The following is a 56984-nucleotide window of genomic DNA, read 5'->3' on the forward strand; positions in this document are numbered from 1 at the left end:
ACTACGAGGCGCTGGAGCGGGGCGACTTCGAGGAGCTGTCCTCGCTCTGGCTCACCCCGTCCGACCTCGGCGTCGACGAGGAGTACCACGACCCGGCCGACACCGGCGTGATCTCCTGCGTGCACCCGGGCTGGCCGGCGCTGACCGGCCGCGGCGAGGTGCTGCGCTCGTACGCGCTGATCATGGCGAACACCGACTACATCCAGTTCTTCCTCACCGACGTGCACGTCTCGGTCACCGGCGACACGGCCCTGGTGACCTGCACCGAGAACATCCTCAGCGGCGGCCCCGCCCCCGGCGACGGCGACGAGCTGGGCCCGCTGGTCGGACAGCTCGTCGTCGCCACGAACGTGTTCCGGCGCACCTCCCTCGGCTGGAAGCTCTGGTCCCATCACGCCTCCCCCGTTCTGTCCGAGAACGGCGATGACGACGACGACACCCCCGCCTGAGCGGGCGGGCACCCGGCGCGGACCCGCACGGGAGCCCGCGAGTGGCCGGAATCACGGGACCGGGGGCGAAGGCGGCCGGTGAGGCGTGGGAAGGCGGGCCCGCCAGGGTAAACGCACGTCGGGACCACCCGGGGCGGGCCCCTCGCCCGTCCCCCGCCGCCCGGCACTGTCGGTGCTCGCGGGTAGATTCGTCCGAGACCGGTGTGCCGCCCGCACGCGGCAGGCACCGGCCGTCACCGACGACTGCAGGAGTGATTCGCGTGGATCGTGTCGCGCTGCGCGGCCTGAAGGCCCGCGGGCACCACGGAGTGTTCCCCAAGGAGCGCGAGGACGGCCAGACCTTCCTCGTCGACCTCGTCCTGGGTGTGGACACCCGGCCGGCCGCCGCCGACGACGACCTGGCGAAGACCGTGCACTACGGCATCGTGGCCGAGGAGGTCGTGGCCGTGGTGGAGGGCGAGCCGGTGAACCTCATCGAGACGCTCGCCGAGCGCATCGCCCAGGTCTGTCTGAAGCACCAGGGGGTCCAGCAGGTCGAGGTCTGCGTCCACAAGCCGGACGCCCCGATCACCGTCCCCTTCGACGACGTGACCGTCACCATCACCCGGAGCCGAGTATGACCCGACCTTTCCGCCAGGGTCACAGCGACCCGACCGTCCAGCCGGTGCCCGCGTCCGTCGTCGAACAGGTCGACGCCGCCGACACCACCCTCAGCAACCCGAAACGGGCCGTGCTCTCCCTCGGCTCCAACCTCGGCAACCGCCTGGAGACCCTCCAGGGCGCCGTCGACGCCCTGGAGGACACGCCCGGCGTGCGCGTCAAGGCGGTCTCCCCCGTCTACGAGACCGAGCCCTGGGGCGTCGATCCCGGCTCCCAGCCGTCGTACTTCAACGCGGTGGTGGTCCTGAAGACGACGCTGCCGCCGTCCTCCCTCCTGGAGCGCGCCCACGCCGTCGAGGAGGCCTTCAACCGGGTCCGGGACGAGCGCTGGGGCCCGCGCACCATCGACGTCGACATCGTCGCCTACGCCGACGTCGTCTCCGACGACCCGCGCCTCACGCTGCCGCACCCGCGCGCCCACGAGCGCGCCTTCGTCCTCGCCCCCTGGCACGACGTGGACCCCGAGGCGCAGCTCCCCGGCCGCGGAGCCGTGGCCGGTCTGCTCGCCTCGGTCACCCGTGCGGGCGTCGAGCCGCGCGCGGACCTGGAACTCCGGCTGCCCGAGTAGTCGTTAAGGTCTAGGGCGTGTTTCGAAAGTAGCGTCGCGAGCCAGACGGGACTTTCGAGACACGCCCTGGAGCTGCGACCGGAAGAGGTTCACCGGCCACAGCACCGACGACGTACGGCACGGCCGGACCCACGACCGGGTCCGGCCGGAACGCCCACGCCCGACCACGGTCCGGGGGAGCTGAAGGGACACCGTGAAAGAGCTGCGCATCAGGGTGCTGGTCGGCGTGTTCGTCGTGGCCGGAGTGCTGTCCTGGGCGGCGGCCCGCCTGTGGAACGCGGTGGGGACGCTGCCCAGCGTGCCGCTGGCCGCGCCCATCGTCCTCGCCCTGATCGCCGCCGTCCTGCTGTCCACGGCGCTCTCGCTGCGCGCCCGGCTCAAGGCCCAGCGCGAGCGCCGGCCCGGCGCCAAGGGCGTCGACCCGCTGATGGCCGCCCGGGCGGTCGTCTTCGGCCAGGCCAGCGCCCTGGTGGCCGCCCTGGTCTCCGGGATGTACGGCGGCACCGGCGTGCTCCTGCTGGAACTGCTCGACATCCCCGCCCGCCGCGACCAGGCCGTCTACGCGGCCTTCTCGGTCCTGGCCGGCATCGCGGTGATAGCGGCGGCGCTGTTCCTGGAGCGGGTCTGCAAGCTCCCCGAGGACGACGACCAGGACCACGGCGGCGCGGAACCCGCCTCCTGACCCGCCCGCCCCGCACGCCCGTACGGGCGGGCCGACGACCGACGGACAGACCGGCGACGGACAGACCGATCGGCCGGGCCCGTCGGGCCCGTCGGGCGTCGGCCGGCCGAGAGGCCCAAGGGCGGCCCGCTGACGGGCCGCCCTTGGGTCTTTCGTTTGGATCACGCCGGGCTCGCGGGCCCTGGCACCGCTCCCTGACCCGGCCTGATCCAAACGAAAGACCCTGAGGTCAGCGCGCCATGATGAGGCTCATCGCCTCGTTGCGCGTCGCGGCGTCCCGCAGCTGGCCGCGGACCGCCGAGGTGATGGTCTTCGCGCCGGGCTTGCGGATGCCCCGCATCGACATGCACATGTGCTCGCACTCCACGACGACGATGACGCCGCGCGGCTCCAGGATCTCCATCAGCGAGTCCGCGATCTGCGTGGTGAGTCGTTCCTGCACCTGCGGACGGCGGGCGTAGACGTCCACGAGCCGGGCCAGCTTGGACAGACCCGTGATCTTTCCGCTGGAGGACGGGATGTACCCGACGTGGGCGACGCCGCGGAACGGGACGAGGTGGTGCTCGCAGGTGGAGAACACCTCGATGTCCTTCACCAGCACCATCTCGTCGTGGCCCAGGTCGAACGTCGTCGTCAGGACGTCCTCGGGCTTCTGCCACAGCCCCGCGAATATCTCCCTGTACGCCCGCGCCACGCGTGCTGGCGTGTCGAGCAGTCCCTCGCGGTCCGGGTCCTCGCCGACCGCGATGAGGAGCTCGCGCACGGCGTTCTCGGCGCGCTTCTCGTCGAACTCGCCGATCGTGCCCTCGCCGTCCAGCGTCACGGGGTCGGTCATGTGAAGCCTCGTTCCTGTGTGTCTCATCAGCGGACATACGAATGCCGCGCCCCCCAGGCTAGAACCAGGGGGGCGCGGCATCCATTCCGGGGCCGCAGGGGGCTCCGATGCTCCGGTCAGCTCTCCGGACGGTCCTCCGGCGCCTGCTCCGTGGCCGGGGCGGGCTCCGTCGCCGTCGACTTCACGGTGCTGATCGACGCCGTCGCGCCGTTCGCCCCGTTGGTCAGGGCCAGCTCCTTGGGGGAGAGGACCGGCGGGCGGGTGGAGGGGGTGCGGCGCGAGGAGCCGGTCCACGCGGGCCGCGGCGGGCGCTTCACGATCGGCGCGAAGATCTCCGCGATCTCCTCCTTGCCCAGGGTCTCCTTCTCCAGGAGCGCCAGGACGAGGTTGTCGAGGACGTCGCGGTTCTCGACCAGGATCTCCCAGGCCTCGTTGTGCGCGTTCTCGATGAGCTTCTTGACTTCCTCGTCCACCAGGGCGGCGACCTCTTCCGAGTAGTCGCGCTGGTGGGCCATCTCACGGCCGAGGAACGGCTCGGTGTTGTCGCCGCCGAACTTGATGGCGCCGAGACGCTCGGTCATGCCGTACTGCGTGACCATCGCGCGGGCCGTGGAGGTGGCCTTCTCGATGTCGTTCGCGGCGCCCGTGGTCGGGTCGTGGAAGACCAGTTCCTCGGCCGCCCGGCCGCCCAGCATGTAGGCGAGCTGGTCGAGCATCTCGTTGCGCGTGGTCGAGTACTTGTCCTCGTCCGGGAGCACCATCGTGTAGCCGAGGGCACGGCCCCGGGACAGGATCGTGATCTTGTGGACCGGGTCGGAGTTCGGCGAGGCCGCCGCGACCAGGGCGTGACCGCCCTCGTGGTACGCGGTGATCTTCTTCTCCTTGTCCGACATGATCCGGGTCCGCTTCTGCGGGCCCGCGACCACACGGTCGATCGCCTCGTCCAGCATCTTGTTGTCGATCAGCTTCTGGTCGCTGCGGGCCGTGAGCAGCGCGGCCTCGTTCAGGACGTTGGACAGATCGGCGCCGGTGAAGCCGGGGGTGCGGCGGGCGACGGCGGACAGGTCGACGTCGGGCGCGACCGGCTTGCCCTTCTGGTGGACCTTGAGGATCTCCAGGCGGCCCTGCATGTCGGGGCGGTCGACCGCGATCTGGCGGTCGAAGCGGCCCGGACGCAGCAGCGCGGGGTCGAGGATGTCCGGGCGGTTGGTGGCGGCGATCAGGATGACGCCGCCCTTCACGTCGAAGCCGTCCATCTCGACGAGCAGTTGGTTCAGCGTCTGCTCGCGCTCGTCGTGACCACCGCCGAGGCCGGCGCCGCGGTGGCGGCCGACCGCGTCGATCTCGTCGACGAAGACGATCGCCGGGGCGTTCGCCTTGGCCTGCTCGAACAGGTCGCGGACCCGGGAGGCGCCGACGCCGACGAACATCTCGACGAAGTCGGAACCGGAGATCGAGTAGAACGGCACGCCCGCCTCGCCCGCGACGGCACGCGCGAGCAGGGTCTTGCCGGTGCCGGGCGGGCCGTAGAGCAGCACGCCCTTGGGGATCTTGGCGCCGACGGCCTGGAACTTGGCCGGCTCCTGCAGGAACTCCTTGATCTCGTGGAGTTCCTCGACGGCCTCGTCCGCGCCCGCGACGTCCGAGAACGTCGTCTTCGGGGTGTCCTTGGTGATGAGCTTGGCCTTGGACTTCCCGAAGTTCATGACCCGGGAGCCGCCGCCCTGCATCTGGTTCATCAGGAACAGGAAGACGACGACGATGAGGACGAAGGGCAGCAGGGAGAGCAGGACGCCCACGAAGGCGTTCTGCTTGGTCGGCGAGACCGTGTAGCCCTTCGGGATCTGCTTGTCCTGGTACTTGGTCTGCAGAATGTTGGCGATGTCGACGCCCTGGTCGCCGATGTAGCTCGCCTGGATCTTCGAGCTGCCTTCGACCTTCTGGCCGTCCTTGAGCTCGACCTTGACGGTCTGCTCGTCGCCGGTGGTCAGCTTGGCCTGCTGGACCCGGTTGTCATTGATCGCCGCTACGACCTGGCCTGTGTCCACCGTCTTGTAGCCGCCGGACGAGCCGACGACTTGCATCAACACGACCACGGCAAGGACGGCCAGCACGATCCACATGACCGGCCCACGGAAGTATCGCTTCACGTCCATCCATACGGAGCGGTTCCGCCCCGTCCCTCCTGCCATAGTGAGTTTGATAAGACAGTTCTTCTGACGGTACCCCAGCATCGTGGCTCGAAGCCGCACGGGAGAGCCGGCGTCCCCGTCTGCATGCTCCAACGGCTCCGAGACCGCCGGGGTTCCCGATCTACGTACGGGGCTCGGGCCCCCGGCGGTCAGCCGCCGTAGACGTGGGGGGCGAGCGTACCGACGAACGGCAGGTTGCGGTACTTCTCGGCGTAGTCCAGGCCGTAGCCGACGACGAACTCGTTGGGGATGTCGAAGCCGACCCACTCCACGTCGATGGCGACCTTCGCGGCGTCCGGCTTGCGCAGCAGCGTGCACACCTTGAGGGAGGCGGGCTCGCGGGAGCCGAGGTTGGAGATCAGCCAGGACAGGGTCAGCCCGGAGTCGATGATGTCCTCGACGATCAGGACGTGCCTGCCCTTGATGTCGGTGTCGAGGTCCTTGAGGATCCGCACGACGCCGGAGGACTGGGTGCCCGCGCCGTAGGACGACACGGCCATCCAGTCCATGGTGACGGGGGTGGACAGCGCCCGGGCCAGGTCGGCCATGACCATGACGGCGCCCTTGAGGACACCGACGATCAGCAGGTCCTTGCCCGCGTACTCCGCGTCGATCTTCGCGGCCAGCTCCGCCAGCTTCGCGTCGATCTCTTCCTTGGTGATGAGCACCCGCTGAAGGTCGGCACCCATGTCTTTCGCGTCCACCCGCATCACTTTCGGTCGGTCGTGCCACCGGCTGTTCCGGCCCTCCCCTCCGGGGAGACCGGCCGTCCGGTACCTCCCCCGAGGGGGGAACCGGCGCCTCCCTGGAGAGGAAGGATTCAGCCTTGCCGAATCACCAGTCTGCCACCCTGCCGCTGGGCGACGACCCTGCCCGGGAGATTGATGGCTCCCTGACCGCGCCAACCGGTGATCAGCCGGTCGACTTCCTCGATGTGGCGGGCGAACAGGGAACCGGCCGGGGCGCCGGCGTCGATGGCGGCGCGGCGCAGCACGCGGCGGCGCACCGCGGGCGGCAGGGCGGACAGTTTGGCGCACTCCAGCCGGCCGGCGTCGTCCCGGACGGCGGCGTCGGCCTGCCCGGCCCAGGCGTCCAGGGCGTCGGCGTCGTCGCGGGAGAGCTGGGCGGTGCGGGCGAGGGCCTCGACGACGCCCTTGCCGAGGGCCTTCTCCAGGGCAGGCAGGCCCTCGTGCCGTAGCCGCGAGCGGGTGTAGGCGGGGTCGGCGTTGTGCGGGTCGTCCCAGACGGGCAGGGACTGGACCATGCAGGCCTTGCGGGCGGTCTGGCGGTCGATGTGCAGGAACGGGCGCCGATAACGGCCGCCGGCCCCCGAGACCGCGGCCATTCCGGACAGGGAGCGGATGCCGGACCCGCGGGCGAGGCCCAGCAGCACGGTCTCGGCCTGGTCGTCGCGGGTGTGGCCCAGGAGGATCGCGGCGGCGCCGTGGTGTTCGGCCGCGGCGTCCAGGGCGGCGTAGCGGGCGTCGCGGGCGGCGGCTTCCGGCCCGCCCTCGCGGCCCACGGCGACGGCGACGGCGTCGACCGGGTCCAGGCCGAGTTCGCGCAGCCGCTGGGCGACCTCGCCGGCCCTGAGGTCGGAGCCGGCCTGCAGTCCGTGGTCGACCGTGACGCCGCCGGCCCGGATGCCGAGCTTGGGGGCCTCGAAGGCGAGGGCGGAGGCGAGTGCCATGGAGTCGGCCCCGCCGGAGCAGGCGACCAGCACGAGCGGGGACGGCGAACGCTCGTCGTGGAGCCGCGGGCCGGGCGCGGGGCAGGGGGTGTTCTCCCGGGTGCGGCCGGGGGCGGGCATGCCGAGCGGGGAACGCCCGGGTGGCTGTGCGGCGCGCGGGCCGGGTGCGGCGTGCCGTGTCCGGGCGCCGTGGGCGGGCCGCACGAGGTGCGCGGTCCGCGGGCGGGGCGGCCCGGCGTCGGGCGCGGTCTGCTCGTCGAGGATGTCGTTCAGGACGCGGCGTACCGCCAGGCGTATCGCCGCGACCGCAGGATGGGGACCCATGTCCGGTTCCCTTCACGGAGTTTTTCGGGGGGTGAGCCCGAGATCGGTCACTCAGAGTGTGTCGATGGTGACAGAAACGGGCCGTTCCCCGAGCATTGCACGCCTACCCATTGCCTACGGTCCCTCGGACGGGTGATTGGAGGGGCGTTCGCCTGCCGTCGGCCGGATTCGGTTCGCCCCGTCCGTACACGAGTTCCTCACTCGGCCCTGCGGTGCACCCGCGCGACCCAGTCCGCCGGTTTGGCGATCTCCGCCTTGGTGGGGAGGGTGTTCGGGGAGGTCCACACGCGGTTGAACCCGTCCATGCCGACCTGGTCGACGACGGCGCGGACGAACCGCTCGCCGTCCCGGTACTGCCGCAGCTTGGCGTCCAGGCCGAGCAGCTTGCGCAGGGCGCTGTCGAGCCGGGAGGCGCCCTTGGCGCGACGCTGCTGGAACTTCTCGCGGATCTCCGCCACCGTCGGCACGACGTCGGGTCCGACGCCGTCCATCACGTAGTCGGCGTGGCCCTCCAGCAGCGACATGACAGCGGTGAGCCGGCCGAGGATCTCCCGCTGGGCGGGGGTCTGCACCAGCTCGACCAGGGACCGGCCGCCGTCGTCCTCCTCGCCCTCGGGGCGCCCGCCGACCAGCGACTGGGCGGCGTCCCGCACCCGCTCCAGGAACGCCGTGGGGTCGACGTCGGTCTCCGACAGGAAAGACTGGATTTCGCCCTCGAGGTGGTCGCGCAGCCAGGGCACCGCGGTGAACTGCGTGCGGTGCGTCTCCTCGTGCAGGCACACCCACAGGCGGAAGTCGTGGGGCTGGACGTCGAGTTCGCGTTCCACATGGACGATGTTCGGGGCGACGAGCAGCAGCCGTCCGCCGCCGCTCAGCCCCGCGGGCAGCTCCCGGCCGGCCGGGGCGAAGGTCTCGTACTGGCCGAGGACGCGGGAGGCGAGGAAGGACAGCAGCATGCCGAGCTCCACGCCGGTGACCTTGCCGCCGACGGCGCCGAGGACCGCGTTGCCGGGGCCGCTGCCGCGCCGCTCCTGCATCTTGTCCAGCAGCGGTTTGAGGAGTTCCCGGAACCCGGCGACGTTCGCCCTCACCCAGCCCGGGCGGTCGACCACGAGGACAGGCGTGTCGTGGGTCTCCTCCGTGCCCAGTCGGGTGAAGGCCCGGACGTGCTCCTCGGAGACCTTGGCGTGCCGGCGCAGCTCCGCGACGACCGCCCGGGCCTCGTCCCGGCTCACCTCGGGGCCCGGCCTGACCAGCCGGGTCGCGGTCGCCACCGCGAGATTCCAGTCGACCATCCCGGGACTTGCGGCACCACCGATGCTCGTCATGCGTCAACGGTACGTGAGCGCCGCCGCTCGGGGCAGGCCGTGACGGTGGTGCGCGGGTGGGCTACGCCGCCGCGGGGGCGGTCGTCGGCCGGTACGCCCCCTTGCCGCCGCCCGGGGCGCAGGCGGCGGCCGGGGCGCAGGCGGCGGCCGTCGGTGCTCGTGCGGTCGCTTGAGCGCAGGCGGCGGCCGGCGCCGCTCGGACGGTCGCTCGGGACGCAGCCCGGCCGGCGCCGCTCGTGCGGTCGCCCGGGTCGTGGGCCGCGCCCGCCCGTTCCGTCCGGCGCGACGCCCGCCCGACAGCGCGGGCGTGGGAAGCGGTGCCGCCCGCCCACGGGGCGGGCCCCCGGCGGAAAGGTTTCCGCCGGGAGGGCGTCCTAGCGGCAGCCGCAGGCCGCCAGCGCCGTCGCCGTCCGGTCCAGGGCCGACTGGGCCGCCTGGGGGTCCGTGGTGCCGTCGGTCAGGAAGGCGAAGGCCAGGAGGCGGCCGTCACGGTCGACGGCGGTGCCCGCCAGGGTGTTCACGCCGGTGAGGGTGCCCGTCTTGGCCCGTACGATCCCGGCCGCGCCGTCCCCGGCGTAGCGGTCGGCGAGGGTGCCGGTGAAGCCGGCCACCGGCAGGCCGGTGAGGACCGCGCGCAGTTCGGGGCGGTGGGGGTCGGCGGCGGTGCGCAGCAGGGCCGTCAGCAGGGTCGCGGTGAGCCGGTCGGCGCGGTCCAGGCCGCTGCCGTCGTGGAACGCGGAGCCCGCGAGGGGCAGTCCGAGCTTCCCCAGCTGCGCGGTGATCGCCTGCGCGCCGCCGGTGAAGTCGGTGCGCCGGCCCGTCGCCGCGGCCGTCTGCCGGGCCAGGCCCTCGGCGATGTCGTTGTCGCTGTTGGTGAGCATGCGTTCGACCACGTCGGACAGCGGGGGCGAGGACACGCTCGCGAGCGTGTCGGCGCGTCCGGTCGCCTTGGCGGGGCCGGGGTCGGAGACCTTGATGCCGTGGCCGGCCAGGAAGCGGCCGAAGGCGCGGGCGGCGTCCGCCGCCGGGTCCTCCACCCGCGGCGCCGGGCCGCTGGACGAGTCGTCGGTGCGGCCCTCGTCGGCAGTCAGCGCGGTGACCCGGGCCACGTTCTCGTTGACGCCGATGGGGTGCAGGTCGGACCCGGCGTACAGGGTGGTGTCGTACGACAGCGTCACCTCGCGCAGGCCGCGCCCGGCCAAGGCCTTCGCCGTGGTGTCGGCGAGGGTGCGCAGGGAGGCCCAGCCCCGCGCGTCCGCACGGGCGGTGAGCGTGGGGTCGCCGCCGCCGACCAGGACGAGTCTTCGGGTGCCGGGCTCCAGCGCCGCGCGGGTGGTGAGGCGGTGGTCGGGGCCGAGGGCGGACAGGACGGCCACCGCGGTGGCGATCTTGGTGATGGAGGCGGGGGTGAGCCCCTGGCCGGCGCCCCGGTCGTAGAGGGTGCGGCCGTCGGCGACGTCGACGACCGCGGCGGAGTGGCGGGCGCCGAGGGCGCGGTCGGCCAGCAGCGGGTCCAGGACGTCGGCGAGCGACGTCGTGCCGGAGGCCGACCGGACCTTCGGACCGGTGCCGTCGAGGCCTTCCAGCACCGCGGCGGCGCTGGGCGCCGGCGCCGGTCCGTCCGCCCGGGCGGTGGACGTAGCGGACGTATCGGAACCGCGGCCGTGATCTGTGCCACCCGCGTGCTCCAGGGCGGCTGCCCGCTCCCGCTCGGCCGTACGCTGACCGGTGGAGTCCCAGGGGCCGGCGGCGGTCACCACACCGGCGGCCAGTGCCAGCCCGGCGGTGGCGGCGCCGGCGGTGTACCACCAGTTCCCCGGCCGGGCCGACCGTGATCCGGTGCGCCCGGCGAGTCGTGCGACCAGCGGACGCGCGGACCGTGCCGCCCGCGCGACGCGCGGTCGTGCGGACCGCGCCAGACGTGCCAGACGCGGCCTCGCGGCCTGCCAGCCCCTCAGCTCCGGCACGACGACCAGCCCCTTTCGCGATCACACACCTGCGTGAGGGACACTTAATCACCAGAACTATGTGCTGATCATGGAGGAGCCACCGGTGGAGTTCGACGTCACGATCGAGATTCCGAAGGGTTCGCGGAACAAGTACGAGGTGGACCACGAGACCGGTCGTATCCGCCTTGACCGTCGACTCTTCACTTCGACCAGCTACCCGGCCGACTACGGCTTCGTCGAGGACACCCTCGGCGAGGACGGCGACCCGCTGGACGCGCTGGTCATCCTGGATGAGCCGACCTTCCCGGGCTGCCTCATCAAGTGCCGCGCCATCGGCATGTTCCGGATGACGGACGAGGCCGGCGGCGACGACAAGCTGCTGTGCGTGCCGGCGTCCGACCCGCGGGTGGAGCACCTGCGCGACATCCACCACGTGTCGGAGTTCGACCGCCTGGAGATCCAGCACTTCTTCGAGGTCTACAAGGACCTGGAGCCCGGCAAGTCGGTCGAGGGCGCCAACTGGGTCGGCCGCACCGACGCCGAGGCGGAGATCGAGCGTTCCCGCAAGCGCTTCCAGGAGCAGGGCGGTCACTGACCGTACGACGCCCGCGGGCCGCGTACTCCCTTCGGGAAGGACGCGGCCCTTCGGCATGCCGGTGGCCCTTCCCGCGCATACTGAGGCATACGGAAGGTGTCGTTCAGGGAGCGTTGCCCAGTGACGGATGCGGAGGACCGCAAACCGCAGTCGGACGAGGCGAGGAGCGCCTTCAAGCCTCCGTCGACCTCGTCGGTGACGCAGGTGATCCCGGTGCCGAAGACGGCCGCGGCGACCCAGACGGGCCCCGCGGTCGACAACGAGTCGTCCACGACGTCGGAGTTCGCCCTCCCCGAGGGCCTGGCGGCGCCCAAGGCGGGCAGCGAGTCCGAGACCACCTCGGAGTTCGCCCTCCCGAACGGCCTGGGCGTCCCCGAGCCGCCGGTCGCCGAGCCCGAGGGGTCGGCGTTCACCCCGCCGAGCACCTACACCGCCCGGCAGGCGCCGGCGGCCTTCACCCCGCCGAACGGCACTCCGGCGGTCAGCCTGACCAAGGACATCCCCTGGCAGGACCGCATGCGCACGATGCTGCGCATGCCGGCCACCGAGCGGCCCGCGCCCGAACACGTGCAGAAGGCGGAGGAGGGCGGCCCGGCCGTCCCGCGCGTCCTCGACCTGACCCTGCGCATCGGCGAGCTGCTGCTCGCCGGCGGCGAGGGCGCCGAGGACGTGGAGACCGCGATGTTCGCGGTGTGCCGCTCCTACGGCCTGGACCGCTGCGAGCCGAACGTCACCTTCACTCTGCTCTCGGTCTCCTACCAGCCGTCCCTGGTGGACGACCCGGTCTCCGCCACCCGCGTGGTGCGCCGCCGCGGCACCGACTACACGCGCCTGGCGGCCGTCTACCGGCTCGTCGACGACCTGAGCGACCCCGAGACCCACGTCTCCCTGGAGGAGGCCTACCGGCGGCTGGCGGAGATCCGCCGCAACCGCCACCCCTACCCCGGCTGGGCGCTGACCGGCGCCGCCGGGCTGCTGGCGGGCGCGGCCTCCTTGCTCGTCGGCGGCGGCCTGCTCGTCTTCGCGGCGGCGGCGGTCGGCGCGATGCTCGGCGACCGGCTGGCGTGGCTGTGCGCGGGGCGCGGGCTGCCGGAGTTCTACCAGTTCACGGTGGCCGCGATGCCCCCGGCCGCGATCGGCGTGGCGCTCACGGTGGCGGACGTCGACGTGAAGGCGTCCGCGGTCATCACCGGTGGTCTCTTCGCGCTGCTGCCCGGGCGGGCCCTGGTGGCGGGCGTGCAGGACGGGCTGACCGGTTTCTACATCACCGCCTCCGCGCGCCTGCTGGAGGTCATGTACTTCTTCGTCGGCATCGTGACGGGCGTCCTGCTGGTCCTGTACTTCGGGGTGAAGCTGGGCGCCCAGCTCAACCCGGACGCGGCGCTGATCGGCAGCGAGCGGCCGGTGCTCCAGATCGTCGCCTCGATGCTGCTGTCGCTGACCTTCGCCGTGCTGCTCCAGCAGGAGCGGTCCACCGTCCTGTGGGTCACGCTCAACGGCGGGGTCGCCTGGGTGGTGTACGGCGCGATGCACCTGGTCGGCGACATCTCGCCGGTGGCCTCCACGGCGGTCGCCGCGGGGCTGGTGGGCCTGTTCGGGCAGCTCATGTCCCGCTACCGGTTCGTCTCCGCGCTGCCCTACACGACCGCCGCGATCGGTCCGCTGCTGCCGGGCTCGGCGACGTACTTCGGTCTGCTGGCGATCGCGCAGAACAACGTCGACAAGGGGCTCGTGTCGCTGGCCAAGGCGGTGTCCCTCGCCATGGCCATCGCGATCGGCGTGAACCTGGGCTCGGAGATCTCGCGGCTCTTCCTGCGGATCGGCTCCGCCGGCAAGCGCCGGGCCGCCAAGCGGACCAGGGGCTTCTGAGCCCCGGCCCGCCCCGGCGCGGGTTCCCTGGGGTCTCTCAGGGGGCGCGGTAGTAGCCCTGGTTCCGCGGGTCCGGCCGGCGCCGGTCCGGGTCGTACTCGCCCTGCTGGTCGGCGTAGGGCTGCTGGTCGGCGTACGGGTGCTGACCGGCGTAGCGCTGCTCGTCGCCGTAGGACTGCTCGTCGCCGTAGGGCTGCTCGTCGCCGTAGGGCTGCTGACCGGCGTAGGGCTGCTGGTGGTGCTGCGGCGGGTACGGCTGCTGCTGGGGCTGGTGGGCGTACGGCTGCTGCTGGTGCCCGTAGGGCTGCTGATGCTGCGGTGACTGGTGCTGGGGGTGCTGCTGCTGGTGGCCGTACCGCTCGCCGTGGTGCCGGGGCTGGTTCTGCTGCTGGTGGCCGTACTGCTGCCGGCCCTGCGGGGCGTCCTGGTCGCCGTACGGCTGGCCAGGCGGCTGCTGCCGGGCGCCGCCGGCGGCCGGGTGGGCCGGGTCGATACGGCGCAGGCGGGTCGTCGCGTCGTCCGCGACCGGCTGCCCGTACGCCTGCTGCCCGTACGGCGACTGCTGTGCGAGGGCCGGCTCCTCGTCCCGGGCGGGAGCCTGCGGCTCCTTCTTCGCCTTGGAACGGGCCCTGAGGAACTCGATGCCGATCGGCACCACCGACACCAGGACGACCAGGATCAGGATGGCCTCGATGTTGTCCTTGACGAAGGCGATGTTGCCCAGCCACGAGCCGAGCAGGGTCACGCCCGCGCCCCACAGGACGCCGCCGATGAGGTTGAAGACCAGGAACGAGCGGTACTTCATGCCGCTGACGCCCGCGATGATCGGCGTGAACGTGCGCACGACCGGGACGAAGCGGGCGAGGACCAGGGACTTGGGGCCGTACTGCTCGAAGAACTCGTGCGCCTTGGTGACGTTCTCCTGCTTGAACAGGCGGGAGTCCGGACGGTTGAAGAGGGACGGGCCGACCTTCCTGCCGAACATGTAGCCGGCCTGGTCGCCGAGGACGGCGGCGATGCAGATCAGAACGATCGCGGCCCACAGCGGGAAGTCCATCTGATGCGAGGTGATCAGCAGACCGCACGTGAACAGCAGGGAGTCGCCGGGCAGGAAGAAGCCGATGAGCAGGCCCGACTCGGCGAAGACGACGAGGAGCAGGCCCCAGATGCCGAAGGTGTCGAGAAGGTGGTTCGGATCCAGCCAGCTCGGGCCGAGGGCGAGCGTCGTCACGGTACCGGGCTCCTGAGGGGGTGAGGAAGGACGGCGGCGCTACGGCCCCCGTGGTTGGTACTGCCGCACAACGTATCAACGGATGATGCGGAGCCCAGGTTCCACCAGGTCCGAAGGGAAGCGCTGTGCGCCGGCCGGGTACACCCTGTGAGCCTTGGGAATCGTAAGGGGCGCTCGCCGAGGGACGGCGCCCCTTACCGTCGCTCCGACGTCATCCCCGCAGGCGGGCGGCGTTCGCGCCGATCGCCTCCTTCAGGTGCTCGGGGAGGCCCGGGTGCATGGACTCGTAGAACTCGCGGAAGCGCGGGTCGGTGACGTACATCTCCGCCAGACCCTGGTGGATCTTCACGTGGCACTCGAAGAACCACTTGCTGATGTGCTGCCGGTGCGCCTCGGCCAGGCGCACGGCCTCCGGGGAGGTCGGCTCCTCCCCCGCCTCCATCAGGGCCGCGTACGCCTCGCCCCAGGCGGCGACCTCGGCCTGGATCCGCTTCCAGTCCTCCTTGGTGTAGCGGGCGACCCGGCGCTGCGACTCGGCGTGGCTGTAGGTGCCACCCCAGCGCCGCTCGGTCTCCTCGGCGTACTGCTCCGGGTCCTTGTCCCCGAAGACCTCGAACCGCTCCTCGGGCGTGAGGTTGATGCCCATCCTGCGTGCCTCCATGGCCTGCTCCACGGCCGCGGCCATCTTCCGCAGCTCGTCGATCCGGGCGGTCAGCAGTTCGTGCTGCCGGCGCAGGTGCGCGCGCGGGTCCGCGGCCGGGTCGTCGAGCAGCGCCGCGACCTCCTCGAGCGGGAAGCCGAGCTCCCGGTAGAACAGGATCCGCTGCAGCCGGTCGAGGTCGGCGTCGGCGTAGCGCCGGTGCCCCGCGTGGCTGCGCCCGCCCGGGACGAGCAGGCCGATGTCGTCGTAGTGGTGCAGCGTGCGCACCGTCACCCCGGCGAATCCGGCGACCTGTCCGACGGAATAGCTCACCTTCCGCTCCCTTCTCGGTGGGCCTCCACGGTCGGCCCTCACGCCACGTGAGGTGCAAGCCGCCGTCGCCGCCGGCCGTCCTCCGGGGGCGACGCTCCCCCGTCGCCCCGGTCTTCCGGCCGTCGCCGGGGCTCAGCCCCGCTGTTCCATGGCCACCAGCTCGAACGCCGTCTTCCCGTCCAACGACTCGCGGATGATGTCGGCGTGGCCCGCGTGCCGGGCGGTCTCCCGGATCAGGTGCAGGCACAGCCAGCGCACGGAGACGCGCTCGTCGGGCGGGAACCAGGGGTCGTTCGGCAGCGGGAAGGTGTCGTCGAGGCTCGGCACCGAGCGTACGTACGCCTCCGTCTCGGCGGCGACCTTCTCCCAGTACGCCAGGTACTCGGCGACCGTCTCGTTCTCGTCGAGCCGGAAGCACTCGTGCCAGTTCGACTCGTCGCGCCTGACCGCCGGCGGCTCCTGCTTCGCCCGCGCCAGCCAGCCCTGCTCGCCTTCCGCGGCGTGCTTGAGCAGCCCGCCCAGGGACAGCTCGCTCGCGCTCGGACAGGACCGGGCCTGCTCCTCGGTCAGCCCGAGCAGCGTGCGCCGGATGCCGCCGCGCTGCTCCTCCAGGAACGCCAGCAGCGCTCCGCGCTCGTCGCCCCGCTCCTCGGCTCCCACGTGAGTGACCATGTCCGGCCCCGCCTTCCGTCGTGTTGGTGACCTCTTGTCCGACATCTACGACGGTACGGACCCTTGCGGTCAGGTTCTGTCCGCAAGGGTCCGTGACACGGAGGGAAACGGAGGAGATCCGGGACGGCGCGCGTCCCCGAAGGCCCAGGCCCCTCACCCTCCCGACCACCCGGAGGGTCCGGAACCGGAGGGTCCCGAATGGGCGCCGGAGTCCCAGGCGGAGAGGGCCCGAAAGGGCCGGAGTCCGACGCCGAAAGGCCTGTCGGAGGCCTGCGGGAGGATCCGCAGGCCTCCGACAGGCCCGTGACCGAGGGGTCTGGTGACGTGATCGAGGGGTCTAGAAGGGGAACCCGCTGCGGCCGTGCTGCACGGAGATCCACTTGACCGTGGTGAAGGCGTCCACGGTCGTCTCGCCGTTCAGCCGGCCGATGCCGGAGTGCTTCTCCCCGCCGAAGGGGACGAGCGGCTCGTCGTGGACGGTGCCGTCGTTCACGTGGAACATGCCGGCGTCGATCCGCTTGGCGAAGGCGACGCCGCGCTCGACGTCCGCCGTGTGCACGGCGCCGCTGAGGCCGTACGGGGTGTCGTTGACGATGCGGACCGCCTCCTCCTCGCCGTCGAACGGGACGAGGAAGGCCACGGGTCCGAAGACCTCCTGCCTCAGCAGCGCGGAGTCGGCGGGCACGCCCGTGAGCACGGACGGCTCCACCAGGTTGTCGGTGACGGCGCCGCGCAGCAGTGCCGTGGCGCCCTCGGCGATCGCCTGCTCCACGACGCCCGAGAGCGCGTTCGCCTGGGTGGAGTTGATCACCGGCCCGATGACCGTCTGAGGGTCGCGCGGGTCACCGGCCTTCAGCGTCCGCACCTTGGCGACGAACTTCTCGGTGAACTCCTCGGCGACGGAGCGGTCGACCAGGACCCGGTTGGCGGCCATGCAGACCTGGCCCTGGTGGACGTAGCGGCTGAAGACGGCCGCGTCGACCGCGTAGTCCACGTCGGCGTCGTCCAGGACCACGATCGCGCTGTTGCCGCCGAGCTCCAGCACCGAGCGCTTGAAGTGGGCCGCGCAGACGGTGGCGACGTGCCGGCCGACCGTGTCGGAGCCGGTGAAGGAGATGACCTTGGGCACGGGGTGCTCGATGAAGGCGTCGCCGATCTCGGCGATGTCCGTGATGACGACGTTCAGCAGACCGCCCGGCAACCCCGCGTCCTCGAAGATCTTCGCCACCAGGGAGCCGCCGGCGATCGGCGTGTTCTGGTGCGGCTTGAGCACCACGCCGTTGCCGAGCGCGAGCGCCGGGGCGACCGACTTGACGGACAGCAGGAAGGGGAAGTTGAAGGGGCTGATGACGCCCACGACGCCGACCGGGACGCGGTAGACGCGGTTCTCCTTGCCGTCGGCCGGGGAGGGCAGGATCTTCCCCTCCGGGGCCAGTGCCAGGTGGACCGACTCGCGCAGGAACTCCTTGACCAGATGCAGCTCGAAGGCGGCCTTGAGGTGGGTGCCGCCCAGCTCGGCGACGATCACCTCGGTGATCTCCTGCTCGCGCTCCTCGACCAGGCGCAGCGCCCTCTCGAACACCGTGCGGCGGGCGTAGGGGTTGGTCGCGGCCCACTGCTTCTGGGCCCGGGCGGCGCTCCGGTAGGCCTGATCGACCTCGTCGGTCGTGGCTATGGTGATCGAGGCCAGCTTCTCGCCGTCGTACGGGTTGAAGTCGATGATGTCCCAGGATCCGGTGCCGGGGCGCCACTCGCCGTCGATGTACTGCTGGGCCAGGTCGGTGAAGTAGGACGACATGGTGATCCCTCGAATCCCAGGCTCGCGCTGTCTGATGGAACGTCATCGTACGCGCGTGTGACGGGAGTTGAGAGGCGATGACCAAGGGGCGTACGGTCCCTCGGCGGGGTCGGCGGGGTCGTCAGGAGAGCTGGAGGAGGCCGCGCAGCACGTCACGGCTCTCGTCGGGCCCGGGGCTGTCGTACTGGAGCTCCTCGAGGGCCTTCTCGTACTGGGCGACGTCCTCGGCCTTGTCCAGGTAGAGGGCGCTGGTCAGCTGCTCCAGGTAGACGACGTCCGAGAGGTCGGACTCCGGGAAGCTGAGGATCGTGAAGGCGCCGGACTCGCCGGCGTGACCGCCGAAGCTGAACGGCATGACCTGCAGCCGCACGTTGGGCCGCTCGGAGATCTCGATCAGGTGCTGGAGCTGGCCGCGCATCACCTCGCGGTCGCCGTAGGGGCGGCGCAGGGCGGCCTCGTCCAGGACGATGTGCAGGTCCGGGGCGTTCTCGGCGACGAGGCACTTCTGCCGCTCCAGGCGCAGCGCCACCCGCCGCTCCACGTCGGCCTCGCTCGCGCCCCGCATGCCGCGCCGGACCACCGCGCGGGCGTACGCCTCGGTCTGCAGCAGCCCGTGCACGAACTGCACCTCGTAGACACGGATCAGCGACGCCGCGCCCTCCAGTCCCACGTACGTGGGGAACCAGCTGGGCAGGACGTCGGAGTAACTGTGCCACCAGCCCGCGACGTTGGCCTCCTTGGCGAGCGAGAGGAGCGAGGTGCGCTCCGCGTCGTCCGTGATGCCGTACAGGGTCAACAGGTCTTCCACGTCTCGGGTCTTGAAGCTCACCCGGCCCAGCTCCATCCGGCTGATCTTCGACTCCGAGGCACGGATCGAGTACCCCGCCGCCTCCCGCGTGATCCCCCGCGATTCCCGCAGTCGCCTGAGTTGCGAGCCGAGCAGCATCCGCCGCACCACCGATCCGGGCTCTCCCGCGCTCACGTTCGCCAGCCTCCCCAACCGTCTTAAGGGCCGCAGTCTGCCACTAAATCACTTCGAGCAGTACTCGCCCGATTACGGAAACGGAAAGAGATCGCGGAAACCGTCCCCACACGGCAAGAAGGAGGCATGTGACGGACATGAGGATGGCGGAAAAAATGACCAGCAAGCGGTACGGGAAGGTCCAATTCGGTCGCGTGCACGTGCATCTGCCCTTGCATCTGCTGTGCGCATCCGAAACCATGGTGCCGCACCACCGCTGCATCGCAACGACCGCGGATTATCGGGAGTGCCTCGCATGGGGACGAATGGATCGACCATGCTCCAGCCGTTACGGCAGGGCCTTCCCCCACTCGACCCCGCGGCCGTGTCCGAAGCCGCCTCCTGCGCCCTGCCTGCGCGGTACGAGGCCGTGCGCGAGGCCCGGCGGTTCACCCGCGGAACACTCGACGAGTGGGAACTGGGCGACCGCTTCGACGACGTCTGCCTGGTGGTCTCCGAACTCGTCACCAACGCCCTGCGGCACGCGCTGCCGACCGCGTCGGGCCGACGGACGTGCGAGACGGGGCCGGCGGTGCGGCTGCACCTGATGCACTGGACCGAGCGGCTCGTGTGCGCCGTACGGGACCCCAGCCAGGAGAGCCCGGTCGCCCGCGACGGCACGGAGGACTTCGCCGCCGAGTCGGGCCGGGGCCTCTTCCTCGTGGACTCCTTCAGCGACAGCTGGGGCTGGCATCCGTTGGCCGGTGCACTGGGCGGCAAGGTCGTCTGGGCGCTGTTCCGGCTGCGGCCCGCCGACTGACGGACCGCCGCACTTTCGCGCGTCACGGATCTACGCGCGTCACGATCCGTCCCGGACCGTTCACCGAACGTGCGCGAGCGGTCGGCGCCCGTCAGCCCACGACGAGATGGTCGAACTCTCCGTCCTTCACGCCCAACAGCATCGCCTCGATCTCCGCGCGCGTGTAGACGAGCGCGGGCCCGTCGGGGAACCGCGAGTTCCGCACCGCCACCTCACCGCCCGGCAGCCGCGCGAACTCCACGCAGGAGCCCTGCGAGTTGCTGTGTCTGCTCTTCTGCCAGGCCACCCCGTGCAGCAGCGTGGCAGCCATGCCGTTGTGCACGTCGCACTCCCCGTACACGCCCTCGACGTCGTGGTTCACAGGTCGCTCCCCGGTGGTGCACTGGCTGGTGTGGCCATTGATGCATCGGTCAACTGATCCGGATCATAGCTCTGTTCAAGTGCACCTGCATGAGCAGATGCACGTGCACGCGGAGTGTTTCGGCGGTTACAGCTTTGACGAGCCCTTTACCGAAGCCGTTTCCAGCGCTTGCCCCCCGACTCGCGGATCATGCCTCGGCGGAGCCCGCGCCTACGCGTGCACTAGGAAGAGACGCAAGCGGCCCCTCACCTGTTCCGGTGCGGGCCTAGGAGTTCCGGAGCGGCGCGTTCGGGGAGGGGCGGAGAGGGAGGCGGGCGACGGGAAGCGGTTTCCGGAAGCGGGTGCCGGAAGCGGGCTCCGGAGGCGTTCCTCGAGGCGGGGATACGGGGGCCGGATTCGGGGGCGGGGATTTCGGGAGGTGAGACTTCCGGGGCGGGTTTCGGGAGGTGGGACTTCGAGGGCGGGGCTTCGCGGACGGCCCGGGCGGGGGCGCAGGAGCCTGGGCCGGAGGCGCGGAGGGACGCCGGGGCGGTGTGACGGCGTGGTGCCTGGAAGCGACCCGGGCGGGGATGACCACTGGTGACTTGCTGCGGTCGTACCGGCCGCAGCGCGGTCGACCGGTTCCGGCAGGGGGAGTTGGGTCACCAGTGACGAGGGCGACGAGCGTGACGGGTACGGCGCGGGCGACGGCCGCGGGCCGGGCGGTCCGGGTCACGGTGGGGAGCCTGATCGGCGCGCTCGCGCTGGTCGCCTGTGACAGCGGCAGCGGCGCTCTTCTCGACCGACCGGACCGCCTGCGGCGGGAGCGCGGCCGAGCGGGGCGGCGAGCACGTGATCCGCCTCGCCCGGTGCGAGGCCCGTACGACGGGCACGGTGGGCTCCGTCAACAAGACCACACTCCGCATTACCTGGGAGGGTGGTCTGGGCGAGGAGACGTACACACGGGCGGAGGGCGGGGCGCTACCGTCGGGGCTGCCCACGGCGAGTCTCGGCTCCTGAGCGTTCCCGGAGTCCGGTGGCGGGGCGGGCAACCGCGCCCCACGCTCGTACGTGATGATCCTTGAGCATCGTCACGACCCAAGGAACCACCTCATGCGCGCCATTGCGATCACCGTCCCCGCCCTCGCCGCGGCCCTCCTCCTGACCGGCTGCGACAGCGGCGGCAGCGACGGCGGCGGCAGCGACACCGGGAGCAAGAACACCGACGGCACGGCCTGCCGGATCGGCGAGGTCGGCCTCCAGGTCGGCCCCGCCAACGCCGCCCCCGCCGCCGGGGACACGGGCAACGTCCCGGTCACGCTCACCAACAAGGGCGCCCAGTGCACCCTGGAGGGCTTCCCGGGCATCACCCTCGCCGCCGCGAGCGGCACGGCCACCGTGCCGGCCGACCGGGCGGGGCAGCCGCAGAAGCTGACCCTCGCCAAGGGGGACACCGCGTCGTTCACCCTCACCTACGTGCGGGGCGGGGCGGGCGACGCGAAGAGCCTGGCCGCGACCTCGCTCAGGATCGCGCTGCCCGGGGCCTCGGACACCCAGAGCTTCAAATGGTCCTACGGCCCGGTGCAGGGCAAGAAGGACGCCGCTCACCCGGACGCATCGGTGACGGCGTTCCAGCAGGCCGGGGACTGACGGCCGGCCGTCCGCCCTTCGGGCACGCCCCTAAGCGGGGCGCATGCGCCCGAGCGGGGCGGATGGGCCTGCGGGACGGATGGGCCTGCGGGACGTATGGACCTGCGGGACGTTTGGGCGATGAGGCGGCTGGGCCGGTGGCGGAAGCGGGTCCCGGATCGGTCCGGACGGTCCGGTTCCAGGGCGGGAGCGGGGCTCAGGTCAGCGGCGGGCGGTGCTTCATCTGTGCCCGGTCCGCCGCCTGCGCGCCCTCCGTCCAGCCCGCCGCGTCGCTGACGCCACGCAGACGCGTGGTGGTCGTGTCCGGGAACATCCGGTCCAGCCGGTCGGTGACCGCGACCTCCCGGCTCGCCAGGACGGGGAGCAGGTCGTCGGAGACCTGGTCCTCGGCTACGGCCGCGAGACGGGTGCCGATGCGGTGCGCGTAAGCGGCGAGGAAGGACTGCCGGAAGGTCTTGGTCCGCCTGCGTCCGCCCGCCCGCTGGGCGGCCTCGGCGCGCGTCATCGCGGTCGTGGCCTGGACGAGGAGCGAGGTGTACAGCAGCTCGACCACGTCGAGGTCGGCCTCGAAACCGACGACGGTGGAGAAGCCGAGGGGCTCGTTCCACACGGCCCGGCAGTGGTTGGCCGTGGCCACGGCGTCCAGCAGCACCGCCTTGGCCTGCTCGTACGGCGGCTCGACACCGATCCGGCAGGCGCCGGGCGCGTCGGGGGACGGCGCCCGCGCGGCGAGCAGCGCCTCGTCGATGCTGTGCCGGGCCATCAGCTCCTGCGCCTTGGCGCTCAGCGCCTCCGCCTCCTCCGGGAACCCGGTCGCCTCGGCCTTGGCGAGCAGCGCCCGTATCCGGCCGAGGATCCGGGACTCGCTCCTCGGCGCCGTCGGCCTGGGCCCGGCCAGGTCGTCCAGGGTCTCGAGCGTGGGCAGCCGCAGCAGCAGGCGGTACAGCTCCAGCACGGCGGTGGCGTACGAGAAGCGGTCGGTGACCGGCTCCTGTGCGGCGGCCAGTTCGTCGAGCTGCGCGGCCCAGCGCCGGCCACGCGGCCGGTCGTGCGGGGCCTGCGCCCGCACGAGGACGGCGGCGATCCGGACGTGGACGTCGTCGAGTTCGCGCCGCACGATCCGCGCCAGGTCGCCGGGCTGCCAGCCGCGCTGCCAGGCCGTCGCGACGAACTCCTCGCCCCTGCGGGCGAGTTCGGCGTCCGACGCGGGATCGGCGGCGAGCAGCGAGGCGCCGGCGTCGAGGGAGTCGTCGGTGGCTGCGTACAGAGCGGCCCGGAAGGCGCGGTCGACGGTGCTGGACGTGGTCACGCCCCGATCGTGCCATGTCGGCACCCAAAACTTTTCCACACCCTGTGGACAGCCCCGCGCTCTCCTGTTCCGGGGCGGCCGGGGACGCGCCGGCGGTGGGCGGCGGACACGGCGGCAGTGTGGGCGGACCCAACGGCGGTGTGGGCGGACCCAACGGCTGCGGGGGCAGGCGCGACGGCGGTGGGCGACGGACACACCGAAGTGACTGTCAACCATCGGTTGACACCCTGGCACTGTCAACCTACGGTTGCCTCATGACGAACCCCACCATCAGGTCGTCCGTCCGCCTCGACGACCTCATCTCGGCCATCAAGAAGGTCCACCAGGAACCGCTCGAGCAGCTGCAGGACGCCGTTCTCGCCGGCGAGTACCTCGGCGAGGTGGCGGACCACCTCATCGGGCACTTCGTCGACCAGGCGCGGCGCTCCGGCGCCTCCTGGACCGACATCGGCAGGAGCATGGGCGTCACCCGGCAGGCCGCGCAGAAGCGGTTCGTGCCCAAGGAGTCCACCGATCTCGACCCCAGCCAGGGCTTCAGCCGCTACACGCCCCGCGCGCGCAAGGTGGTCATGGCCGCCCACGACGCGGCCAAGGCCGCCCGGAACTCCGAGGGACTGCCCGCACACCTCGTCCTCGGGCTGCTCACCGAGCCCGGGGCCATGGCCGCGAAGGCCGTCCAGGAGCAGGACGTCCCCCTGGAGAGGGTCCGCGAGGCCGCGACCGCCGCCCTCCCGCCCGCCTCCGCCGACGTCCCCGAACTCATCCCCTACGGCCCCGCCGCGAAGAAGGCCCTCGAACTCACCTTCCGGGAGGCCCTGCGCCTCGGCCACAACTACATCGGCACCGAGCACATCCTGCTGGCCCTGCTGGAGCTGGAGAACGGCGAGGGGATCCTGAGCGGCCTCGGCCTCTCCAAGGCCCGTACCGAGGAGTACGTCGTGGCCGCCCTGGCGCGGTTCCTCGAGACGTCCGAGCAGCGGGAGCCGCAGTCCGCGCGGACGGACGACGACGGTCCCGAGGACGCGCAGACGGACGGCGACGGTGCCAGGAACGCTCGGACGGACGACGGGGGTGCCGGGGACGGAACGGGGACCGGACCCGCCTGATCCCCGCGAACGGCACCGGACACGCAGGTCGGCGCCTCTGTCAGACCCACCTGCGAGACTCGCTGACATGACCGGTCGGTGGGCTCTGGCGCCGACCGAGGGAGGCGGCGCGGAGGTCGTACCCCTCGGTCCGGACGGGCTGCCCGCCGGCCCGGTGCGCCGGGAGGCGGACCTCGCCGAGGCCGTCCGCGGCAGGCCGGACGTGACGCGCTGGGTGTGGCGGTCCACCGCCGAGGTCTATCCGCGCCTGCTCGCGGCCGGAGTGCGGGTGGAGCGGTGCTACGACATCGAGGACGCCGAGACCATCCTCCTCGGCCACGAGGGCCATCACGGCGAGCCCCGCTCGGCGGCCGCCGCGCTGGCCCGGCTGCGCGGCGGCCCCGTCCCGCCGGACCCGCCGCAGCGGCCCGCCGAACCCGGCGCGCAGTCCCCGCTCTTCGAACCCCAGGGGGCCCGCCTGCCCCTGGAGGACCTGATCACGGTCCATGCCGAGCAGCAGCGGCGGCACGACCGGACCGCGCACCCCGATCGCATGCGGCTGCTGACCGCCGCCGAGTCGGCGGGCATGCTGGTCGCGGCCGAGATGAACCGCGCCGGACTGCCGTGGAGCGCGGACGTGCACCGCCGGGTGCTGCACGACCTGCTCGGCGAGCGCTACGCGGGCGGCGGCGAGCCCCGGCGCCTGGCCGAGCTCGCCGACGAGGTGTCCGCCGCCTTCGGGCACCGGGTGCGGCCCGATCTGCCCGCCGACGTCGTCAAGGCCTTCGCCCGGGCCGGGATCAAGGTCAGGTCCACGCGCCGGTGGGAGATCCAGTCCGTCGACCACCCGGCCGTGGCGCCCCTGCTCGCGTACAAGAAGCTGTACCGCATCTGGGTGGCGCACGGCTGGTCCTGGCTCCAGGACTGGGTGCGGGACGGGCGCTTCCGGCCGGAGTTCCTCGCGGGCGGCACGGTCACCGGACGCTGGGTGACCAACGGCGGAGGGGCCCTGCAGATCCCCAAGGTCATCCGCCGGGCCGTCGTCGCCGATCCCGGCTGGCGCCTGGTCGTCGCCGACGCCGACCAGATGGAGCCCCGCGTCCTGGCGGCCATCTCCCGCGACCCGGGCCTGATGGAGGTGGCCGGCCGGGCGTCCGACCTCTACCAGTCGGTCTCCGACCGCGCCTTCGCCGGCGACCGCGGCCAGGCCAAGATCGCCGTGCTCGGCGCGGTCTACGGCCAGACCTCCGGCGACGGCCTGAAGAACCTCGCCGCCCTCAGACGCCGCTTCCCCCGCGCGGTGGCCTACGTCGACGAGGCGGGCCGGGCCGGTGAGGAGGGCCGGCTCGTACGGACCTGGCTGGGCCGGACCTGCCCGCCGGCCGCCACGGACTCCGAGGACGCCGGCCAGGAGGCGGGCCTCCCCCAGGACGACCCGGCCGAGCAGTCCCCCGGCCCGTCCGCCGGCCAGGGGTGGGTCCCGGGCTACGCCTCTTCCGACTCCCGCGCCCGCGGCCGCTTCGCCCGCAACTTCGTGGTCCAGGGCAGCGCCGCCGACTGGGCCCTGCTGCTGCTCGCCGCGCTGCGCCGCACCTGCCGGGACATGGCGGCCGAGCTGGTCTTCTTCCAGCACGACGAGGTGATCGTCCACTGCCCGAAGGAGGAGGCCGACACGGTCGTCGAGGCGATCCGGGAGGCCGCGGAACTGGCGGGCAGACTGACCTTCGGCGAGACCCCGGTCCGGTTCCCGTTCACCACGGCGGTGGTGGAGTGCTACGCGGACGCCAAGTGACGGCCGCCCGGGGGAAGATCACACAGACTGGGGGAAGCGCCCCCGATCGGTCCCGACCGAGGGGGAGGACCCACATGCGGCTGCGCTGCGCCGTGCTCGACGACTACCAGAACGCCGCGACCGCCTTCGCCGACTGGTCGCCGCTGGGCGACAGAGTGGAAGTGGTCCCCCACACCGAGCACTTCGCGACGGAGGACGCGCTCGCGGCGGCACTCGCCGACGCCGACATCGTCGTGACCCTGCGCGAACGGGTCCCCTTCCCCGCCTCGCTCCTGGACCGCCTCCCCCGCCTGAAACTGCTGATCGCCTCCGGCATGCGCAACTCGGTGATCGACTACGAGGCCGCGCGGGCGAACGGCGTCACCGTGTGCGGCACGGAGAGCTCGGGGACCCCGCCGGTGGAACTCACCTGGGCCCTGCTGCTGGGCCTCGCCCGCGGGATCGTTCAGGAGAACGGCGCGCTGCGCGCCGGCGGCCCCTGGCAGTCCACCGTGGGCGCCGACCTGCACGGCCGCCGCCTCGGCCTGCTGGGACTGGGCCGGATCGGCAGCCGGGTGGCCCGGGTCGGTCTCGCCTTCGGCATGGAGGTCACCGCCTGGAGCCAGAACCTCACGAAGGAACGGGCGGACGAGACGGGGGTGGCCCTGGCGCCCTCCAAGGACGACCTGCTGGCGACGTCCGACTTCGTCTCGGTCCACCTGGCCCTGAGCGACCGCACCCGCGGCCTCGTCGGCGCCCGCGAACTGGCCCTCCTGAAACCGACGGCCTACCTGATCAACACCGCCCGCGCCGCGATCGTCGACCAGGACGCCCTGCTCACGGCCCTGCACGAGGGCCGCATCGCCGGTGCGGGCGTCGACGTCTTCGACATCGAGCCCCTGCCCGCCGACCACCCGGTGCGTACCGCCCCCCGTCTGTTGGCCACCCCGCACCTGGGCTACGTCTCCCGGTCCAACTACGAGCGCTACTACGGCCAGGCGGTGGAAGCCGTCGCCGCCTACCTCTCGGGCGCCCCCGTCCGCCTCCTCGGCTGACGGCCTCCCCGGCCGACGACGCACAGGACCCCGGGCCGGCTGCCGCCTGACCCGGGGTCCTGCCGGTGGGGCGCGTCCCTCGCCCGCCGCGTGGCCACGGGGGGAGCTCACGCGGTCCGGAGCGAAGGAGCACGCACCCGGGGAGGGAGGCTCACGCCTCCGGAGTCGTGCACACCGTCCCGGTGCCGTCCGAGACGCACGCCCGTACGGAAGCGCTGTCGACCGCGGCCAGCACACCGCCGTCGGCGATCTTCTGGTACGCACCGTCCGCGCTCTTGTCCTCCAGCCAGGCCGTCGCGCCGCCGGAGGTCTCGGCCCAGGCGTAGTAGTCGCTCACCGACCACGCCGGCAGTCCGCCCTTCAGCGACACCTGCGCGCCGGACTTCAGGGTGGCGGTCTTCCACGTCGACGCGCCGTCCCGCCACTTGGTCACCGAGCCGGGGAGGACACCCGTGCAGCGCTGCCCGGGGGCGCACGGACCGAGCGTGCCTTCGACGTCCGTCTGGTCCACGTTGTCGCCCTGGTGCGTCGCGAACGCCCACTGCTTGCCGTCGTTGACGAGCCCCGCGATCTCCGTGACGCCCGGCGCGAGGGGGTCGAGCGCGAACATCTTGGTGGTGCCCGACGCGCTCAGCGACGCGCCAGCGATCGGCACGGGCCGCTGCGTCCGGTCGTCCAGACCCTTGCTCACGTGCGTCATCAGCTGGGCGCTCACCCCGGCACGCGGCGGGAGTTCGGCCTCGCCCCAGTAGTAGTCGTGCGACGGATCCCAGGCGGGCCGACCCGTGAAGATCTTCAGACGCCCGCCCTGATAGATGTTGGCGTCCTCGATCTGGTACGGGGAGCGCGGCATCCAGTCGGTCACCGTGGCCGGGTCGATGCCCTCGCAGGGCAGGGAGGCGCACGGCGCCTTCGGGGGCTCGGTCGTCTCGGTGTCGGGGTCGTTCGTGCACTGGGTGTCCGTACCGTCCGACACACAGGCGCGCATGTTGCTCAACCCGAAGGCCTGCGTGGAACCGTCGCCGGTCAGCTGCGCCCGCGGGTCATCGATGCGGGTGTACACCTCTCCCCAGCGGCCGGAGCCCTGCCACTCCTCCAGCCACACCTTGGCGCCCGTGGGCAGATTCCCCGCCTCGGCCCAGTTGAACCGCGGCGACCGGTCCCACTGCGGCTGGCCCGACACCTGCTGCACCCATGCCCCGGACGGCAGGGTCACCTTGTCGTAGTCCGGCCTGTCCACGAAGGCCCACGTGGACAGGTCCTGCGTGGCCGGGTCGATGACGTTGCACACCGGGTCGCACGGCGAGACGGTGTTGAGCTTCACCGCCGCATCTCTGACTCCGCCTACACAGGCCTGCTTGACGCCGTCCGAGATACAGCCGCCCGCGTACTCACCCGTGAGGCGCGTCGACTTCACGAACATGCCGGTGGTGCCGGAGGTGGACCGGTGCGCCCGGGGGTGATCGGAGTTACGCCAGGCGTAGGCGGCGTCGAAGATGTTGTAGTTGTACGCCAGCCAGACCTGGCCCTTGGCCCCGTTCAGCTGGCCGTCGACCCAGGCGTACTCGGTGGCCGAGTCCCAGGACGGCTTGCCCGCCATCAGCTTGACCCGGGCCCCGGAGGGCAGGGTGGTCTGGTTCACCACCCTGGGGGCCGCCGCCCACGAGGTCACCGCGGCCGGGTCGGCGCCCTCACACGGCGGCTGCGCGCAGGGCGCCGGTGCGGCCGCCGCCGGCGCCGCCTGCGCGGGTCCGGCCGCGATCAGGCCCGTGAGGGCCGGCAGGGCCGCGCATAAGCCCACGGCCATCAGTCGTCTCGTGCGTCGCCACATGGATGCTCCCTCTGCTCCTGAGTGGTCCCCCACACCCGACGGACGCCGGGCCGGCCACGGGGCATCCAAACGCAACAGCCTCTCCCTCAGCTCCCGCCCCGGTCTCACCCCCACCCCGCCCCTTGCCCCCACACAACGCGAAAGGCCAGGTCAGCAACTTGCTGACCTGGCCTTCTCTCGGAGCCGCTTTCGGGATTCGAACCCGAGACCTACGCATTACGAGTGCGTTGCTCTGGCCATCTGAGCTAAAGCGGCGCGCTGCCGACATCAGGGTGCGATCGGCAACGTCGGTAAGTCTACACAGTTTCCGGGGGTGCTTCGTACCCGCCCCGGAGGGGGAGCCTCCGGGGCGGGCGACGGCGCTAGGAGCAGCGCTTGCCGGTCGCCGGCGGGGTGCCGTGGAGGAGGTAGGCGTCGATGGCGGAGTCGATGCAGCGGCTGCCCCGGCCGTAGGCGGTGTGGCCGTCGCCGTTGTAGGTGAGCAGGCGGCCGGAGGAGAGCTGATGGGCCAGGGCCTGGGCCCAGCGGTAGGGGGTCGCCGGGTCGCGGGTGGTGCCGACCACGAGGATGGGGGCCGCGCCCTTGGCCTCGATGCGGTGCGGCTCGCCGGTGGGCCGCACCGGCCAGTACCCGCAGTTCAGGGCGGCCCAGGCGAGGCCCTCGCCGAAGACGGGGGACGCCTTCCGGAAGGCCGGCAGCGCCTTCTTCACCTCCGCGGGAGAGGAGAAGGCGGCGGGGAGGTCCAGGCAGTTCACCGCGGCGTTGGCGTACATGAGGTTGCTGTAGCGGCCGTCCGGCTCGCGCTCGTAGTAGCTGTCGGACAGGGCCAGCAGCCCCGCTCCGGCGTTCTTGTCCATCGCCGCCGACAGCGCCGTGCGCAGTCGCGGCCAGGCCGACCGGTCGTACATCGCCGCGATGACGCCCGTGGTGCCCAGCGCCTCGCCGAGACGGCGTCCGCTCGCGTCGCCGGCGGGGACGGGGTGGGCGTCCAGCTTGTGGAAGAAGGCCGCCAGACGCTCGCCGGCCTGCTGCGGCGTGGTGCCCTTGCCGCCGAGCGGGCAGTCGCTGTGCCCCACGCAATCCTTCGCGAACGACTGGAACGCCGCCTCGAAGCCGGCCGTCTGGTCCAGGTTCGTCCGGCGCGCGGACAGGGTGGGGTCCATCGCGCCGTCCAGGACGAGCCGGCCCACCCGGTCCGGGTACAGCCCGGCGTACGTCGCGCCCAGGAAGGTCCCGTACGAGGCCCCGACGTAGTTCAGCCTCCGGTCGCCGAGGACGGCGCGCAGGATGTCCATGTCACGGGCCGCCTCCACCGTGGAGACGTGCCGCAGCAGCCGCGGCTCGTGGGCGCCGCAGCCCTCCGCGAACTTCTGGTAGGCGCCGACGAGCGCGTCGGTCTCCTTGCGGTCGTCGGGCGTGACGTCCGTCTGCGTGTACGCGTCCATGGCCTTGTCGTCCAGGCACTCGACCGGCTCGCTGCGGGCCACCCCGCGCGGATCCATCGCCACCATGTCGTAGCGGGCGCGGATCTCGGCGGGGTAGGCCAGGCCTGCGTACTGCTGGAGGTAGCCGATGGCGGAGCCGCCCGGCCCGCCCGGGTTGACCAGCAGCGAGCCCAGGCGCTTGCCCGGGCCTGTGGCCTTCTTGCGGGCCACCGCGAGCCGGACGTCCCCGGCGGACGGCTCGGCGTAGTCGAGCGGGGCCTTCATCGTGGCGCACTGGAAGCCGGGGACCCCGCAGTCCCGCCAGGCCGGCTTCTGGTCGTAGTAGGGCATCAGGGCGGCCGGCGTGGACCGTGGCAGCGCGGCCAGTACCGCCTCCGCCGCGGGAGTGGCCCGGTGCTGGGTGCTTCCGGAGGAACAGGCCGAGACGAGCAGGGCAGCGGCGGCCAGGAGGGAGCCGCCCCTGCGGGCGGTCCGCAGGCGTCGGCTGCTGCTCGGTGGGCTGTCCGGACGGGGGGCGCGCCTGAAGTACATCTCGCGATCGTAACTCTCTGCGATCATTTAGACGCGCTCCGAAGCTGTTGGGCCCCGTATGAGTGACGCCGTCAATGGTGCGTGACGGCGGGGCTGCGGACGGGCGGACGGACGGCGGTCGGACAGGAGGCGGGAGGACGGCCGTCCGTGGGAGGCGGCGGGGCGGGTGGTAAGGCGGCAGCCCGTGGGCAGCGGGGACGGCCGGTCACGGACGGTCGCCGGGCAGGTTCCGGAGCGGGCGGGCAAGCGGCGGACCTCGGGGCGGGGAGGCGGGCAGGCCTCGGGTCAGCCGGCTCTCAGGGCCATGGTCATCGCCTCCACCGCCAGCAGCGGGGCCACGTTGCGGTCGAGGGCCTCACGGCAGGCCGCGATCGCCTCTATCCGGCGCAGCGTGGACTCGGGCGAACTGCCCCGGGCGAGGCGGTCCAGGGTGTCCTCGACGTCCGCGTTGGCGATCGCCAGGCGGGAGCCGAGCTGGAGGGCGAGCACATCGCGGTACAGGGCGGTGAGGTCGGTCAGGGCGAGGTCGAGGCTGTCGCGCTGGGTACGTGTGCGGCGGCGCTTCTGCTTGTCCTCCAGATCCTTCATGACGCCCGCCGTGCCGCGCGGCAGCCGGCCGCCCTGCGCGGCGCCCAGCGCCGCCTTCAGCTCCTCGGTCTCCTTGGCGTCCGTCTCCTCGGCGAGCGCCTTGGCGTCGTCGGCGGCGGCGTCGACCAGCTGCTGCGCCGCCTTGAGGCAGCCGCCGATGTCGTCGAGACGGAGCGGGAGCTTCAGGACGGCCGCCCGGCGCTCGCGCGCGGCCGGGTCGGTGGCCAGGCGGCGGGCCCGGTCGATGTGGCCCTGGGTGGCGCGGGCGGCGGCCGCCGCGGCCTCGGGCTCGACGCCCTCGCGGCGTACGAGCATGTCGGCGACCGCGTCCACGGACGGTGTGCGCAGGTTCAGGTGGCGGCAGCGGGAGCGGATCGTGGGCAGGACGTCCTCGACGGAGGGGGCGCACAGCAGCCAGACGGTGCGCGGGGCCGGCTCCTCGACCGCCTTCAGGACGGCGTTGGCCGACTTCTCGTTCAACCGCTCGGCGTCCTCGACGAGGATCACCTGCCAGCGGCCGTTGGCCGGGGAGGTGTACGACTTGCGAACGGTGTCCCGCATGTCCTTCACGAGGATCTCCGCGCCGTCCGCGGCGACCGTGCTGACGTCGGCGTGGGTGCCGACCAGCGCCGTGTGGCAGCCGTCACAGAAGCCGCAGCCAGGGGATCCGCCGAGGGCGCGGTCGGGGCTCACGCACTGCAGCGCGGCGGCGAAGGCCCGCGCCGTCTGCGTGACGCCCGCGCCGGGGGGGCCGGTGAACAGCCACGCGTGCGTCATCTTCGACGCCTCCGGCGGCGGGGCGTCGGAGGCGGCCGCCGTGACCAGGGCGTCGGCGTCCCGGGCAGCGGCGTCCAGCTGCTCGCTGACCTTCTCCTGCCCGACGAGGTCGTCCCACACGCTCATGGGTCACGCCGCCCTTCCGTCATGTTTCGTGGTGCGGCATCCATTGTGCGGGGGGCCACTGACAAAGCGGGCCGGCGTCCGCCTTCGGACGAGGCGGCGCCCGCCGCGGACGAAGCCCGGATCGCCCGCGGGCGGGCCGGCGACGGCATGGTCCGGCGGCCGGACGGCGGTCAGTAACCGTCCCGGGCCGGCTGGACGCCCCGCTTCGGCGGCGGGCGCCGATCCGGCGGCCCACCGGCACGGCCCGCACCCCGGCACCGGCCGTCACGGCCAGTGCCGTACAGCCGTTGCTGATGCTGTTGCCGTACCCGTGCGACCACCCGGCGGCCGGTCGACCGACCGCCGGACTGACCGGCCACCGGACTGGCCGGCCGGCTCAGCGTCGTCGGCCGCGTCCGCGCCCGTCGCCGCCGTCGCCGCCCCAGCCCTCGTCGCGCTCCTCGTCGTCCCCGCGCGGGCCCAGCAGTTCGTCCGCCAGCGTCGGCAGGTCGTCCAGCGGCGTCTCCTCGGCCCAGTCCGGCCGGGGCCGCCGTCGCGCGGAGCCCTCGGGACGGACCTGAGGCAGCTCACGCGTGCGGTCGTCGGAGCCGTCGGGCCGGGCGGCCGACGGCCGCTCGTCCCGGAAGAACCCCGGCGGCACCCGGTCCGCGGGGTCCCCGCCGGGCTCCCGCACCGGACCCTCGTCCCGCACCGGCGGAAGCACCGCCGTCTCGTCGGCCGCCCCGGCGGGCGGCACCGGCGGAAGCACGGTCGTCTCGTCCGCCGCCCCCGGCGGGACCGGAGGCACCGCCGGCTGCGGCAGCTCGGCCGTGACCTCGGCCTCGGCCTCCGCTGCGGAGCCGGTCCCGGACTCCGGCTCGGGCGTGCCGGATCCACGCGTGGCGGCTCTGCCCGCGGACCCGTCCGCGGCCCCGCCGTCACCCCGGTCGTCGCGCACCGGCGGCAGCACGGCCGTCTGGTCGGCCGGGCCGCCCGAGGCGTTCGTCGGCGTCACGACCGGCGTCGGCACGGTCACCGCGTCCGAGGCCGGCGCCGCGGCGGCCGGCGGCACCGGCCGGCGGGGACCTGCCTCAGCCGCTGCCGCGGCCTGCTCGGCGGCCCGCCGGGCCTCCTCGGCCCGCAGCAGCGCCTCCTCGGCCTTGCGCTGCTTCTCCAGGCGCCGCGCCTCGGCCTCGGCGTGCAGCCGGGCCTCCTCCTCGGCCTGCTGGCGGCGCCGTTCCTCCTCGGCCTTGCGCCGGGCCTCGGCCTCCGCCCGCGCCTGCTCCTCGGCGAGCACCCTGGCCCGCTCCTCCTCGGCGCGCCGGCGCGCTTCCTCGGCCCGCAGCCGGGCCTCCTCGGCCTGCCGTTCGGCCTCGCGCCGCTGCGCCTCCTCCAGCTCGCGCCGCTTGCGCTCCTCCTCCTCGGCGCGCAGCCGGGCGAGCTGTTCCTGGCGCTCCCGCTCCAGACGCTCTTCCTCGGCCTTGCGCCGGGCCTCCTCCTCGGCCTTCTTCCGGGCTTCTTCCTCGGCCTTCCTGCGCGCCTCCTCCTGGGCCTTCACCTCGGCCTCGGACAGGGGCAGCACCTGGTCGAGCCGGTGCCGGACGACGGTGGTCACCGCCTCGGGCTCCTGCCCCGCGTCGACCACGAGGTACCGGCCGGGGTCGGCGGCGGCCAGCGCCAGGAAGCCGGAGCGCACGCGCGCGTGGAACTCGGCCGGCTCCGACTCCAGGCGGTCGGGGGCCTCCGTGAACCGCTCACGGGCGGTCTCCGGGGAGACGTCCAGCAGGACCGTCAGGTGCGGCACCAGTCCGTTCGTCGCCCAGCGGGAGATGCGCGCGATCTCGGTCGGGGACAGGTCGCGGCCCGCGCCCTGGTAGGCGACGGAGGAGTCGATGTAGCGGTCCGTGATGACGACGGCGCCACGCTCCAGGGCAGGCCGTACGACCGTGTCGACGTGCTCCGCGCGGTCGGCGGCGTACAGCAGCGCCTCGGCGCGGTGCGACAGGCCCTGCGAGGACACGTCCAGCAGGATGGACCGCAGCCGCTTGCCCACGGGCGTGGCGCCCGGTTCGCGGGTGAGGACGACCTCGTGGCCCTTGGCCCTGATCCAGTCGGCGAGCGCCTCGGCCTGCGTGGACTTGCCCGCGCCGTCGCCGCCCTCCAGAGCGATGAAGAAGCCTGACTCCGCGGGGGCCGTCACCGGGTCGTCACCGCCGCGCAGGGCGTCGACCAGGTCCTGCCGCAGCGGTACGCCGGAACGGTCGTCCACCTTGGCGAGGACCAGCGCGGCCACCGGCAGCAGCAGCGCGCCGACCAGCATCAGCGTGAAGGCGGCGCCGCCGTGCGCGAAGACGAACTTGCCGTTCTCCAGCCGGTGCGGGCCGATTCCGGCCGCGACCACCGGGGCGAGCAGGGCGCCGAGGGCGACGAAGACCCGGACCACCGCGTGCAGGTGTTCGGTCATGCGCGGCCGGCGGTGGTCCTCGGCCTCCAGGTCGAGCAGGGTGTGCCCGGTGTTGGCGGCGACTCCGGCGCTCACGCCGGCCAGGGCGAGGAGCAGCAGGACGGTGGTGACGTCCGGAACGAGCCCGGCGGCGAGCAGGGCGATGCCGGTGAAGGCGATGGCCAGCGCCAGCAGGCGGCGCCGCGACAGCGTCACGAGGGCCCTGGGCGCCGTACGGATGCCGACGGCGACGCCGCCCGTGAGGGCGAGCACGGCCAGCCCGTAGAGCACCGGGCCGCCGCCCAGGTCCGCGGTGTGCAGCGCGCAGACGGAGACCGCGGCGGCGATCGCCCCGGCGACGGCCGCGGAGGCGAGCACGAGCAGCGGGACGGCCCCGGTCCGGCCCTTGTCGACGCCGGCGCCGGTCTTCGGGCGGCGCAGCCCCTCGAGCGGCGACCGCGCGCGGGGGGTGCGCGTCCCGGGCAGCTCCAGGTAGGTCACCACGGCGAGCGAGGCGGCGAACAGTCCGGCCGCGATGTAGGAGGCGAGGGCCGCCTGGTGCTGGTCGAACCAGGCGATGCCGGTGCCGAGGAGGTTGTTGAACAGGGACGCGACGATCAGGACGGCGGCGCCCAGCGGGATCGCCAGGAAGGTCGTCCGCAGCGACAGGCGGCGCAGCGCGTCGAGGTGGTCCGGCAGGGGACGGACGGTGGCGCCCTCCGGCGGCGGGGCGGGCAGCAGCGCGGGGGCCGCGCTCTCCCGGCACACCGTCCACAGCCGCTCGGCGATCCCGGTGACGAAGACCGTGACCAGCAGGAGGGTCAGTGCGTTGCCGGGCGTCCAGTCGATCCACAGCGGCGCGGCGATCAGCAGCGCGGCACGCACTCCGTCCGCGCCCACCATGGTCCAGAGCCGGTCGAGCGGCCCCTCCTGGGAGGTGAGTGCGGTGAGCGGGCCGAGGAGGACCGCCCCGAAGAGCACGGTCGCCACGATGCGCGCCGCGAAGACGGTCGCCACTGCGAACGCCACGCCCCGGTAACCGCCGCCGAAGGAGCCTTCGGCGACCGCCGTCTGGAGGGTGAGGAGGACCAGCACCAGGAGCGCGAGGGTGTCCCCGACTCCGCCCACCAGCTGTGCGCTCCACAGTCGCTTGAGCTGCGGTCGGCGCAACAGCGCGCGGACGGCGCGCTCGCGGGAATCCGCCACCAGTGCGTCGTCCGGGGCGGAAGGAGAGGTGTGGGCCGTTGGCTGCTCGGCTCGCGTCATGCGTTCAGCCTATCGGGACACACCGACAGCACGCGGTGACCGTCCGAACGTGTGCGCGCCCCGGCACCGAAGTGGTGCCGGGGCGTTCGTTTCGCGAACGAATCGTGAAGAAGCGGCCCTGCCGGGGTCAGTCCTCCGCGGTCTTCGAGGACGTCGCCTTCTTCGCGGCCGCCGTCTTCGTGGCGGCCGACTTGGCGGCCGTCTTCTTGGCGGTGGTCGTCTTCTTCGCCGCGGTCTTCTTGGCGGCCGTGGCCGTGGTCTTCTTCGCCGCGGTCTTCTTGGCCGCCGTCTTCTTGGCGGGCGCCTTCTTCGCGGTCTTCTTCGCCGGGCCCTTGGCGCGCTTCTCCGCGAGCAGCTCGAAACCGCGTTCGGGAGTGATCGCCTCGACGCTGTCGCCGGAGCGCAGCGTCGCGTTGGTCTCGCCGTCGGTGACGTACGGCCCGAAACGCCCGTCCTTCACCACGACCGGCTTTCCGCTGACCGGGTCCTCGCCCAGCTCCTTCAGCGGCGGCTTGGCCGCGGCACGACCCCGCTGCTTGGGCTGGGCGTAGATGGCCAGCGCCTCTTCCAGCGTGATCGTGAAGAGCTGGTCCTCGGACTGCAGCGACCGGGAGTCCGTGCCCTTCTTCAGGTACGGGCCGTAGCGGCCGTTCTGGGCGGTGATCTCCTGGCCCTCGGCGTCGGCGCCGACCACGCGCGGCAGCGACATCAGCTTCAGCGCGTCGTCCAGGGTGACGGTGTCCAGGGACATCGTCTTGAAGAGAGAGGCCGTGCGCGGCTTGACCGCGTTCTTGCCCGTCTTCGGGGTGCCCTCGGGGAGGATCTCCGTCACGTACGGGCCGTAGCGGCCGGCCTTGGCGACGATCGCGTGGCCGGTCTGCGGGTCGTTGCCCAGTTCGAAGTCGCCGCTGGGCTTGGCGAGCAGCTCCTCGGCGTATTCGAGGCTCAGCTCGTCCGGTGCGAGGTCGTCCGGGATGTCGGCACGCTGGTGGGAGTCGGTGTCCTTCTCGCCGCGCTCGATGTACGGGCCGTAGCGGCCGACCCGCAGCACGATGCCGTTGCCGACCGGGAACGAGGACACCTCGCGGGCGTCGATCGCGCCCAGGTCGGTCACCAGTTCCTTGAGGCCGCCGAGGTGGTCCCCGTCGCCGTTTCCGGCGTCGGCGGCGCCGCCCTCGCCCCCCGCGGCGAAGCCGCTGTCGGGCACGGACTCACCGAAGTAGAACCGCTTCAGCCACGGCACGGCGCGGGCCTCGCCACGCGCGATGCGGTCGAGGTCGTCCTCCATCCGGGCGGTGAAGTCGTAGTCGACGAGCCGGCCGAAGTGCTTCTCCAGGAGGTTCACCACGGCGAAGGACAGGAAGGACGGCACCAGGGCCGTGCCCTTCTTGAACACATAACCGCGGTCGAGGATCGTGCCGATGATCGACGCGTACGTCGAGGGGCGGCCGATCTCGCGCTCCTCCAGCTCCTTGACCAGGCTGGCCTCGGTGTAGCGGGCCGGGGGCTTGGTGGCGTGCCCGTCGACCGTGATCTCCTCGGCGCCGAGCGCGTCGCCCTCGGCGACCTGCGGCAGCCGGCGCTCGCGGTCGTCCAGCTCGGCGTTCGGGTCGTCGGCGCCCTCGACGTACGCCTTCAGGAAGCCGTGGAAGGTGATCGTCTTGCCGGAGGCGCTGAACTCGACGTCCCGGCCGTCGGCGGCCCGGCCGCCGATCTTCACCGTGACGGAGTCGCCGGTCGCGTCCTTCATCTGGGAGGCGACGGTCCGCTTCCAGATCAGCTCGTAGAGCTTGAACTGGTCACCGGTCAGGCCGGTCTCCGCGGGCGTGCGGAAGCGGTCGCCGGAGGGGCGGATCGCCTCGTGCGCCTCCTGCGCGTTCTTGACCTTCCCGGCGTACGTACGCGGCTGCGGCGGCAGGTAGTCGGCGCCGTACAGCTGCGTGACCTGGGCGCGGGCGGCGGCGACCGCCGTCTCGCTCAGGGTGGTGGAGTCCGTACGCATGTACGTGATGTAGCCGTTCTCGTACAGCTTCTGCGCGACCTGCATCGTGGCCTTCGCGCCGAAGCCCAGCTTGCGGCTGGCCTCCTGCTGCAGCGTCGTCGTACGGAACGGGGCGTACGGCGAGCGGCGGTACGGCTTGGACTCGACGGACCGGACGGAGAAGGAGGTGTTCTCCAGGGCGGCGGCGAGGGCGCGGGCGTTCGCCTCGTCGAGGTGGAGGGTGTTCGCGGTCTTCAGCTGCCCGAGCGAGTCGAAGTCGCGGCCCTGCGCCACGCGCCGCCCGTCGACCGTCTGCAGGCGTGCGACCAGGGACGACGGGTCCGAGGGGTCACCGGCGCGGCCGGTCGAGAAGGTGCCCGTCAGGTCCCAGTACTCGGCGGAGCGGAAGGCGATGCGCTCGCGCTCCCGTTCGACCACGAGCCGGGTGGCGACGGACTGCACACGGCCGGCCGACAGCCGCGGCATGACCTTCTTCCACAGCACCGGGGAGACCTCGTAGCCGTAGAGGCGGTCGAGGATGCGGCGGGTCTCCTGGGCGTCGACCAGCTTCTGGTTGAGCTGGCGCGGGTTGGCCACGGCCGCCCGGATCGCGTCCTTGGTGATCTCGTGGAACACCATGCGCTTGACCGGGATCTTCGGCTTCAGCACTTCCTGGAGGTGCCAGGCGATGGCCTCGCCCTCGCGGTCCTCATCGGTGGCGAGGAAGAGTTCGTCGGAGTCCTTCAGCAGGTCCTTGAGCTTCTTGACCTGGGCCTTCTTGTCGGCGTTGACCACGTAGATCGGCTGGAAGTCGTGTTCGACGTCCACACCGAGGCGGCGGACCTCGCCGGTGTACTTCTCGGGGACCTCCGCGGCGCCGTTCGGAAGGTCGCGGATGTGCCCGACGCTCGCTTCGACGACGTAGCCGGGGCCGAGATAGCCCTTGATCGTCTTCGCCTTGGCAGGCGACTCGACGATGACGAGTCGGCGGCCGCCCTGTGCGGTCTCGCTGGTCGGGGACAACTTCGCTCTTCTCTCCGGTCGACGCTGGGTCTCGCTGGGTCTCCCCAGGCGTTGGTTTCCCGGGGTCGGGTGGTGCTGACGCTGCGGAGTGTGACGGTACATCCCGCCCTCGTGTCAAACGGGAAAAGCCCGCAACGGCCACTCGAACGGTAACCCGACTACCGCCCTTCCTGCCGCCCGGACCGCTGACCGGCACGTTCAGGCCGATGCGGAACGTGATGTGCCAGTTACGGAGACCGGAGCGATGCGTCCGTTCTCACAGGTGGGCGAAACACCATGCGCCGAGGGTCAGGGACACGACGGCGGCCAGCGCCACGAGGGCCGCCGAGGCCGCCCGGTCGACACCGAGGGCGACCGGCGCGCGATGCCGCACCCGATTCGCCGTCCACCCCAGCAGCACCGCTCCGAACAGGGCGAACACCGTCCCCGTGAAGATCGCCGGCCCGCTCTCCATGTACGTCCCCTCCCCGTCCGGATCCCCGGTCGGGCAGGCTGGCACCCGTGGACGACCGGGCGGCCAACCCACGGTGAACGCCGGGCGACCGGGCCGCCCGGCGCGTGCGCGGCCGGGCGGCCCGGTCGCCGGGTGGAGCCGTCCGCGTACAGGCGGCACATGACCGAAAAATGGTGGAAGACGACGACTGGGGATCTTCGTCACGCGGCCGGGCGCGTCTGTGGGGGCGCGTCTGCGGGACACCGAAGCCGGGCGCGGGTCCGGGGCCGGGGGGCTGAAGCCGGGGGGAGCCGGGGGCGGGTCTGGATCCGCTGGTCCGGGTCTGGAGCCGTCGGTCCAGGTCCGGAGCCTCTGGTCCGGGTCGGGGGGCGGCGCGGGGATGGGGGCCGGGCCCGGGGCTGTGTGGTGCCGGACCCGGGACCGGGAGACCCGGGGCGGGGCGGAGCTGGAAGCGGGCTGGGCCGGAGGGCCGCAGCCGAAGTCGGAACCCGGCGGGTCCGGATCCGCTCCCGGCGGCGGGAGGGACGTACGCTCCGCCTCAGTTCCCCGGCTCCAAAAATCCCTGTTCGACCAGCAGCCGGATCTGCGCGGGCGTGCGGTCGCGCAGCAGCACGGGGTCCTCGCCGACCAGTTGGGCGATGGCGTCCAGGATGCGCCCGGCGCTCAGCGTGCCGTCGCAGACGCCCGCGAAGCCCGCGCCGACCGTGTCCACGGTGGTGGCGCGACGCATCCCCCGGTGCTGGCGCAGCACGACGTGCTCCGGGTCCTCGGCGCCGGGCAGCCCGACCTGCTCCTGCACGATCTCGCGGGCCAGCCGGAAGTACCCGTCGAGCAGCGCCGCGTCGTCGTTGTCGCGCAGGTAGGCGATGCGGTCGAAGTGCGCGCGCACGGTGTCGCCGAGTGGCTGCTCGACCGGGTGCGGCCACTCCTCGACGGTGATCGAGGGCTCGGCGGAACCCGTCCTGCGCAGGGTGATCCAGCCGAAGCCCACGGCCCTCACCTTGCGCGCCTCGAACTCGTCGAGCCAGGCGTCGTACCGCGCCTGGTACTCCGCGGGGTCCTCGCGGTGGTCACCGGCGTCCCTGAGCCACAGCTCGGCGTACTGCGTGACGTCCTGCACCTCGCGCTGCACGATCCACGCGTCGCACCCGCGGGGCACCCACGACCTCAGTCGGTCCTGCCAGTCCTCCCCCTCCACGTGCTGCCAGTTGGCGAGGAACTGCGCGAACCCGCCCTCGTTCAGCCGCTCCCCCGACTGCTGAACGATCGTGCGGCACAGATCGTCCCCGCCCATCCCCCCGTCGCGGTACGTCAGCCGGGCGCCGGGCGAGATCACGAACGGTGGGTTGGACACGATCAGGTCGAACGTCTCGCCCTCGTGGAGCGGTTCGAACAGCGAGCCCTGACGCAGGTCGGCGGCCGGTGCGCCGGACAGCGCGAGCGTGAGGGCGGTGATGTGCAACGCGCGCGGGTTGACGTCCGTGGCGGTCACGCGCGTGGCGTGCCGGCCTGCGTGCAGCGCCTGGATCCCCGAGCCGGTGCCGAGGTCGAGCGCCGAGGCGACGGGCGTACGGACCGTGATCCCGGCCAGGGTCGTGGAGGCTCCGCCGACGCCGAGGACCACGCCCTCCTCGCGGCTGCCGATGCCGCCCGCGCCGCCGACCGCGCAGCCCAGGTCGGACACGATGAACCAGTCCTCGCCGTCGAGTCCGCCGTACGGCCGTACGTCCACGGTCGCGGCGACCTCGTCGTCCCCTACGCGCACCAGCCAGCCGGTCTCCAGGCAGTCCTCGACGGGCAGGACGCCCGCCACGCGCGCGTGCGGCACGGGCTGTTGCAGCAGGAACAGCCGGACGAGCAGCTCCAGCGGAGTGTCCCCGCGGGTGGCCCGGAGCGCGGGCACGGTCTCGCTGCGGGCGAGCGCCGCGTACGCGGGCGCACCGAGCAGTTCGAGCAGTCCGTCGGCGGTGAAGGAGACGGCGAGCAGGGCGTCCCGGAGCCGGGCGGCGATGTCCGGGCGGTCGGCGGCGGGCAGGACGGGCAGGCTGGAGTCACTCACGCCCCCATTGTGTCGGCTCCCACCGACATCGCACGCCCGCGTGCGCGCCGCGTCGGCGCCGGGCCCGGCGCTCTGGCCCTCTGGCGGCTCTGGTGTGAGGCCGCCCTCCGGCACGCGTGCGGGGCGGCCTCCGTCACGCACGCGTGCCGTGTGTCGCGGACGGGTGGATCAGTTGTTCGCCGGCGAGGCCGAGGAGGCGGCCGGCGCCGGGGCCGACGCGCCGGCCGACGCGGACTTGCAGCTCGGCTGCCCGGCCATGGCCTTGCCGACGTCGCCCTCCTCGAGGTTCTTCAGCGCGTCGCTTCCGCTCTTGCTGAGCTTGTCCAGCTGAGTGGCGATGTCCTTGAGGCCGTCGGCGAACTTGGCCTGGTCCTTGGTGTCGAGCTTGTCCACCTGCTGCTTGAGCGTGGCGTAGGAGGCGCCGAGGTCGTTGAGCTCCTTGACCGCGTCCTGCTGCTTCTGCTTGCCGTTGTCGACCTCGGGCACGCCGGCCTTGTTCACGGCCGCGCCGATCGCCTTGTAGGCGTCGGACATGTCCTGGAAGGCCTGGGCGTCGGTCTTGCGGACGTCGGCCGGGCTGCTGTTGTCCGAGGTCTCCTTCTGGATCGCGGCGTTGGCGGCCTCGATCTTCTTCGCCTGCGGCTGCACGCCCTCGCACACCTGCTTGGCCCAGGCGTCGAGCGCGTCGTTCTTGTCGTCGGCGCTGCTGCTGGAGCATCCCGTCAGTGCCAGTACCAGTACCGCACCGCCGGACAGCGCGGCCGCGAGCTTCTTGTTCACCGGATTGGTCCCTTCCATGGCTCTCGGCCCCGGAACATACACGGCACATGGGCGACGGCTGCGGCCCGGTCGTACCTTACGTACCGTCTTGCAGCCATTTGCACCAAGCGAGAGAAGGCTCACGGGCTGCGGCGCGCCGGGACGCACGACGGGCGGGCGACGCGTCGAACGCGCCGCCCGCCCGTCCTTGTCCCCGGCTCGGGAAGGAGACCGGTGGGACCGGTGGGACCGTTGTGGGACCGCTTACGAAACCACCGCCGGATCGGCCGCCTTGGCCGCCTGCCCGGCACTGTCGTCGTCCTCGTCGCCCACGGCGATCCCGCGCCTCTTGGAGACGTAGACCGAACCGACGATCACGAGCAGCGCGAGGATCGCGATCATGATCCGCACCCCGAGGCTCTTGTCGTCGCCGTAGGAGAACTTGATGACCGCGGGCGCGATGAGCAGCGACACCAGGTTCATCACCTTCAGCAGCGGGTTGATCGCGGGGCCGGCGGTGTCCTTGAAGGGGTCGCCGACCGTGTCGCCGATGACCGTGGCGGCGTGGGCCTCGCTGCCCTTGCCGCCGTGGTGGCCGTCCTCGACCAGCTTCTTGGCGTTGTCCCAGGCACCGCCGGAGTTGGCGAGGAACACCGCCATCAGCGTGCCCGCGCCGATCGCGCCCGCGAGATACGCGCCGAGCGCGCCGACGCCGAGCGTGAACCCGATGAAGATGGGCGCCATCACGGCGAGCAGCCCGGGCGTGGCGAGTTCGCGCAGGGCGTCCTTGGTGCAGATGTCGACGACCTTGCCGTACTCCGGCTTCTCGCTGTAGTCCATGATCCCGGGCTTCTCGCGGAACTGCCGCCGCACCTCGAAGACCACCGCGCCCGCCGACCGCGACACCGCGTTGATCGCCAGCCCGGAGAACAGGAAGACGACCGCCGCGCCGGCGATGAGGCCGACCAGGTTGTTGGGCTGCGAGATGTCCATGATCAGGGTCATCGGGGCGCCGGGACCGGTGAGCTTCGCCCCGACGTCCTGCGCGCCGGTGGTGATCGCGTCCCGGTACGACCCGAAGAGCGCCGACGCCGCCAGGACCGCGGTGGCGATGGCGATGCCCTTGGTGATGGCCTTGGTCGTGTTGCCGACCGCGTCCAGGTTGGTGAGCACCTGCGCGCCCGCGCCCTCGACGTCGCCGGACATCTCGGCGATGCCCTGCGCGTTGTCGGAGACCGGGCCGAAGGTGTCCATGGCGACGATCACGCCGACCGTGGTGAGCAGACCGGTGCCGGCCAGCGCCACGGCGAACAGCGCCAGCATGATCGACGTACCGCCGAGCAGGAACGCCCCGTACACGCCGAGGCCGATCAGCAGGGCGGTGTAGACGGCCGACTCCAGGCCGACCGAGATACCGGCGAGGACGACGGTGGCCGGGCCGGTGAGCGAGGTCTTGCCGATGTCCCGGACCGGACGTCGGCTGGTCTCGGTGAAGTAGCCGGTCAGCTGCTGGATCACGGCGGCGAGCAGGATGCCGATGGCCACCGCGACCAGGGCGAGGACGCGCGGGTCGCCGTCCTTGCCGCGGATCGCCGCGTCGGTGACGCCGGTCAGGGCGGAGTACGACGACGGCAGGTAGGTGTAGACGGCGGCCGCCACCAGGGCCAGGGAGATCACCGCGGAGATGAAGAAACCGCGGTTGATCGCGCTCATGCCGCTGCGGTCGGCGCGGCGCGGCGACACCGCGAAGATGCCGATCATCGCGGTGACCACGCCGATCGCCGGCACCAGCAGCGGGAAGGCGAGTCCGTCGTTGCCGAAGGCGGCCTTGCCCAGGATGAGCGCGGCGACCAGCGTGACGGCGTAGGACTCGAACAGGTCGGCCGCCATGCCCGCGCAGTCGCCGACGTTGTCGCCCACATTGTCGGCGATGGTCGCGGCATTGCGCGGATCGTCCTCCGGAATGCCCTGCTCGACCTTGCCGACCAGGTCGGCGCCGACGTCGGCGGCCTTGGTGAAGATGCCGCCGCCGACACGCATGAACATGGCGATCAGCGCGGCGCCGAGGCCGAAGCCCTCCAGCACCTTCGGCGCGTCCGCCGCGTACACCAGCACCACACAGGAGGCGCCCAGCAGGCCGAGCCCCACCGTGAACATGCCGACGACTCCGCCGGTACGGAAAGCGATCTTCATGGCCTTGTGCGAGACGGTGGTGAGATCCTTTTGAGGCTCGCCTTCGGCCGGGGTCGCTTCCCGGGCCGCCGCGGCGACGCGCACATTGCTGCGCACGGCGAGCCACATGCCGATATAACCGGTGGCCGCCGAGAACGCCGCACCGATCAGGAAGAACACTGATCGTCCGGCGCGCTGATTCCAGTCGTCCGCGGGCAGCAGCAGGAGCAGGAAGAACACCACGACGGCGAAAACGCCGAGCGTGCGCAGTTGCCGGCCCAGATAGGCGTTGGCGCCTTCCTGCACCGCTTCCGCGATCTTCTTCATGCTGTCGGTTCCCTCGCCTGCCGCGAGTACCTGGCGCACCAGGATGCCCGCGACCACGAGCGCGGCCAGCGCGACGGCCGCGATGGCCACCACGATGATCCGATTGTCGTTGGTCAGCACGGCTGCTGCGAGGGTTGTGGGGTGGCCAAACTGATGAGGGGTAGAAAGCCCCGCCATTCGTCCTCCTTGACGCTTGGGCTGAGCTCAAGATGTGGACGGATTGTAGGTAGCGGAACCCGATCAAAACAGTGTGCGGTAAATGGAATCAGCCTTCACCCGCTCATCAGCAAATGATCGCCGGGTGCGCACGGAACCCGAAAGCGGTAATGCCCCAAAACCATTGACCGTTGATCATTATCAGGCTATCGATCGTGAATGAATTCACTAAATGATGGCAGACCTACTGTAGGCCCGGTCTTCCATCACCGGATCGGCCCAACCGCGTTCCGCCATCCGGGGTGGCCACCGGCCGGATCGGCGGTTCCGGGGGCAGGCCGGCCACTGCAGGCCGGTCACGGTCACGTGCAGGTCCAGGCCAGTCACGGTCACGTGCAGGTCCAGGCCAGTCACGGTCACGTGCAGGTCCAGGCCGGTCACGGCCGGGCAGGTCCAGGCCGGTCACGGCCGGGCAGGTCCAGGCCGGTCACGGCCGGGCAGGTCCAGGCCGGTCACGGCCGGGCAGGGGGACTCACCGGGGCACTCGGATACGGGGCCACCAGGTGACCGGCTCACCAAGGACTCGTCGGGCCGACGGGTGCCGTTCGGCAGGCCGGGGTTTCTGGGGCCGGTCCGGGCTCGTTGGGCCAGTCGGGGCTCGTTGAACTGTCCGAGGCGCACTGGGCCATTCGGGTGCGCCGGGGCATCGAGCGCTCAGGCTCGCGGGGTCACCGAGTCGCCGAGGTCCCGCCGGCCCGCCTGTGAAGTGGGTACCGGACGACATGCCGACGAGCCCCGCTGCGCTGTGGCACGGGGCTCGTCGACCGAAAGCCTGTCGGCACGCCGTCGCGCTGCCGGCCCAACGGTCGGCTCGGGCGTCGACTCGGGAACGGCTCAGAGACTCGAAGGACGGCTCAGGGACTCGAAGACGGCTCAGGCACCCGGGGACGGCTCAGGAAAGGAGCACGGCCGCCGGTGGTGTGGTCGGCCAGGTCATCTTGATCTGCCCGCCGTCCTCACCACTGGTGACCTGCACGTCGTCGACGAGCCCGCTGATGACCGCGAGGCCCATCTCGTCCTCCTCGGCCTCCGCCTCGTCCACGGCGCCCGACGCTTCCCCAGGGTGGTGCGGGGCGTGCGGAGCCTCGTCGCCGACCTCGATGGAGAACTGCTTCTCCTCCTCGGTCAGCCTCACCGTCACCGGCGCCGCGATCCCGCCGCTCCGGTGCAGCCCCACCGCACGGGAGCAGGCCTCGCCGACGGCGAGCCTGACCTCGTCGAGGACGGCCTCGTCCACTCCGGCCCTGCGCGCCACCGCTGCCGCCACGAGCCGGGCGGTCCTGACGTGCTCGGGCTGCGCGCTGAAGCGGAGTTCGACGGTGGCCATGCATCCCCCTAGGAGCTACGGGCGTGCTGCCGGGGGGCCGGGCCGCCGAGACCCGGCCCCCCGCTAGAACTTCTCCCGCCCCGGACACCGGCCCGGGGCCGGCGGTCAGTCGGTGGCCGCCACCGCTTCGTCGACCGAGGTGTGGATCGGGAACACCTTGGTCAGACCGGTGATGCGGAAGATCTTGAGAATGCGCTCCTGGTTGCAGACCAGGCGCAGCGAGCCCTCATGGGCACGCACTCGCTTCAGGCCACCGACCAGGACGCCGAGACCGGTGGAGTCGAGGAAGTCCACGCCCTCCATGTCGACGACGAGGTGGAAATTCCCGTCGTTCACCAGCTCGACCAGCTGCTCGCGCAGCTTGGGCGCGGTATATACGTCGATTTCGCCACCGACCTCGACGACCGTACGATCGCCGACGGTACGGGTCGACAGGGACAGGTCCACGGATCCTCCAGCACCTTGCTATCGAGCGGTCGCCCCTCGGGCACCTCGGCTTGAAGCCCCCCGGGACGGTTCGCCAGCCGCGATGGCATTCAATCACTTACCGGCAGGCGTGCACGACGCCTTGGCTCCATTGTCCGTCACGCCGGTGACACACTCGGTGCCAATGGCCAAGAATCACCGAACCGAAGGATCCCCGACGGACTCCGCGACCCGCCCGACGCCGGGCGCGGTTCTGGACCGGCTCGCCTCGGGGCCGAGCAGGGCTGCGCGCATCACTCATACCGAGCACTTGCCCCCGCGGGCGGGTCGGCATGCCGTCTGGCCCGACCGGATTCGCCCGGAGGTCATCGCGGCCGTCCAGGCGTGCGGGATCGAACACCCGTGGGCCCATCAGGCGCTCGCCGCCGAGCACGCCCTCGACGGCGACTCGGTGGTCGTCGCCACGGGCACGGCGTCCGGCAAGTCCCTGGCGTACCTGGTGCCGGTGCTGTCCACGCTCCTGGACGGCTCCGAGGCCGCCAACGGCCGCGGCGCCACCGCCCTCTACCTGGCCCCCACCAAGGCCCTGGCGGCCGATCAGTGCCGGGCGGTTCGGGAACTCGCACGCCCCCTGGGCAATGCCGTGCGCCCCGCCGTGTACGACGGCGACACGCCGGTCGAGGAACGCGAATGGATCCGCCAGTACGCCAACCACGTCCTGACCAACCCGGACATGCTGCACCGCGGGGTCCTGCCCTCGCACCCGCGTTGGTCCTCCTTCCTGCGGGCCCTGAAGTACGTCGTCATCGACGAGTGCCACACCTACCGGGGCGTGTTCGGCTCCCACGTCGCCCAGGTCCTGCGCCGCCTGCGCCGGCTGTGCGCCCGCTACGGGTCCTCCCCCGTCTTCCTGCTGGCCTCGGCGACCGCGGCCGAGCCCTCGGTGGCCGCCCGCCGCCTCACCGGGCTGCCCGTGGTGGAGGTGGCCGACGACGCCTCGCCCCGCGGTGAACTGGTGTTCGCCCTCTGGGAGCCCCCGCTCACCGAACTGCACGGCGAGAAGGGCGCCCCCGTGCGCCGCACCGCCACCGCCGAGACGGCCGACCTGCTGACCGACCTCACCCTGCAGGGCGTGCGCTCGGTCGCCTTCGTACGCTCGCGGCGCGGCGCGGAGCTGATCTCGGTGATCGCCCAGGAGCGGCTGGCGGAGATCGACCGGTCGCTGTCCCGGCGTGTCGCCGCGTACCGGGGCGGCTACCTTCCCGAGGAGCGCCGCGCCCTGGAACGTGCCCTGCACTCCGGCGAACTGCTGGGCCTCGCCGCCACGACCGCCCTGGAACTCGGCGTCGACGTCTCCGGCCTGGACGCCGTGCTGATCGCCGGGTACCCGGGCACCCGCGCGTCCGTGTGGCAGCAGGCGGGCCGGGCGGGCCGCTCCGGACAGGGCGCCCTAGCGGTACTGGTCGCCCGCGACGACCCGCTGGACACCTTCCTCGTCCACCACCCGGAGGCGCTGTTCGACCGGCCGGTCGAATCCACGGTCCTCGACCCCGACAACCCCTACGTCCTCGCCCCGCACCTGTGCGCGGCCGCCGCCGAGCTGCCGCTCACCGAGGAGGACGTGGAACTGTTCGGTCCCGCGTGCGCGGACCTGCTGCCCCAGCTGGAGGCCGCGAAGCTGCTGCGCCGCCGGACCAGGGCCTGGCACTGGACGCGCCGGGAGCGGGCGGCTGACCTCACCGATATCCGGGGCGAGGGCGGACGGCCCGTCCAGATCGTCGAGGCCGGCACCGGACGGCTGCTCGGCACGGTCGACGAGGCCGCCTCGCACACCGCCGTGCACGAGGGCGCGGTCCACCTGCACCAGGGCCGTACGTACCTGGTGCGCTCCCTCGACCTGGACGACTCGGTCGCCCTGGTCGAACAGGCGAACCCGCCGTACACGACGGTCGCCCGCGACACGACGTCGATCTCCGTCCTGGAGACGGACGTCACCGTCCCCTGGGGCGACGGCCGGCTCTGCTACGGCTCGGTCGAGGTCACCAACCAGGTGGTCTCCTTCCTTCGCAGGCGGGTCATCACCGGTGAAGTGCTCGGTGAGACGAAACTCGACCTCCCTCCTCGTACGCTGCGCACCCGCGCGGTGTGGTGGACGGTCACCGAGGACCAGCTCGACCAGGCCCGGATCACCCCGGAGATCCTCGGCGGCGCCCTGCACGCCGCCGAGCACGCGTCGATCGGCATGCTGCCCCTGTTCGCGACCTGCGACCGCTGGGACATCGGCGGCGTGTCCATCCCGTTGCACCCGGACACGCTCCTGCCCACGGTCTTCGTCTACGACGGCCACCCCGGCGGCGCTGGCTTCGCGGAACGCGCCTTCCACACCGCCCGTTCCTGGCTCACCGCCACCCGCGAGGCCATCGCCTCCTGCGAGTGCGACGCCGGCTGCCCGTCCTGCATCCAGTCCCCCAAGTGCGGCAACGGCAACGACCCGCTCCACAAGAGAGGCGCCGTCCGCCTGCTGACCGTGCTGCTGAAGGAGGCACCGGAGGAAAAACCGGAGACGCCTTAGCCCACTCGGGTGGATGCGCGGACGGTGCGCCGTCGCGCGGGGGCGTCGGCCGGATGCACCGCACCGGTCAGCCCGGTGGTTCCGGCAGATCCGATGACCGAGACCGGCCCGGCGGCTCCGGTGATTCCGGTGGACTCGGTGACCCCGGTGGACCAGGCGAGTCCGCCGGTCCCGGCGGCCCCGCTCTTGCCCGGGCCCGCGCCGTGAACGGCCCCCGCTCCGACACCGCCGTCACGTCGGAGGTGTCGCCCACGATCGCGCACCGGACGAGACGGGTGTGCTGCGCACGTGCCAGCCGGTCCGCCCTGGCGCAGGCGGCCGCGGCGCCCTCGGCCCAGTGGTCCGCCGCCGCCAGCGCCGCGAGGTCGGCGGCGCCGGCCGCGCGGTGCCGGGTGACCACCGCCTGTCCCAGTGCGAGACCGGCGCCGAACACCACGCAGAGCAGGGCGATCACGCCGACGCTCCAGACCGTGGCGGAACCGCGGTCCCGGCCGGCGAAGCGGCCTCTCATCGGCCCACTCCCCTCGGGGGCGGCTCGCCCACCGTCTCCTCGGCGTCCGCCACGGCCTCCTCCCTCAGTTCGAAGGGCAGCGCGCCCATCCCCGGCGGGTCGGCGACGACGACCACGTGAACGTGTCCTCCTCCCCTGGCCACCGTGACCCTCGCCCCGTGCGGCGCGGCCTCCCGGGCGACCGCGACGACCGCGCTGTTCGGGTCCTGCCGCGCCGCCGCCCGCGCGCCCACCCGAGCGGCGTCCACGCACTGGATCTGGGCGACCACGACCAACAGCCCCCACACCAGCGCCGTCACCACCAGGACCAGCACGGGCAGGACCGTGGCCGCTTCCGCCGTCACGAACCCGTGGTCGCTCCCTGGTCCGCGCCGGCGCTCACATCCGGGCACTGAGCGCCCGCTTCACGATGTTCTGCAGTTCCGTCTTGACCTGCCCGCTCGTCACCACCTCGTACAGCAGCACGGCGAACGCCACCGCAGCGATGATGCCCATCGCGTACTCCGACGTGACCATTCCCGCGTCCCGGCGCATCCGGGCCGCCAGGGCACGCAGCCGTGCCCGCACCTTCTCGTACATGTGAACCCCCGTGAGGTCTCGATCCGTTGTTCGCATCGCGCCGCGCCTTCCGCGGCGCGGTCGCGTCCTGTGCGGTGCGCTCCGGGCACCGTCGCCGTCGTCCCAGTCGTTCGTGTCCGCCGCCGCTTCAGCCACCACCCCCTCTCAACGCCCCTCCCGCCAGGCCGATCACCACGGGCAGCACGCCGACCGCGACGAAAGCGGGCAGGAAGCAGAGCCCCACGGGCCCGGTGACCAGGACGGCCGCCCTACGGGCCCGGGCCGTCGCCGCCCGCGCCCGGTCGGCGCGAACGTCGGCCGCGAGGCGTGCGACCGGCCCGGCGGCGGGCAGTCCGCTCTCGTCGGCCCGCTCCAGCAGCCGTGCAAGGGCCGCCGCACCCGGTATCGAAGCGAGCCGGTGCCAGGCGTCGGCCGGCGCGCCCCCGAGGCGCACTTCCGCCGCGCCCCGCGCCAGCGTCTGCCCGACGGCTCCGCCCAGCGCCTCCCCCACCGCCTGGGCGGCGACCACGGGACCGGCTCCGGCCGCGATGCAGGCGGCCAGCAGGTCGGCGGCCAAGGGGAGTTGCCGGGCCGCCTCGGCCACGTCGAACTCGGGTTCGGGCCTGCTTCCGGCCCGTTGCCGCCACCGCCACAACCCCGCGGCGCAGCCCAGTCCGACGATGGCTCCGGCGAGTCCGCCGACCAGTACCCATCCGGCGCCCACGACCCCCGCCACCGGCAGCCACCGCCGCAGCGTCTCCGGGACGAGGAGACGAGGGCCGCCGTGCTCCGTCCGCGGAGCCGCGTCCGGTTCCAGCAGCCCGGCCGTCCGCCGCCGGGCCCTGCGCTCCCGGCGCACCACCATCGGCCAGCGCGCCGACGCCCAGAGGAAAGCGGCGACCGATGCGACCGTCCCCAGCCTGTGGACAAGGTCCGCGCTCATGCCGCCTCCGCCCGCCGCACGATCGCAGACGCCCACCACAGCCCCGCTCCCTCCAGCAATCCGCCGACGACGAGGCACCCCAGCCCCGCTCCGGTGTGCAGCAGCACGCGCAGGGGATCGGCGCCCATGGCGGTGCCGAGCAGCAGGCCGAGGGCCGGCAGGCCGGCGAGCATCACGGCGGTGGCCCGAGCGCCCGCCATCTGTGCCCGCATGTCGGCACGTTGGTCCCGGTCCGCACGCAGCGCCGCTTCCAGCCGGTCGAGCCCGTCCGCCAGACCCGCGCCCTGGTCCACGGCCACCCGCCAGCAGGCGGCGAGCCCACGCAACCCCTCCGCACCCGGTCGCCGGGCCGCCGTGGTGAGCGCGCCGGGCACATCCCCGCCGAACCGCGCCGCCGCCAGCACCGCCGCCCGGGCGTCGCCGAAGCCTCCGGAGTCCCGCGCGGCGCACAGCAGGGCCTCGCCCGGCTGCCGTCCGGCCCGCACCTCTCCGGCGAGCGCTCCGCACAGGGCGATCACCGCGTCGGCCCGCCGCTCCCGTGCCCGGCGCGCGGTCCGGGCGAGGCGGACCCGGCGCAGCACCGGTACCCCGGCCGCCCCGGCGGCCACCGGAAGCACGGACGCGCCCAGTACCGCCAGCAGGAGCCCGGCGGCCGGCGACCACCACTCCGCCGACAACCGGCTGCTCAGCCGCGCCAGTTCACCTCGCGCCCGGCGCCAGCGCGGTGGCCCCGATCCCACCGCTTCACCGCCGGCGAGCAGCGAGCGCGCCCGCCGCGCTTCGGACTCCCCTCCTCCCAACAGCCACACGGCCGTCCCGGCACACAACGCGGCCGGACCCATGAACAGCGGTCCGCCGAACAGCGGCCCCGAGGACAACTCACCCACTGCGCCCACCGTTTCCCTCCCGGTTCTCCGCCCGGAGCAGCTCCCACAGCCGCTCCCAGCCCCGCTCCGCCACGAACGCCTCCTCGCCCCAGCGCAGCGCCGGAACGGTGTGGACCAGCCCCGAGGCGTCCCGCTCCAGCACGCGCACCTCGGCGATCCGCCGCCGCCCGGACCGGTCCCGCACGAGATGCACCACGACGGACAGCGCGGCGGCCAGTTGGCTGTGCAGTGCGTGCCGGTCCAGTCCGGCGGCGGTACCCAGCGCCTCCAGCCGGGCGGGGACGTCCGCCGCCGCGTTGGCGTGCACCGTGCCGCACCCGCCTTCGTGACCGGTGTTCAGCGCGGCCAGCAGATGGACCACCTCGCCGCCGCGCACCTCACCCACCACCAGCCGGTCCGGTCGCATGCGCAGTGCCTGGCGCACCAGGTCCTCGAGGGTGACCAGGCCCGCGCCCTCCTGGTTGGCGGGTCTGGTCTCCAGGCGGACGACATGCGGGTGGTCGGGCCGCAGTTCCGCCGAGTCCTCCGCGAGCACGATCCGCTCCCCCGGCCCCACCAGTCCCAGCAGAGCGCTGAGCAGCGTGGTCTTCCCGGTGCCGGTCCCGCCACTGACGAGGAAGGACAGCCTCGCCTCGACGAGCGCCCGCAGTACGCGGTCGCCGCCCGGCGGCACGGTGCCCGCCGCCACGAGTTCGCCGAGCGTGAAGGCGCGTGGCCGCACCACCCGCAGGGACAGGCAGGCGCATCCGACGGCGACCGGGGGCAGCACCGCGTGCAGCCGGGTGCCGTCGGGCAGCCGGGCGTCGACCCATGGCCGGGCGTCGTCCAGCCTGCGTCCGGCCACGGCGGCCAGCCGCTGCGCGAGGCGCCGTACGGCCGCCGCGTCGGGGAAGGCGACGGCGGCCCGCTCCAGCCCGCCCCCGCGGTCCACCCAGACCTGGTCCGGGCCCGACACGAGGACGTCGGTCACCGAGGGGTCCGCCAGGAGCGGCTCCAGCGGGCCGCTGCCGATCAGCTCCGACCGCAGCCGCTCGGCCGTGCCGAGCACTTCCGCGTCTCCGAGCACCCGGCCCTGTTCCCGCAGTGCCTGCGCCACGCGCGCGGGCGTCGGCTCGGCTCCGCTCTGTGCGAGCCACTGCCGTACGCCGTCCAGCAGCTGCGCGGACATCCCGGGACCGGAAGCCTGCTCCTCGACGCCGACCGGCTCGGCCGCGCCTCGCGCGCCTGCCGGGTCGCCTCGGTCATCGGTGTGCCACTGACGCCCGGCCGCCGCCCTCACGCGGCACCCGCCTCGGACAGTGCCCGCTCCCAGAAGGCGGTGCAGAAGCGGGCCAGCGGGCCGCGTCCGGTCGCACCGGGCGGTGTCCGGCCCTCGGCGGAACGCCGCAGTCCTGACTCCACCGGCACCTCGCCCATCAGGGGCAGGCCGAGCAGCCGCGCCACCTCCCGGTCGTCCAGCCCGGGCGCGTACGGGCCCCTGACCGCCACGCGCAGGTCCCGCAGGACCATGCCGACGGCGGAGGCCACCCGGGAGGCGGCTGCCACGGCGCGCAGTTCGGCGGGGACGACGAGCAGTCCGACGTCGAGCTGGGCCAGGATCTCGGCGACTCCTTCGTCGACACGGCGGGGCAGGTCGACCACGACGGCACCGCCGCGCCTGCGGGCGGCGGCCAGCACCGCGCGGACCGCCTGCGGGGGCACGGTGACGCAGTCGCCGCGGTCCCAGCTGAGCACTCGCAGCGAGTGCAGTTCGGGCAGCGACTCCTCCAGGGCGCCCCCGCCGACCCGTCCGCGGGAGCCGGCGAACGCCGGCCAGCGCAGCCCCTCGGCCGCCTCCCCGCCGAGCAGTACGTCGAGACCGCCGCCCAGCGGGTCGGCGTCCACCAGAAGGGTGCGCGTCCCGTCCCGCGCGGAGGTGACGGCCAGGGCGCAGGCCAGCGTGGACGCCCCGGCCCCGCCGCGGCCGCCGATGACGCCGACGGTGAGCGCGGGCCGGCCGACGCCCTCGGCGACGTCGGCGATCCGGTCGACCAGCCACTGCTCGCCGTCGGGCAGCACCAGTACGTGGTCGGCGCCGATCTCGACGGCGCGACGCCAGACGCCGGGGTCGTCCTGATCGCGGCCGACCAGTACCACTCCTCGTCTGCGCGCGGCTCCGCGCAGGCGCCGGGCGGCGTCGTCGCCGACCAGCACCAGCGGAGCGGCCTCCCAGCCGTCCCCGCGCTCGGGCGCCGTGTGATGGACCTCGGGTGTGGCGCCCGCTGCCGCGCACAGGCGCAGCAGATCGTCGAGGAGGATGGCGTCCTCGGTGACGATCAGTGGCCTTCCCTGCCGTCCCGCGGTGCCGGACGGTGGATCGTGTGTGACGGTTCCGGCCATGGGTGGGTCCCCCTTCACTGCGTGCGACGCGCAACCCCCGCGGCCGCGCGAATCCTGAACATGTGAAGAACCGGCGAACGGCCTTCATATGGCGGCCGATAGGAACCGGCCATACGCACCCGACAAACGGAACCGGCCATGAACTCCGGCCGCAGGTGGGTGCGCAGGAATCACGGTGCAGTGATCCGGGAAATCATGTGGATCTTGATCCGAATCTGTGGACAACTCGGTGGATGTGAAAATGGCCGTCACCCATCCCGGTGACTCACCCACCGACTCGGGTGCGACTTCCGCAGAGCAGCGCTACAACTACTCACGGTCACGAAACACGGAGGTGGCAGCGAGGGCCGTACGACGCGGCGACGGCGGCACAGGGCCGCAGAGGAAGAGCGAAAACCCACCCGGACATGCGACGACCCCCGCCGGGGGGGAGAGCGGGGGTCGTCTCCACGGCCGACTCGGGGGGGGAGGAGTCGGACCGGGTTAGCACGGTCGCGAACGATCCGTGACTTCCATGGTGTACCCGAGAGCCCTCTCAGGCAAACCCACGCGCCCACCTTACGCCGAATGGGCTGCCCCTATGCTCGGAGTTGTGGAAAACCACTCCTTGCCCCGCACAGCGGCCTTCTTTGATCTGGACAAGACGGTCATTGCGAAGTCGAGCACGCTCACCTTCAGCAAGTCCTTCTACCAGGGCGGACTGATCAACCGCAGGGCCGTCTTGCGCACCGCATACGCCCAGTTCGTCTTCCTCGCCGGCGGCGCCGACCACGACCAGATGGAGCGCATGCGCGAGTACCTGTCCGCGCTGTGCCGCGGCTGGAACGTCCGACAGGTCAAGGAGATCGTCGCCGAGACGCTGCACGACCTGATCGATCCGATCATCTACGACGAGGCGGCGTCCCTCGTCGAGGAGCACCACCGCGCCGGACGCGATGTCGTCATCGTGTCCACGTCGGGCGCGGAGGTGGTGGAGCCCATCGGTGAACTGCTCGGCGCCGACCGGGTGGTGGCCACCCGGATGGTGGTGGGCGAGGACGGCTGCTTCACCGGCGAGGTGGAGTACTACGCCTACGGCCCGACGAAGGCGGAGGCGGTCCGCGAGCTGGCCGAGTCCGAGGGGTACGACCTCGACCGGTGCTACGCCTACAGCGACTCCGTCACCGACGTGCCGATGCTGGAGTCGGTGGGGAACCCGCACGCCGTGAACCCGGACCGCGCGCTGCGCAAGGAGGCCGTCGCCCGCGGGTGGCCGATTCTCGACTTCCACCGCCCCGTGCGGCTCAAGCAGCGCCTGCCCGGGTTCTCCGTGCCGCCCCGTCCGGCCCTCGTCGCGGCGGCCGCCGTGGGAGCGGCGGCGGCGACCGCGGGACTCGTCTGGTACGCGAGCCGGCGCAGGGGCGCGGTCGCCTGAGCCGGCCTCCTCGGCTTCCCGGGCACGGGTACGGAATTCCGCACGGGATCCACACGCCCGTTTAGTTCGCGTTTGAACCTAAAAGTAAAGAAGTGCAGCCGGGGGTTCCGCTTGTCCCTCGCTTGCAGTACAAAGGACTCAACGGCCCGCGAGACCGAAGGGCATCCGAAAGGATCACCTTCAAAACGCATTTGGCCCACGGACCGAAGCATGAACGCCGGGCACCCACGCGACGTCGACCCGTCGATTACGGGCCAGCCGCACCAGGTGACGGGCAAAGATCCCGGCCTGATGGGCGACATTTCGAGGACGCTTGGTAACCCGGCGGTCATGTCGGCGGCGGTACGAGTACTCGTGCCGCCGCAACCCTGTCCAAATGCGTCCTCGCCGGGCTTACGCGGCTCCGCGCTGCAGCGCCTCGCAGACCGCCGTCGACTCACGTGCGCCCAGCCCGACCGCCTTGGCGCAGTGGGTGATCCAGGCCGCCATGCCTTCGGGAGTACCGGAGACATAACCGTCGAGGGCCGCCAGATAGGCCGCGCGGCCCAGCTCTGCATGGCCGACCTCGGCCGGGCAGACCGACTTCGGGTCCAGGCCGCTGCCGACCAGGACGATGCGCTCGGCCGCCCGGGCAACCAGGCCGTTGTGGGAGACGAAGGGACGCAGCGCGAGCAGCTCGCCGTGCACGACGGCCGCCGTCACCAGGGCTGGCGCCGAACTTCCGGCGGTGATCAGCTCCGAGAGCCCTTCCAGCCGCCCGGAGACCTCCGCCGCGCCCGGCAGCCGCAGCTCGACCAGCGGCTCGTCGACCGCCTCGCCCTCCTGGCGCGGCCGCCCGACGGCGTCCTCCCGTCCCGCGGCGGCCACCAGGTGCAGCCGGGCCAGGACCCTGAGCGGGGACTGCCGCCAGATGGACAGCAGCTGGCCGGCCTCGGCCGTCAGCCGCAGGGCGGCGCCCAGCACGCGCGCCTCGTCGTCCCCGCTGAAGTCGGTCCGCCGGCGCACTTCCTCCAGGGCCCAGTCCGCCCCGGACAGCGCCGCGGAGCCGCGCGCGCCGCGCAGGGCCGCCTCGGACGTGATCGCGTTGCTCCGGCGCCGCATGATCCGGTGCCCGTAGACCCGGTCCACGGCCTTGCGCACGGACTCCACGGACTCGGCCACACCGGGCAGGGAGCCCAGGGCCG

At 72.6% G+C, this 56984-nt stretch carries 46 protein-coding genes and 1 tRNA gene (2 of these 47 running past the window's edge); 14 read left to right on the forward strand and 33 right to left on the reverse strand.

From position 1 onward, the window contains the following. The 4 genes from ACH5A8_RS09800 to ACH5A8_RS09815 form a co-directional block, all read left to right on the forward strand. On the forward strand, positions 1–449 hold the 3' portion of the coding sequence (locus ACH5A8_RS09800) for a nuclear transport factor 2 family protein (protein WP_398999918.1). It extends 52 nt beyond the left edge of the window; only the last 449 of its 501 coding nucleotides appear in the window; the start codon falls outside the window, past its left edge; its stop codon occupies positions 447–449. A gap of 260 nt (positions 450–709) precedes the next feature. Continuing rightward, the gene (folB, locus tag ACH5A8_RS09805; RefSeq protein ID WP_398999920.1) at positions 710–1069 is read left to right on the forward strand and encodes a dihydroneopterin aldolase; all 360 of its coding nucleotides are present in this window, start codon (positions 710–712) and stop codon (positions 1067–1069) included. Next, positions 1066–1677, forward strand: coding sequence for a 2-amino-4-hydroxy-6-hydroxymethyldihydropteridine diphosphokinase (gene folK, locus ACH5A8_RS09810; RefSeq protein WP_398999922.1), 612 nt, complete (start codon positions 1066–1068; stop codon positions 1675–1677). Before folB ends, folK begins: the two co-directional genes overlap by 4 nt. A gap of 193 nt (positions 1678–1870) precedes the next feature. Next, entirely contained in the window at positions 1871–2359 is a 489-nt protein-coding gene (locus ACH5A8_RS09815) for a DUF3180 domain-containing protein (protein ID WP_398999924.1), read from the forward strand. Between the two features lie 229 nt (positions 2360–2588). Here the strand turns inward: ACH5A8_RS09815 and folE are convergent, their stop codons facing one another. The 6 genes from folE to dacB form a co-directional block, all read right to left on the reverse strand. Continuing rightward, a complete protein-coding gene (folE, locus tag ACH5A8_RS09820; RefSeq protein WP_398999926.1) occupies positions 2589–3194 on the reverse strand; it encodes a GTP cyclohydrolase I FolE in 606 nt (201 codons plus the stop codon). A gap of 116 nt (positions 3195–3310) precedes the next feature. Continuing rightward, positions 3311–5350 carry an ATP-dependent zinc metalloprotease FtsH gene (ftsH, locus tag ACH5A8_RS09825; RefSeq protein ID WP_398999928.1) on the reverse strand — a complete coding sequence of 680 codons (2040 nt, stop codon included), beginning with the start codon at positions 5348–5350 and terminating at the stop codon, positions 3311–3313. A gap of 185 nt (positions 5351–5535) precedes the next feature. Further along, on the reverse strand, positions 5536–6096 hold the full coding sequence (hpt, locus tag ACH5A8_RS09830) for a hypoxanthine phosphoribosyltransferase (protein WP_396318762.1): 561 nt from the start codon (positions 6094–6096) through the stop codon (positions 5536–5538). Positions 6097–6206: 110 nt separating this feature from the next. After that, positions 6207–7400 (reverse strand): tRNA lysidine(34) synthetase TilS, encoded by a 1194-nt coding sequence (gene tilS, locus ACH5A8_RS09835; RefSeq protein ID WP_398999930.1) that lies wholly within the window; start codon positions 7398–7400, stop codon positions 6207–6209. A 197-nt stretch (positions 7401–7597) separates the two neighbouring features. Further along, positions 7598–8728 carry a zinc-dependent metalloprotease gene (locus ACH5A8_RS09840; protein WP_398999932.1) on the reverse strand — a complete coding sequence of 377 codons (1131 nt, stop codon included), beginning with the start codon at positions 8726–8728 and terminating at the stop codon, positions 7598–7600. Positions 8729–9102: 374 nt separating this feature from the next. Beyond that, positions 9103–10686: a D-alanyl-D-alanine carboxypeptidase/D-alanyl-D-alanine-endopeptidase gene (gene dacB / locus ACH5A8_RS09845; RefSeq protein ID WP_399000641.1), complete on the reverse strand. Its 1584-nt coding sequence runs from the start codon at positions 10684–10686 to the stop codon at positions 9103–9105. A 94-nt stretch (positions 10687–10780) separates the two neighbouring features. Here dacB and ACH5A8_RS09850 point away from each other — a divergent pair, with 94 nt between their 5' ends. Further along, complete coding sequence (locus ACH5A8_RS09850; protein ID WP_176152061.1) at positions 10781–11272, forward strand: inorganic diphosphatase; 492 nt, start codon at positions 10781–10783, stop codon at positions 11270–11272. A gap of 120 nt (positions 11273–11392) precedes the next feature. Beyond that, positions 11393–13141, forward strand: a complete 1749-nt coding sequence (locus tag ACH5A8_RS09855; protein WP_398999934.1) for a threonine/serine exporter family protein — start codon at positions 11393–11395, stop codon at positions 13139–13141. A gap of 37 nt (positions 13142–13178) precedes the next feature. On the opposite strand, the gene ACH5A8_RS09860 is transcribed toward ACH5A8_RS09855, so the two are convergent. From ACH5A8_RS09860 to ACH5A8_RS09880, 5 genes are all read right to left on the reverse strand, one after another. Beyond that, on the reverse strand, positions 13179–14372 hold the full coding sequence (locus ACH5A8_RS09860; protein ID WP_398999936.1) for a VTT domain-containing protein: 1194 nt from the start codon (positions 14370–14372) through the stop codon (positions 13179–13181). 211 nt (positions 14373–14583) lie between these two features. Further along, positions 14584–15345, reverse strand: a complete 762-nt coding sequence (locus ACH5A8_RS09865; protein WP_398999938.1) for a MerR family transcriptional regulator — start codon at positions 15343–15345, stop codon at positions 14584–14586. A 132-nt stretch (positions 15346–15477) separates the two neighbouring features. Then, complete coding sequence (locus ACH5A8_RS09870; protein ID WP_398999940.1) at positions 15478–16017, reverse strand: DinB family protein; 540 nt, start codon at positions 16015–16017, stop codon at positions 15478–15480. Between the two features lie 337 nt (positions 16018–16354). Next, on the reverse strand, positions 16355–17815 hold the full coding sequence (locus ACH5A8_RS09875; protein WP_398999942.1) for an aldehyde dehydrogenase family protein: 1461 nt from the start codon (positions 17813–17815) through the stop codon (positions 16355–16357). A 121-nt stretch (positions 17816–17936) separates the two neighbouring features. Next, entirely contained in the window at positions 17937–18761 is an 825-nt protein-coding gene (locus ACH5A8_RS09880) for a helix-turn-helix domain-containing protein (protein WP_399000645.1), read from the reverse strand. Positions 18762–19113: 352 nt separating this feature from the next. Between ACH5A8_RS09880 and ACH5A8_RS09885 the strand changes: the two genes are divergently transcribed. Beyond that, positions 19114–19596 carry an ATP-binding protein gene (locus ACH5A8_RS09885; protein ID WP_398999944.1) on the forward strand — a complete coding sequence of 161 codons (483 nt, stop codon included), beginning with the start codon at positions 19114–19116 and terminating at the stop codon, positions 19594–19596. 91 nt (positions 19597–19687) lie between these two features. On the opposite strand, the gene ACH5A8_RS09890 is transcribed toward ACH5A8_RS09885, so the two are convergent. Further along, positions 19688–19957, reverse strand: a complete 270-nt coding sequence (locus ACH5A8_RS09890) for a DUF397 domain-containing protein (RefSeq protein WP_398999946.1) — start codon at positions 19955–19957, stop codon at positions 19688–19690. A gap of 753 nt (positions 19958–20710) precedes the next feature. Between ACH5A8_RS09890 and ACH5A8_RS09895 the strand changes: the two genes are divergently transcribed. After that, on the forward strand, positions 20711–20956 hold the full coding sequence (locus tag ACH5A8_RS09895; protein WP_398999948.1) for a hypothetical protein: 246 nt from the start codon (positions 20711–20713) through the stop codon (positions 20954–20956). 93 nt (positions 20957–21049) lie between these two features. Beyond that, positions 21050–21586, forward strand: coding sequence for a DUF4232 domain-containing protein (locus tag ACH5A8_RS09900; RefSeq protein WP_398999950.1), 537 nt, complete (start codon positions 21050–21052; stop codon positions 21584–21586). A gap of 196 nt (positions 21587–21782) precedes the next feature. Here the strand turns inward: ACH5A8_RS09900 and ACH5A8_RS09905 are convergent, their stop codons facing one another. Then, positions 21783–22895, reverse strand: coding sequence for a DUF2786 domain-containing protein (locus tag ACH5A8_RS09905; RefSeq protein ID WP_398999952.1), 1113 nt, complete (start codon positions 22893–22895; stop codon positions 21783–21785). A gap of 254 nt (positions 22896–23149) precedes the next feature. Here ACH5A8_RS09905 and ACH5A8_RS09910 point away from each other — a divergent pair, with 254 nt between their 5' ends. The 3 genes from ACH5A8_RS09910 (at position 23150) to ACH5A8_RS09920 (ending at position 26806) form a co-directional block, all read left to right on the forward strand. Continuing rightward, complete coding sequence (locus ACH5A8_RS09910) at positions 23150–24001, forward strand: Clp protease N-terminal domain-containing protein (protein ID WP_398999955.1); 852 nt, start codon at positions 23150–23152, stop codon at positions 23999–24001. A 67-nt stretch (positions 24002–24068) separates the two neighbouring features. Next, positions 24069–25772: a bifunctional 3'-5' exonuclease/DNA polymerase gene (locus ACH5A8_RS09915; protein ID WP_398999957.1), complete on the forward strand. Its 1704-nt coding sequence runs from the start codon at positions 24069–24071 to the stop codon at positions 25770–25772. A 74-nt stretch (positions 25773–25846) separates the two neighbouring features. After that, the gene (locus ACH5A8_RS09920) at positions 25847–26806 is read left to right on the forward strand and encodes a D-2-hydroxyacid dehydrogenase family protein (protein WP_398999959.1); all 960 of its coding nucleotides are present in this window, start codon (positions 25847–25849) and stop codon (positions 26804–26806) included. A gap of 151 nt (positions 26807–26957) precedes the next feature. Here the strand turns inward: ACH5A8_RS09920 and ACH5A8_RS09925 are convergent, their stop codons facing one another. From ACH5A8_RS09925 to bldG, 12 genes are all read right to left on the reverse strand, one after another. Then, a complete protein-coding gene (locus ACH5A8_RS09925) occupies positions 26958–28637 on the reverse strand; it encodes a hypothetical protein (RefSeq protein ID WP_398999961.1) in 1680 nt (559 codons plus the stop codon). Between the two features lie 181 nt (positions 28638–28818). Then, a tRNA-Thr gene (locus ACH5A8_RS09930) sits at positions 28819–28892 on the reverse strand. Between the two features lie 107 nt (positions 28893–28999). Then, positions 29000–30613, reverse strand: a complete 1614-nt coding sequence (locus ACH5A8_RS09935) for an alpha/beta hydrolase (protein WP_398999964.1) — start codon at positions 30611–30613, stop codon at positions 29000–29002. Between the two features lie 285 nt (positions 30614–30898). Then, on the reverse strand, positions 30899–32104 hold the full coding sequence (locus tag ACH5A8_RS09940; protein ID WP_398999967.1) for a DNA polymerase III subunit delta': 1206 nt from the start codon (positions 32102–32104) through the stop codon (positions 30899–30901). A gap of 376 nt (positions 32105–32480) precedes the next feature. Next, on the reverse strand, positions 32481–35792 hold the full coding sequence (gene tmk / locus ACH5A8_RS09945) for a dTMP kinase (protein WP_398999968.1): 3312 nt from the start codon (positions 35790–35792) through the stop codon (positions 32481–32483). A 127-nt stretch (positions 35793–35919) separates the two neighbouring features. Further along, positions 35920–38796 (reverse strand): type I DNA topoisomerase, encoded by a 2877-nt coding sequence (topA, locus tag ACH5A8_RS09950; RefSeq protein ID WP_398999970.1) that lies wholly within the window; start codon positions 38794–38796, stop codon positions 35920–35922. Between the two features lie 256 nt (positions 38797–39052). Continuing rightward, positions 39053–39250: a hypothetical protein gene (locus ACH5A8_RS09955; protein ID WP_398999972.1), complete on the reverse strand. Its 198-nt coding sequence runs from the start codon at positions 39248–39250 to the stop codon at positions 39053–39055. Between the two features lie 538 nt (positions 39251–39788). Continuing rightward, complete coding sequence (locus tag ACH5A8_RS09960; protein ID WP_398999974.1) at positions 39789–41309, reverse strand: methyltransferase; 1521 nt, start codon at positions 41307–41309, stop codon at positions 39789–39791. A 168-nt stretch (positions 41310–41477) separates the two neighbouring features. Beyond that, positions 41478–42107 (reverse strand): small secreted protein, encoded by a 630-nt coding sequence (locus tag ACH5A8_RS09965; RefSeq protein WP_398999976.1) that lies wholly within the window; start codon positions 42105–42107, stop codon positions 41478–41480. 225 nt (positions 42108–42332) lie between these two features. Beyond that, positions 42333–44744, reverse strand: a complete 2412-nt coding sequence (locus ACH5A8_RS09970; protein WP_398999978.1) for a sodium-translocating pyrophosphatase — start codon at positions 44742–44744, stop codon at positions 42333–42335. Positions 44745–45675: 931 nt separating this feature from the next. After that, positions 45676–46110, reverse strand: coding sequence for an ATP-binding protein (locus ACH5A8_RS09975; protein WP_398999980.1), 435 nt, complete (start codon positions 46108–46110; stop codon positions 45676–45678). A 105-nt stretch (positions 46111–46215) separates the two neighbouring features. Beyond that, positions 46216–46557, reverse strand: a complete 342-nt coding sequence (bldG, locus tag ACH5A8_RS09980; RefSeq protein WP_009189842.1) for an anti-sigma factor antagonist BldG — start codon at positions 46555–46557, stop codon at positions 46216–46218. A gap of 82 nt (positions 46558–46639) precedes the next feature. Here bldG and ACH5A8_RS09985 point away from each other — a divergent pair, with 82 nt between their 5' ends. Continuing rightward, positions 46640–49108, forward strand: a complete 2469-nt coding sequence (locus ACH5A8_RS09985) for a DEAD/DEAH box helicase (RefSeq protein WP_398999982.1) — start codon at positions 46640–46642, stop codon at positions 49106–49108. A gap of 67 nt (positions 49109–49175) precedes the next feature. On the opposite strand, the gene ACH5A8_RS09990 is transcribed toward ACH5A8_RS09985, so the two are convergent. The 7 genes from ACH5A8_RS09990 to ssd all read right to left on the reverse strand — a co-directional run bounded on the left by ACH5A8_RS09990 (position 49176) and on the right by ssd (position 54386). Next, entirely contained in the window at positions 49176–49619 is a 444-nt protein-coding gene (locus ACH5A8_RS09990) for an Rv3654c family TadE-like protein (protein WP_398999984.1), read from the reverse strand. Next, a complete protein-coding gene (locus tag ACH5A8_RS09995) occupies positions 49616–50011 on the reverse strand; it encodes a TadE family type IV pilus minor pilin (protein WP_398999987.1) in 396 nt (131 codons plus the stop codon). The genes ACH5A8_RS09990 and ACH5A8_RS09995 overlap by 4 nt, the downstream gene beginning before the upstream one ends. Further along, positions 49998–50198 carry a DUF4244 domain-containing protein gene (locus tag ACH5A8_RS10000; RefSeq protein WP_398999989.1) on the reverse strand — a complete coding sequence of 67 codons (201 nt, stop codon included), beginning with the start codon at positions 50196–50198 and terminating at the stop codon, positions 49998–50000. Before ACH5A8_RS10000 ends, ACH5A8_RS09995 begins: the two co-directional genes overlap by 14 nt. A gap of 127 nt (positions 50199–50325) precedes the next feature. Beyond that, complete coding sequence (locus ACH5A8_RS10005) at positions 50326–51120, reverse strand: type II secretion system F family protein (protein ID WP_398999991.1); 795 nt, start codon at positions 51118–51120, stop codon at positions 50326–50328. Continuing rightward, positions 51117–51962 carry a type II secretion system F family protein gene (locus ACH5A8_RS10010; protein WP_399000647.1) on the reverse strand — a complete coding sequence of 282 codons (846 nt, stop codon included), beginning with the start codon at positions 51960–51962 and terminating at the stop codon, positions 51117–51119. Before ACH5A8_RS10010 ends, ACH5A8_RS10005 begins: the two co-directional genes overlap by 4 nt. A 37-nt stretch (positions 51963–51999) precedes the next feature. Further along, positions 52000–53175: a TadA family conjugal transfer-associated ATPase gene (locus ACH5A8_RS10015; RefSeq protein ID WP_398999993.1), complete on the reverse strand. Its 1176-nt coding sequence runs from the start codon at positions 53173–53175 to the stop codon at positions 52000–52002. Positions 53176–53282: 107 nt separating this feature from the next. Then, entirely contained in the window at positions 53283–54386 is a 1104-nt protein-coding gene (gene ssd / locus ACH5A8_RS10020; RefSeq protein ID WP_398999995.1) for a septum site-determining protein Ssd, read from the reverse strand. Positions 54387–54966: 580 nt separating this feature from the next. Here ssd and ACH5A8_RS10025 point away from each other — a divergent pair. Further along, complete coding sequence (locus ACH5A8_RS10025; RefSeq protein ID WP_398999997.1) at positions 54967–55800, forward strand: HAD family hydrolase; 834 nt, start codon at positions 54967–54969, stop codon at positions 55798–55800. A 393-nt stretch (positions 55801–56193) separates the two neighbouring features. Here ACH5A8_RS10025 and ACH5A8_RS10030 read toward each other — a convergent pair whose 3' ends face one another. Continuing rightward, positions 56194–56984, reverse strand: partial view of an oxidoreductase gene (locus ACH5A8_RS10030; RefSeq protein ID WP_398999998.1) — the 3' portion only. Its footprint extends 34 nt past the window's final position; 791 of the gene's 825 nt are visible here — the last part of the coding sequence; its start codon lies beyond the right edge, outside the window — the gene reads right to left on this strand; it ends in the stop codon at positions 56194–56196.

The sequence above is a fragment of the Streptomyces sp. NPDC018610 genome (assembly GCF_044391765.1).
GTDB lineage: Bacteria > Actinomycetota > Actinomycetes > Streptomycetales > Streptomycetaceae > Streptomyces.

What these genes read in the sequence shown, in the direction of transcription:
- folK (WP_398999922.1), top strand. Translation starts at nt 1,066, where the DNA reads ATGACCCGACCTTTCCGCCAGGGTCACAGCGACCCGACCGTCCAGCCG.
- folE (WP_398999926.1), bottom strand. Translation starts at nt 3,194, where the DNA reads ATGACCGACCCCGTGACGCTGGACGGCGAGGGCACGATCGGCGAGTTC.
- ftsH (WP_398999928.1), bottom strand. Translation starts at nt 5,350, where the DNA reads ATGGACGTGAAGCGATACTTCCGTGGGCCGGTCATGTGGATCGTGCTG.
- hpt (WP_396318762.1), bottom strand. Translation starts at nt 6,096, where the DNA reads ATGCGGGTGGACGCGAAAGACATGGGTGCCGACCTTCAGCGGGTGCTC.
- tilS (WP_398999930.1), bottom strand. Translation starts at nt 7,400, where the DNA reads ATGGGTCCCCATCCTGCGGTCGCGGCGATACGCCTGGCGGTACGCCGC.
- ACH5A8_RS09840 (WP_398999932.1), bottom strand. Translation starts at nt 8,728, where the DNA reads ATGACGAGCATCGGTGGTGCCGCAAGTCCCGGGATGGTCGACTGGAAT.
- ACH5A8_RS09870 (WP_398999940.1), bottom strand. Translation starts at nt 16,017, where the DNA reads ATGGTCACTCACGTGGGAGCCGAGGAGCGGGGCGACGAGCGCGGAGCG.
- ACH5A8_RS09875 (WP_398999942.1), bottom strand. Translation starts at nt 17,815, where the DNA reads ATGTCGTCCTACTTCACCGACCTGGCCCAGCAGTACATCGACGGCGAG.
- ACH5A8_RS09880 (WP_399000645.1), bottom strand. Translation starts at nt 18,761, where the DNA reads ATGCTGCTCGGCTCGCAACTCAGGCGACTGCGGGAATCGCGGGGGATC.
- ACH5A8_RS09885 (WP_398999944.1), top strand. Translation starts at nt 19,114, where the DNA reads ATGCTCCAGCCGTTACGGCAGGGCCTTCCCCCACTCGACCCCGCGGCC.
- ACH5A8_RS09900 (WP_398999950.1), top strand. Translation starts at nt 21,050, where the DNA reads ATGCGCGCCATTGCGATCACCGTCCCCGCCCTCGCCGCGGCCCTCCTC.
- ACH5A8_RS09910 (WP_398999955.1), top strand. Translation starts at nt 23,150, where the DNA reads ATGACGAACCCCACCATCAGGTCGTCCGTCCGCCTCGACGACCTCATC.
- ACH5A8_RS09915 (WP_398999957.1), top strand. Translation starts at nt 24,069, where the DNA reads ATGACCGGTCGGTGGGCTCTGGCGCCGACCGAGGGAGGCGGCGCGGAG.
- ACH5A8_RS09920 (WP_398999959.1), top strand. Translation starts at nt 25,847, where the DNA reads ATGCGGCTGCGCTGCGCCGTGCTCGACGACTACCAGAACGCCGCGACC.
- ACH5A8_RS09925 (WP_398999961.1), bottom strand. Translation starts at nt 28,637, where the DNA reads ATGTGGCGACGCACGAGACGACTGATGGCCGTGGGCTTATGCGCGGCC.
- ACH5A8_RS09935 (WP_398999964.1), bottom strand. Translation starts at nt 30,613, where the DNA reads ATGTACTTCAGGCGCGCCCCCCGTCCGGACAGCCCACCGAGCAGCAGC.
- ACH5A8_RS09940 (WP_398999967.1), bottom strand. Translation starts at nt 32,104, where the DNA reads ATGAGCGTGTGGGACGACCTCGTCGGGCAGGAGAAGGTCAGCGAGCAG.
- tmk (WP_398999968.1), bottom strand. Translation starts at nt 35,792, where the DNA reads ATGACGCGAGCCGAGCAGCCAACGGCCCACACCTCTCCTTCCGCCCCG.
- ACH5A8_RS09955 (WP_398999972.1), bottom strand. Translation starts at nt 39,250, where the DNA reads ATGGAGAGCGGGCCGGCGATCTTCACGGGGACGGTGTTCGCCCTGTTC.
- ACH5A8_RS09965 (WP_398999976.1), bottom strand. Translation starts at nt 42,107, where the DNA reads ATGGAAGGGACCAATCCGGTGAACAAGAAGCTCGCGGCCGCGCTGTCC.
- ACH5A8_RS09970 (WP_398999978.1), bottom strand. Translation starts at nt 44,744, where the DNA reads ATGGCGGGGCTTTCTACCCCTCATCAGTTTGGCCACCCCACAACCCTC.
- ACH5A8_RS09975 (WP_398999980.1), bottom strand. Translation starts at nt 46,110, where the DNA reads ATGGCCACCGTCGAACTCCGCTTCAGCGCGCAGCCCGAGCACGTCAGG.
- ACH5A8_RS09985 (WP_398999982.1), top strand. Translation starts at nt 46,640, where the DNA reads ATGGCATTCAATCACTTACCGGCAGGCGTGCACGACGCCTTGGCTCCA.
- ACH5A8_RS09990 (WP_398999984.1), bottom strand. Translation starts at nt 49,619, where the DNA reads ATGAGAGGCCGCTTCGCCGGCCGGGACCGCGGTTCCGCCACGGTCTGG.
- ACH5A8_RS10000 (WP_398999989.1), bottom strand. Translation starts at nt 50,198, where the DNA reads ATGTACGAGAAGGTGCGGGCACGGCTGCGTGCCCTGGCGGCCCGGATG.
- ACH5A8_RS10005 (WP_398999991.1), bottom strand. Translation starts at nt 51,120, where the DNA reads ATGAGCGCGGACCTTGTCCACAGGCTGGGGACGGTCGCATCGGTCGCC.
- ACH5A8_RS10010 (WP_399000647.1), bottom strand. Translation starts at nt 51,962, where the DNA reads ATGGGTCCGGCCGCGTTGTGTGCCGGGACGGCCGTGTGGCTGTTGGGA.
- ACH5A8_RS10015 (WP_398999993.1), bottom strand. Translation starts at nt 53,175, where the DNA reads ATGTCCGCGCAGCTGCTGGACGGCGTACGGCAGTGGCTCGCACAGAGC.
- ssd (WP_398999995.1), bottom strand. Translation starts at nt 54,386, where the DNA reads ATGGCCGGAACCGTCACACACGATCCACCGTCCGGCACCGCGGGACGG.
- ACH5A8_RS10025 (WP_398999997.1), top strand. Translation starts at nt 54,967, where the DNA reads ATGCTCGGAGTTGTGGAAAACCACTCCTTGCCCCGCACAGCGGCCTTC.